This window comes from Paenibacillus rhizovicinus, assembly GCF_010365285.1.
Taxonomy (GTDB): Bacteria; Bacillota; Bacilli; order Paenibacillales; family Paenibacillaceae; genus Paenibacillus_Z; species Paenibacillus_Z rhizovicinus.
Genome location: NZ_CP048286.1, coordinates 3,123,820 through 3,181,490, shown reverse-complemented (window position 1 = coordinate 3,181,490; position 57,671 = coordinate 3,123,820). Strand labels below are relative to the sequence as shown.

Annotated in this window: 40 protein-coding genes and 4 tRNA genes (2 of these 44 only partly in view); 31 read left to right on the top strand and 13 right to left on the bottom strand. The window is 57.2% G+C overall.

All coding sequences use genetic code 11. The features are described from left to right. Both GZH47_RS14155 and GZH47_RS14150 read left to right on the top strand, forming a co-directional pair. Positions 1-620 carry the 3' portion of a PHP-associated domain-containing protein gene (locus tag GZH47_RS14155; RefSeq protein WP_162640670.1) on the top strand. 139 nt of this gene lie to the left of the window's left edge, so 620 of the gene's 759 nt are visible here — the last part of the coding sequence; its start codon lies beyond the left edge, outside the window; it ends in the stop codon at positions 618-620. Positions 621-648: 28 nt separating this feature from the next. After that, complete coding sequence (locus GZH47_RS14150) at positions 649-1,485, top strand: MurR/RpiR family transcriptional regulator (protein ID WP_162640669.1); 837 nt, start codon at positions 649-651, stop codon at positions 1,483-1,485. A 623-nt stretch (positions 1,486-2,108) separates the two neighbouring features. Here the strand turns inward: GZH47_RS14150 and GZH47_RS14145 are convergent. The 4 genes from GZH47_RS14145 to GZH47_RS14130 form a co-directional block, all read right to left on the bottom strand. Then, the gene (locus GZH47_RS14145) at positions 2,109-2,762 is read right to left on the bottom strand and encodes a hydrolase (protein ID WP_162640668.1); all 654 of its coding nucleotides are present in this window, start codon (positions 2,760-2,762) and stop codon (positions 2,109-2,111) included. A 21-nt stretch (positions 2,763-2,783) separates the two neighbouring features. Then, positions 2,784-4,577 carry an ABC transporter ATP-binding protein gene (locus GZH47_RS14140; protein ID WP_162640667.1) on the bottom strand — a complete coding sequence of 598 codons (1,794 nt, stop codon included), beginning with the start codon at positions 4,575-4,577 and terminating at the stop codon, positions 2,784-2,786. Then, positions 4,570-6,489, bottom strand: coding sequence for an ABC transporter ATP-binding protein (locus GZH47_RS14135; protein ID WP_162640666.1), 1,920 nt, complete (start codon positions 6,487-6,489; stop codon positions 4,570-4,572). The genes GZH47_RS14140 and GZH47_RS14135 overlap by 8 nt, the downstream gene beginning before the upstream one ends. Positions 6,490-7,149: 660 nt before the next feature. After that, the gene (locus GZH47_RS14130) at positions 7,150-8,034 is read right to left on the bottom strand and encodes a helix-turn-helix transcriptional regulator (protein WP_162640665.1); all 885 of its coding nucleotides are present in this window, start codon (positions 8,032-8,034) and stop codon (positions 7,150-7,152) included. 194 nt (positions 8,035-8,228) lie between these two features. Here GZH47_RS14130 and GZH47_RS14125 point away from each other — a divergent pair, with 194 nt between their 5' ends. The 5 genes from GZH47_RS14125 to GZH47_RS14105 all read left to right on the top strand — a co-directional run bounded on the left by GZH47_RS14125 (position 8,229) and on the right by GZH47_RS14105 (position 16,908). Next, on the top strand, positions 8,229-9,014 hold the full coding sequence (locus GZH47_RS14125; protein ID WP_162640664.1) for an SDR family NAD(P)-dependent oxidoreductase: 786 nt from the start codon (positions 8,229-8,231) through the stop codon (positions 9,012-9,014). A 52-nt stretch (positions 9,015-9,066) separates the two neighbouring features. Continuing rightward, the gene (locus GZH47_RS14120) at positions 9,067-10,164 is read left to right on the top strand and encodes a mandelate racemase/muconate lactonizing enzyme family protein (RefSeq protein WP_162640663.1); all 1,098 of its coding nucleotides are present in this window, start codon (positions 9,067-9,069) and stop codon (positions 10,162-10,164) included. A gap of 1 nt (position 10,165) precedes the next feature. Next, entirely contained in the window at positions 10,166-12,616 is a 2,451-nt protein-coding gene (locus tag GZH47_RS14115) for a glycoside hydrolase family 95 protein (protein WP_162640662.1), read from the top strand. A 157-nt stretch (positions 12,617-12,773) separates the two neighbouring features. Further along, complete coding sequence (locus GZH47_RS14110; protein WP_162640661.1) at positions 12,774-15,074, top strand: helix-turn-helix domain-containing protein; 2,301 nt, start codon at positions 12,774-12,776, stop codon at positions 15,072-15,074. A gap of 193 nt (positions 15,075-15,267) precedes the next feature. Beyond that, positions 15,268-16,908, top strand: a complete 1,641-nt coding sequence (locus GZH47_RS14105; protein WP_162640660.1) for an extracellular solute-binding protein — start codon at positions 15,268-15,270, stop codon at positions 16,906-16,908. A gap of 298 nt (positions 16,909-17,206) precedes the next feature. Here the strand turns inward: GZH47_RS14105 and GZH47_RS14100 are convergent, their stop codons facing one another. Together GZH47_RS14100 and GZH47_RS14095 are read right to left on the bottom strand one after the other, a co-directional pair. Continuing rightward, on the bottom strand, positions 17,207-17,773 hold the full coding sequence (locus tag GZH47_RS14100; protein ID WP_162640659.1) for a PIN domain-containing protein: 567 nt from the start codon (positions 17,771-17,773) through the stop codon (positions 17,207-17,209). After that, the gene (locus GZH47_RS14095; RefSeq protein ID WP_162640658.1) at positions 17,754-18,401 is read right to left on the bottom strand and encodes a helix-turn-helix domain-containing protein; all 648 of its coding nucleotides are present in this window, start codon (positions 18,399-18,401) and stop codon (positions 17,754-17,756) included. Before GZH47_RS14095 ends, GZH47_RS14100 begins: the two co-directional genes overlap by 20 nt. Before the next feature lie 713 nt (positions 18,402-19,114). Here GZH47_RS14095 and GZH47_RS14090 point away from each other — a divergent pair. The 5 genes from GZH47_RS14090 to GZH47_RS14070 all read left to right on the top strand — a co-directional run bounded on the left by GZH47_RS14090 (position 19,115) and on the right by GZH47_RS14070 (position 29,001). Beyond that, entirely contained in the window at positions 19,115-20,008 is an 894-nt protein-coding gene (locus GZH47_RS14090; RefSeq protein WP_225446540.1) for an ABC transporter permease, read from the top strand. A gap of 16 nt (positions 20,009-20,024) precedes the next feature. Beyond that, a complete protein-coding gene (locus GZH47_RS14085) occupies positions 20,025-20,918 on the top strand; it encodes a carbohydrate ABC transporter permease (RefSeq protein WP_162640656.1) in 894 nt (297 codons plus the stop codon). Between the two features lie 121 nt (positions 20,919-21,039). Continuing rightward, positions 21,040-22,752, top strand: coding sequence for a type 2 periplasmic-binding domain-containing protein (locus GZH47_RS14080; RefSeq protein ID WP_404823790.1), 1,713 nt, complete (start codon positions 21,040-21,042; stop codon positions 22,750-22,752). 236 nt (positions 22,753-22,988) lie between these two features. Then, entirely contained in the window at positions 22,989-27,773 is a 4,785-nt protein-coding gene (locus GZH47_RS14075; protein ID WP_162640655.1) for a X2-like carbohydrate binding domain-containing protein, read from the top strand. 94 nt (positions 27,774-27,867) lie between these two features. Next, positions 27,868-29,001, top strand: coding sequence for an SGNH/GDSL hydrolase family protein (locus GZH47_RS14070; RefSeq protein ID WP_162640654.1), 1,134 nt, complete (start codon positions 27,868-27,870; stop codon positions 28,999-29,001). A gap of 443 nt (positions 29,002-29,444) precedes the next feature. On the opposite strand, the gene GZH47_RS14065 is transcribed toward GZH47_RS14070, so the two are convergent. The 5 genes from GZH47_RS14065 to GZH47_RS14045 form a co-directional block, all read right to left on the bottom strand. Beyond that, entirely contained in the window at positions 29,445-29,897 is a 453-nt protein-coding gene (locus tag GZH47_RS14065) for a hypothetical protein (protein WP_162640653.1), read from the bottom strand. A 31-nt stretch (positions 29,898-29,928) separates the two neighbouring features. Next, entirely contained in the window at positions 29,929-30,144 is a 216-nt protein-coding gene (locus tag GZH47_RS14060) for a hypothetical protein (protein ID WP_162637934.1), read from the bottom strand. A 195-nt stretch (positions 30,145-30,339) separates the two neighbouring features. Next, positions 30,340-32,178 carry a UbiD family decarboxylase gene (locus GZH47_RS14055; protein ID WP_162640652.1) on the bottom strand — a complete coding sequence of 613 codons (1,839 nt, stop codon included), beginning with the start codon at positions 32,176-32,178 and terminating at the stop codon, positions 30,340-30,342. 258 nt (positions 32,179-32,436) lie between these two features. Further along, complete coding sequence (locus GZH47_RS14050) at positions 32,437-33,261, bottom strand: WYL domain-containing protein (protein ID WP_162640651.1); 825 nt, start codon at positions 33,259-33,261, stop codon at positions 32,437-32,439. After that, positions 33,236-34,561, bottom strand: a complete 1,326-nt coding sequence (locus tag GZH47_RS14045) for a helix-turn-helix transcriptional regulator (RefSeq protein ID WP_162640650.1) — start codon at positions 34,559-34,561, stop codon at positions 33,236-33,238. Before GZH47_RS14045 ends, GZH47_RS14050 begins: the two co-directional genes overlap by 26 nt. A gap of 45 nt (positions 34,562-34,606) precedes the next feature. Here GZH47_RS14045 and GZH47_RS14040 point away from each other — a divergent pair, with 45 nt between their 5' ends. The 12 genes from GZH47_RS14040 to GZH47_RS13985 all read left to right on the top strand — a co-directional run bounded on the left by GZH47_RS14040 (position 34,607) and on the right by GZH47_RS13985 (position 48,210). Then, complete coding sequence (locus GZH47_RS14040; protein WP_162640649.1) at positions 34,607-34,933, top strand: hypothetical protein; 327 nt, start codon at positions 34,607-34,609, stop codon at positions 34,931-34,933. 445 nt (positions 34,934-35,378) lie between these two features. Next, positions 35,379-35,450: transfer RNA gene (locus GZH47_RS14035), tRNA-His, on the top strand. 198 nt (positions 35,451-35,648) lie between these two features. Further along, positions 35,649-35,722, top strand: a tRNA-Glu gene (locus GZH47_RS14030). 326 nt (positions 35,723-36,048) lie between these two features. Continuing rightward, positions 36,049-36,122: transfer RNA gene (locus tag GZH47_RS14025), tRNA-Glu, on the top strand. A 326-nt stretch (positions 36,123-36,448) separates the two neighbouring features. Further along, positions 36,449-36,522, top strand: a tRNA-Glu gene (locus GZH47_RS14020). 505 nt (positions 36,523-37,027) lie between these two features. Next, positions 37,028-37,822 carry a nucleotidyltransferase domain-containing protein gene (locus GZH47_RS14015; RefSeq protein WP_192043638.1) on the top strand — a complete coding sequence of 265 codons (795 nt, stop codon included), beginning with the start codon at positions 37,028-37,030 and terminating at the stop codon, positions 37,820-37,822. A 13-nt stretch (positions 37,823-37,835) separates the two neighbouring features. After that, positions 37,836-39,419, top strand: a complete 1,584-nt coding sequence (locus tag GZH47_RS14010) for a limonene hydroxylase (RefSeq protein WP_162640647.1) — start codon at positions 37,836-37,838, stop codon at positions 39,417-39,419. Positions 39,420-39,504: 85 nt separating this feature from the next. Continuing rightward, positions 39,505-40,782, top strand: a complete 1,278-nt coding sequence (locus GZH47_RS14005; RefSeq protein ID WP_162640646.1) for a class I SAM-dependent methyltransferase — start codon at positions 39,505-39,507, stop codon at positions 40,780-40,782. Beyond that, entirely contained in the window at positions 40,783-43,374 is a 2,592-nt protein-coding gene (locus GZH47_RS14000) for an AAA family ATPase (RefSeq protein WP_162640645.1), read from the top strand. A gap of 194 nt (positions 43,375-43,568) precedes the next feature. Next, the gene (locus GZH47_RS13995; protein ID WP_162640644.1) at positions 43,569-45,011 is read left to right on the top strand and encodes an S-layer homology domain-containing protein; all 1,443 of its coding nucleotides are present in this window, start codon (positions 43,569-43,571) and stop codon (positions 45,009-45,011) included. Between the two features lie 423 nt (positions 45,012-45,434). After that, positions 45,435-46,883, top strand: a complete 1,449-nt coding sequence (locus GZH47_RS13990) for an RtcB family protein (protein WP_162640643.1) — start codon at positions 45,435-45,437, stop codon at positions 46,881-46,883. A 10-nt stretch (positions 46,884-46,893) separates the two neighbouring features. Continuing rightward, entirely contained in the window at positions 46,894-48,210 is a 1,317-nt protein-coding gene (locus GZH47_RS13985; protein ID WP_225446486.1) for an AAA family ATPase, read from the top strand. A 216-nt stretch (positions 48,211-48,426) separates the two neighbouring features. Here the strand turns inward: GZH47_RS13985 and GZH47_RS13980 are convergent, their stop codons facing one another. Next, positions 48,427-48,966 carry an SEC-C metal-binding domain-containing protein gene (locus GZH47_RS13980; protein WP_162640642.1) on the bottom strand — a complete coding sequence of 180 codons (540 nt, stop codon included), beginning with the start codon at positions 48,964-48,966 and terminating at the stop codon, positions 48,427-48,429. Between the two features lie 179 nt (positions 48,967-49,145). Between GZH47_RS13980 and GZH47_RS13975 the strand changes: the two genes are divergently transcribed. Both GZH47_RS13975 and GZH47_RS13970 read left to right on the top strand, forming a co-directional pair. Further along, positions 49,146-50,549, top strand: a complete 1,404-nt coding sequence (locus GZH47_RS13975; RefSeq protein ID WP_162640641.1) for an MATE family efflux transporter — start codon at positions 49,146-49,148, stop codon at positions 50,547-50,549. A 185-nt stretch (positions 50,550-50,734) separates the two neighbouring features. Then, positions 50,735-51,076: a DUF1801 domain-containing protein gene (locus tag GZH47_RS13970; protein WP_162640640.1), complete on the top strand. Its 342-nt coding sequence runs from the start codon at positions 50,735-50,737 to the stop codon at positions 51,074-51,076. A gap of 134 nt (positions 51,077-51,210) precedes the next feature. On the opposite strand, the gene GZH47_RS13965 is transcribed toward GZH47_RS13970, so the two are convergent. Beyond that, positions 51,211-52,128, bottom strand: coding sequence for an aldo/keto reductase (locus tag GZH47_RS13965; protein WP_162640639.1), 918 nt, complete (start codon positions 52,126-52,128; stop codon positions 51,211-51,213). 330 nt (positions 52,129-52,458) lie between these two features. On the opposite strand from GZH47_RS13965, the gene GZH47_RS13960 reads away from it, so the two are divergent. From GZH47_RS13960 to GZH47_RS13940, 5 genes are all read left to right on the top strand, one after another. Continuing rightward, complete coding sequence (locus GZH47_RS13960) at positions 52,459-53,850, top strand: MATE family efflux transporter (RefSeq protein ID WP_404823789.1); 1,392 nt, start codon at positions 52,459-52,461, stop codon at positions 53,848-53,850. Between the two features lie 96 nt (positions 53,851-53,946). Then, positions 53,947-55,251 (top strand): helix-turn-helix domain-containing protein, encoded by a 1,305-nt coding sequence (locus tag GZH47_RS13955; protein WP_162640637.1) that lies wholly within the window; start codon positions 53,947-53,949, stop codon positions 55,249-55,251. A gap of 148 nt (positions 55,252-55,399) precedes the next feature. Further along, positions 55,400-56,167: a type 1 glutamine amidotransferase gene (locus tag GZH47_RS13950; RefSeq protein ID WP_162640636.1), complete on the top strand. Its 768-nt coding sequence runs from the start codon at positions 55,400-55,402 to the stop codon at positions 56,165-56,167. Between the two features lie 508 nt (positions 56,168-56,675). Continuing rightward, positions 56,676-57,110, top strand: a complete 435-nt coding sequence (locus GZH47_RS13945) for a helical membrane plugin domain-containing protein (protein ID WP_192043608.1) — start codon at positions 56,676-56,678, stop codon at positions 57,108-57,110. A gap of 59 nt (positions 57,111-57,169) precedes the next feature. Continuing rightward, a protein-coding gene (locus tag GZH47_RS13940; RefSeq protein ID WP_162640635.1) for an NAD(P)/FAD-dependent oxidoreductase crosses the window boundary here: on the top strand, positions 57,170-57,671 show its 5' portion. Its footprint extends 677 nt past the window's final position; the window shows 502 of its 1,179 coding nt (coding positions 1-502); the start codon lies at positions 57,170-57,172; its stop codon lies off the right edge, out of view.

The following is a 57,671-nucleotide window of genomic DNA, read 5'->3' as shown; positions in this document are numbered from 1 at the left end:
GGTTCGAAGAGGTTTACGGCTCGCTCGACCGTCTGTATCCGTGCAATAATCATTACTATAACGCGGACGGCTTCAAAATCTTCACGGGCATGGAGGTCGACGTTGCCGAAGGCGGCCATATACTGGTCAGCGGTCCGAAGGATAAGCTGCTCGAGATTCGCAATGCGCTGGATCGGCATACGACGACCGAAACGTTCATCGGGCTGGAAGCCCTGTTCGAGCTGTGCGAGCCGCGCGGCATGATGGTCATCGGCGGTCACCCTTTCCGCGAGTCGAACCATCTGTACCATATCGACCGCGCATTGCTGCGCCGGTTCGATGCCTTCGATCTGAACGGCAAGGATTTGCACGAGATCGGCATTCAGGAGAATATCGCGAAAGTGCTGCCGCTCGGCGCCGAATTGGGCGTTCCGGTCGTGGCGGGAAGCGATGCCCATCAGATGTTCCAGGTCGGCTGCGTGCACAACGAGTTCGTCGGGAATTTCGAGACGATCGCCGAGCTGAAAACCGCTATCCGGTCGGGCGCCTACAAGCGCGTCATCTCGCCATCGCTGCATTTGCAGGTTCGCGCGGCGAACTTGGTGAAGAAGCTGCTCAAGAAGAAGAAGGAAGTCGTTTAATCGCTGCAGGGACCGCGGAGGGATGCGCATGGAATCGCTGTTTACCGATCGAAATTTCACGAAGGGCCATCAACGGCTCGCCGATTATATAAGCAAGCATATGGACGATATCGCATTCATGGTCGAGGAGGACCTGGCGCATGCGTGCCAAGTGAGCATTTCGACCGTTTCGCGCTTCTGGGCGGAGGTCGGCGCCAAGAATTTGAAGGAATTCAAGCAGCGGGTCAAGGACGAGGTGCTGCTGTCGCCTTCCCGCAAGCTGCAGTCCGCTTTCGACAAAGCGAGCGCCGGAACCGGTGCCGCGGCCAATGTGCTGGCAACGGCCGAGTACCTCAGGCAGTCGGCGGATCGGCTGGAGCAGGCTGAATTCGAGCGGGCCGCCGGGCTGCTGGGGACGGCGGGAACCGTCTATATCTACGGACCGGGTTCGGCGGAAAGCCTGACCGCGCTCATGGATTTTCGGTTGACTCGTTTCGGCGTGCCTGTCCGGCGGCTTGCGCGCGGAGGGCATGAGCTGTTCGATCAAATCATTCACGTCCAGAAACAGGATGCGATCGTGATCTTCGGCTTCGTGTCGGAGTCGCCGGAGATGGCGGTGCTGCTCGATTTTGCCAAGGAGCGCGGCTGCCGGACGCTGCTCATGACGGATTTGGTCGTCAGCGGCATGCTGGGCAAAGCCGATGTGCTGCTGTATACGGCTCGCGGCGAGCAGTGGGAGTTTCACTCCATGGTCGCGCCGGTCGCCATGATCGAGGCGCTGATCGTCGCCGTCGGCAAGCTGCGCGAGGAGCAGGCGCTGCACAACGGCGAGGAGCTGCACCGGCTGCGGCGGCAGTATCAGAAGCTGCTGCCGAAGAAGGTTTGAGCGGGCGGTGCATTGGGTTGGGCCGATGATGCCGAAGTCGATGCTCGAAGTCGAAGACGATTCCGATGATGCCGATGCCGAAGTCGATGCTCAAAGTCGATTCCGATTCTCGGGGCGTACTTGGCTGGAGCACGAGCACCTGGCAACGAATCGTATGAATCTTATGGGGCCCCAATACGCCAATGTTAATATCTAACGAACCATACAAGCTTTATTGCTAGCAAAATCTCACTTTTTCGCCCATTTTCACGTATTTTCCCTATCATAGCGACGCTGGGATTCGTTAAATTGGATTTCCCTTTATTTTCGAACCTATAAGCGCGATACGATTCGTTAGCGACTATAGCTGTTCTTCAAAACTCATTTATTCGTCCTGGCGAGATATTGTACATGCGGTATCCTGCCATATCCTCTTAGGGAGACGGATCGTCAAGAACTGATGTCGAGGTTAATCCAAGGATTACCGAGCATGGATCGATGCGATAAAGCCCGGCTGCATGCAGCCGGGCTTTATCGTTATTCGAGTTCGCCTCGTCTATTCTTGGCCCGTGATTGTAGCGACGGCGCCAACGACTAGTATGCTGGCTTAGTTGATCGCGGCCTGCAACGACCATTAAGGCCCCCTAATTGGCGGCGTTTACCCACTCGCGAGCGAACGGGATCTGGTATAAGAGGGCGGCTCTCCTAAGCGCAAGGAGTCCCAGGTCCACGGAGGTTTCGATATAGCCGACGATCTGGTCGAAAGTGAAAACCTGCAGCGGCTCCTTCAACGTGCCCTGATCGTAGGCCATATCGCCAAGTACCTGAGGAAGGAAGTCCTCAACTTCCTTGGCTTTCACCTCATGGATATCCAGGACCGAGGGGACGTAATAGAGCGCTTCGCGCAATCGATCCCTGGCATCGTAATGCTCCAACAGCTTACCATTTAGCAGTCGAAAGTCGTTATGATAGCGTGGATATAATGCCGGATCGGCGTCCATCCGGTTCTTCAGCCATGCCAGATTGAACCCCTTCAGCCATATATCGTCCGCAACCAGATGCGTGAAATAGCCCAATACATACGGATTCGCAGCTTGCGTATGATATTTATATAGAAACCCTCTATAATCCACGCTTCGCGAATAGTCCCGCACATCCCCTTGGAAGAAATGGGACTCGTTCTTCGTCGTCACCGCGTCCGGTGCAAGGCTGCCAAGCAGAAACGGCGTCCGCTCTTCGATAGACAGAATGTCCGCGATCCGATTCGCGATAATCGCGTGCATGATTCTTGATCCCATGGTTCTCACCTCTATTCGTGATCAGGCGGTTTGAGGATTCTCGACGACGTAATACTTGGCTTGTGCTTTGAACATCTCGCCGTACTTGCCTGGCACCTCGACGAGCTGGCGATGGCTGCCGTACTGGGTAATCATCCCGTTCTCGAACACGGCGATCGTATCGCAGAACTGGCAGGAGGACAGACGATGAGAGATGTAGATCGTCGTCTTGTCGCTGATCACCTCGTTGAAGTTGTGATACACCTTGTACTCGGCCAGCGGATCAAGCGCGGCGGTCGGCTCGTCCAGAATCATGATCGGCGCATCCTTGTAGATCGCCCTTGCGATGGCAATCTTCTGCTGCTCCCCGCCCGAGAATTCTACGCCTTGATCGTTGAACCAGCTGCGAATATGCGTGTCCGGCCCGTGAGGGAGCTCGTTCATCCGTTCTATGAACCCGGCTTTGCGCATCGCTTCGTCGAAGCGCTCCGCGTCATGGGGCCGGTTGAACTCCAAATTTTCTTTTAGCGTGAAATTAAAGAGTTGGAAGTCCTGGAATACCACCGAGAACAGCTTCTGGTATTCCTCGAGCGGATACTCGCGAATGTCCACGCCGTCCAAGAGAATCCGGCCCTCGGTCGGTTCGTAGAGCCGTGCCAGCAGCTTGATGAATGTCGTCTTGCCTGCGCCGTTCTCTCCTACGAGCGACAGCTTCTTTCCTGTCTCCAAGGTGATGGATACATTCGTCAGCGCATCCCTCTCCGCGCCGATATACCGGAAGCTGACGCGATCGAATGCAATCGTATGCTTCGCATTCCTTTCCAGCTTGCGAGTGCCTTTGTCCTTCATAGACGGATACTCCATGAAGATAATATAGTCGTTCATGTAATCGCAGGTGGTGGCCAGCCGAATGCCTTGCGTCAGAATGTTCGTGATACTCTCGGCAAAACTGACCGAGGCCGTGAACAGCATCTGAAACTGTCCGATCGAGATGGCCTTGTCCAAGACCCGAAGTCCCAGATAGCCATAGAGTACGCCTTGTTGAACAGCGGTCACCAACAGACTGCCGGAGGTGATGAATACGAAGGGCTTCAGAAACCGGTTCGTTTCCTTGACCATATGATTCATATAGCCTTCCGCCTTGGCGTTGACCAGCTGTTGACCGTCATACAGCCGGATATCCACCCCGTACTTGTCTCCTTGAAGCACGCGATCGGCCAGATACCAGTACTTGGTGTCCAGTTTGGCGCGATCCTCCTTGAAGCGAAGCTCGGCTCGGCGAGACAGATACGTGAACAGAAACCCGATTGCCACCAGCGCCAGCAAGGCGATCAGCAACAGCGGCTCTACGCTGCCGATAATCGTTAGCGTACTCACGAATGTAATAATACCGGACGTGAATGTCTTCAGAATATCCGTAAGTCCCCGTAAGCCGCTAGACCACCAGCCCATGCCGTTTCTGGCTTTGGACTGCATCTCCAGCATAGCCGGATCCTCCGTGTACTCGTAATCCATCTCCATCGTCTTACGGGTAAGCTGACGATCGCTATAGTCGCTGAACCGTTGATGAAATACCGTCTGCTCGTATCGGCAGAAGTTGCCGATGATCCGTGCGGCGAAGAAGAGCAGCACCATGATCGCTACCGTCTGGATAATGACGCCCGGACGGCGTTCATGGAGCAATTCATCGATAATGATTCGCGGGAAAATAATCGCGATCAGCGGCTGCAGACCAGTGACCACCATATCTACGATTACGGCGAGAAAGTAATATTTGTCCATCTTCCAAGCTTGGCCGTAGAAGTATTTCATAACCGTCCATATGCGCTTAAACATGTTCGCCCTCCATCTTGTAGTACTGGGCCTGCATCCGGAACATCTCCGCGTATTTGCCTCCTTGGGCGACCAGCTCGTCATGGCTGCCGCATTCCACGATCGTTCCCTCTTCGAACAGCGCAATGCGCGAGCAGAAGCGCGTGCTGGACAGGCGATGCGAAATATAGATGGAGGTCTTGCCCTGCACCATGCTGCCGAACTCCTGATACAGTTTCTCTTCCGCCAAAGCATCCAGCGCCGAGGTCGGTTCATCCAATACGACGCATGGCGCATCCTTGTACAGGGCACGGGCCAGTGCCAGCTTCTGCTGCTCCCCGCCGGACATGTTGGTGCCATCCGCTTCCCAGTCGTTGGACAGACATTGATTTGCCTTCTTGGGCAGGCCGTTAACGCGATCCCACAAGCCAGCGGATTGCAGGCATTCATTCACTCGCGTCATGTCCGAAGGCGCTTCCTTCATAGTCACATTCTCGGCAATGGTAAATGCAAAAGGAGCGATCTCCTGGAATACCGGAGCAATCAGCTTGTAATACTCGTTTTTGTCATAGCTTGCGACGTTAACGCCGTTCAGCAGAATCTCGCCGGAGGTCGGCTCGTAGAGACGCGTCAGCAATTTAATAAACGTCGATTTGCCCGCGCCATTATGCCCGACAATCGCAAGCTTCTCCTCCGGCTCGATGGTGAAGGAAATATTCTTGATGACATCTGCATCGGCTCCCGGATAGCGGAAGCTGACATCGTTGAAGGTGAAACGCATCCCCTGCGGAAAAGCGGTCGGGACAGAAATGCCTTCATTATGCCCCTCGGCATAATCCAGAAAGCCGCGGAAGTCATCGATATAGCGCGTCTGCATCAGCACCGAAGCACTGTACTTCAACAGGCTGGATAAATTGCGCGAAAACGTGCTGAGCGCCAGTACCAGCATTGCGAACGTCGCAATGTTCATGTCGCGATACAAGACCGCATAACATAGCCAGCCATAGGTCAACGAATCCTGAACGAGAGCCATCACCGTATCGAAGTGCTCCCGCTGTCTCGTGTTGCGGAAGGTGCGTTTGTCGTTGACCAGAATTTTGCCGTGATTGAACTCGTACTTGTCCATCAGATAATTCGTCATATTATAGAAGCGAATATCCTTGGCGGTTTCGAAGCTGCCGCCCTGATGGAAGATGTACGTACAGATCGGCGCAAATAAGAACCTGATGTCGGCAATCAGTTTATTTACCTTGTCCACGTACAGCTGCAGCAGGAAGCTGCAGACGATGGTGACGGCCAGCAGCAGAATAAACCAAGGACTGACCAATAAGATCGCAGTGCCCATGGCTGCTATCGTCAGCACTTGAGTCGTCAAGCTTCGCGTATCGTTGAATACGATCTCGATGCCTACCGTGTTGTTGTGGTTGCCGAAAATCGCCTCGCTGGCTTTCCAGTTCAGCATATGGAAGCGCCTGTCGTCGAGCTGCACGAAGTCGCAATTCATCAGCCGCTGACCCTTCAGGAAGCCTAACCGCAGCTTGATCAGCATGAAGCGATAGACCGACAGATTATTGCCGTTCTGGAACACCGCCGTAGCGATGAATAGCGATAGCGCTGCTGCGATCGCGTACAGAATCACCCGTTCCCGGTCCTGGCCGACCGTCAGCTCGTTCAGCAGCAGCTTGATAATGACGATCGGAACGATGCTGGCGGCAGCTTCGAAGACCGAGGACAGAATCATCATCATGAACTGAAATTTATCGTACTGCCAGATCGCCTTGTACGAATAAGCCAGATTATTGACGAAGCCGTTCTTCTTCACCTTGATCATGTCGCGATCGCGTTCTGCCTGCCTCTTCACGAGAAAGTCGATATTTTTTCTTTCTTCTTCTTTCTCCTGACGTTTCAGCTTTCGCTTGTCGGCGAGTGTCGCCATCCAACTTCCCCCCTAATTCCTAGTCGAGCCGATGGGACTCACGCCTAATGGCAGCTAAACCGGCTACACCCATTTTTGTTGTCTTCATGCCTACACCTCGCAATCTCAAAGGCCCGCACTAAGGATTCGTCTTGCAGCGAACGTTTCCTTCTTGAAATTGTAATAAAAAACGGTTTTATCCAATTTTTATTGCAGAAAAAACGGAACGCTCCGCTTACGAGCATTCCGTTCCGTTTGTTGCTATCGCACTTGAGCATTGGCTCCATGGTTTAGTGCTTATTGCTGCATAGATTAGTCCGTGCCACTGATCCGGTTATGTGGATATCTAACGAACCGTATGGACCTTATGGGGGCAAAATACGCCGATTTGAATTTCTAACGAATCGCACACGCGCTATTCATAGCAACAGCCTGCGATTCCGTCTATTTTCCCGTAGTTCTCCTGAAATAACGTCGCTGAGGTTCGTTAGATCAAATTTGCTTCTATTTTCGAGCATATAAGCGCTATACGATTCGTTACCGCCAATGTCCAAGGCCTTTTTTCCGGCGTTCATATTCGCGAATCGCTTCTTGAAGCAGCGCTGTATCGAAATCAGGCCAAAGCGTCCGCTTTAGGCGATTCCTGCCGCCCCCGGGTATTCAATGACCCAAGAAATAAACTTAACTGTCCCCTAAAGGCACATTCGCTTTCGTTCGCGGGTTCAACCTGTACTGCTTCGGACTCACCCCGTAATACGCCGTAAAATGACGGGTGAACGGATGAATGGACGGATAGCCGAGCCGGTCGGCAATCGCGGTAATGCTGAGCTCGCTCTCTTGCAGCAGGTTCACGGCGCGTTTCATCCACAGCCGGTGCTGGTAGGCTTTCGGCGTCATGCCCGTTTCGCGCAGGAACAGTTCATGGAAGTACGTCCGCTTCAGCCCGCACAGCGTCCACCACTGTTCGACCGGCTCGCGGCGCTCCGGGTTCATCTCCAACTGCTCGAGCAGCCGGACGATCCGGTAATCGCGCGGCTGGCGCGTGTGAACGGCATTATGCCAGCTCAGCATCCATGCATAGAGCAGGCTGTTGACCGTCTCGCTCCTGTAGTGCTGCAGCTCGTTGTACAGCTTCACGATATGAAGGAACGCATCGTACAGATGCGGGTAGGGCTGGAGCGAGAACGCGCCCGGCAGGGCATCGAGCTCCTCGCATAGCTCGCTCCGCGACTGCTCGTGCAGCCGGAACGGATTCGGCGCATAGATGAACAAGCGATGGAGCGAAACGGGCGAACGGTTATCCCACAGGTCGCAGTACAGGTTATGGGAAGCGAGCGGATGCGCCGGGGAAATATGAAAGGCATGCGGCTGTCCGGGACGAAGGAAGATCAGCGTGCGTTTCTCGATGGGATAGCGGACGCCTTCGATTTCCATCTCGCCCGGACCGTCCGTGAAGAGATGGAACGCGTACACGCTGCCTATGCGCAGCCCCTCATTCGAGCTGCCGTCGTACAAGTATGGCATGGAATCGCCGACGAACGGCGTCAATGCCGCTAAGGTTTTCAATGCGTCTTCCTCCCTCCGTGCGAGTAGTAAGGTTATCGATAAGATTAGCGGATGAATCGTCAACTTTTTGGATCCGCTAACAAATACGAAAGCTTAAGGTCCATGATACGATAAACGAATAGGGAAGAAAAGAAGGATGCCTGCTTGCCGGGGAAACCGGCTGTCGGGTGACATGCGGAAGAAGGTGGAAACTCATGCGGCGCTTCGTGAATAAGGTCGTTCTGGTAACGGGCGGCGGATCGGGCATCGGCGAAACCAGCGCACGGCGCTTTGCTGCCGAAGGCGCAGCGGTCATTATCGCGGATTGGAACGAAGCGGATGGCAGACAGGCGGCAGAGCGGATCAATACGCAACATCCGGCTCCGGAGAGCGGGCGTCCGTGCGCGATCGCCATACGGACGGATGTCTCGAACGAGGAGGACGTAGCGCGTCTGATCCGCTCGGTCATCGACGCCTACGGACGGCTCGATGTGCTGTACAACAATGCGGCGGTTATCCACCCGGGAGCGCTCGAGGATATTGAGATGACCGCATTCGAACGGCTCATGGCCGTCAACGTGAAGGGCGTCTTCCTCATGATCAAGCATGCGATTCCCCATCTTCGCCGATCGAAAGGGTCCATCGTCAACATGTCCTCGCTTGGCGGGCTGACGGGACAAGCGAGCAATCCGATCTATGCCGCTTCCAAAGGAGCCGTCATCGCGATGACCAAATCGCTCGCGCTCGATTACGCGCCGGACGGCGTGCGCGTCAATTGCATCTGCCCGGCAGGCGTATCCACGCCGCTGCTCGCCGAATGGGTGCGGCAGCAGCCGGATCCGCCGAAGACGGAGCAGGCGCTGCGGGACATGCATCCGCTGGGCCGTCCGGCCGAACCGGAAGAAGTCGCGGACGCGGTGCTGTTTCTCGCAAGCAACCAGTCGTCGTTCATCACCGGCACGGCATTGCCCGTCGAAGGCGGCGCATCTCTAGGCTATTAACGATTAAGGGCATGAAATCATACATTTCGCCACATGAAAAGAGGAGCTAACCATGCTAATTACCAAAGTCGAAACATTTGTGCTTCACGTGCCCATCACCCCGCCGATTACCGATGCCATCAACGTTGCGACCCATTGGGGCCTGTCCGGCGTACGGATTTATACGGACGAAGGCATTACGGGCTGCGGCTATACGGGCACCTGCGCCCATGGCGACGACATGATCGCCGACACGATCGAACGCTATTACGCGCCGGAGCTGATCGGCAAGGATCCGTTCATGGTCAAGGAGCTTTGGGATACGATGCGTTTCGGCAAAATGCACTGGGTCGGCCGCGCCGGCATTACCCACATGGCGCTGGCAGCCGTCGATATCGCGCTCTGGGACATCATGGCGAAGGCGTCGAACAAGCCGCTCTGGCAGTACCTCGGCGGACATAAGAGCAAAGGCATCAAAGCGTACAATACGAACGGCGGCTGGCTGAACTGGTCGAAGGACCGGTTGCTGAAGGACGTCGTCGAAATCGTCGAGCAGGGCTTCGCGGGCGTCAAAATCAAAGTCGGTCGGCCGGATCCGCGCGAGGACTACGACCGCGTCAAGGCGGTGCGTCAAGCGATCGGCGAAGAGCCGATCTTCATGATCGACGTGAACCAGCAGTGGAACATCAACACGGCGATGACTTGGGGCAAGCGTCTAGAGGAATTCGACTTGTTCTGGCTGGAAGAGCCGCTGAATCCGGACGATATCATGGGCCACAAGAAGCTGGCCGACGAGCTGAACGTCCCGATCGCGCTCGGAGAGCATGTGTATAACAAATACGCCTTCCGCGATTACATCCATAACGGCGCGCTGGAATACTGCCAAGTCGACGTGACGCGCGTCGCGGGCGTGACGGAATGGCTTCAGGTTGCCGGCCTGGCTGCGGCATACGACGTGCCGGTCTGCCCGCATGTCGGCGACATGGGACAGATTCATCAGCATTTGGTGGCGGCGACGCCGGGCGCGTTCATGCTGGAGTACATCCCGTGGATCCGGCATATTTTCGAAGAGCCGGCGACCGTCAAGAACGGCTTGTACGTGCTGCCGCAAATGCCGGGCGCCTCGACCGACATCATTCCAAAATACTTTAACGAATACAGGGTGCGATAAGATGAGCGACATGAAATTAAGCTACAACAGGCCGGCATTGGAATGGAAGCAAGGGCTGCCGCTCGGCAACGGCAGACTTGGCGCGGTCGTTCAAAGCGGCACGGACAGCGAGACGTGGTTCATTACGGAAGTGACGTACTGGTCGGGCAAGTCCGAGACGTCCGCCACCGCTTCCCGCGGACAAGAAGACTTGGCCGCCATGCGGGAGCTCTTCTACGCCGGCGACTACGAAGGCGGCGAGGAAATGGCCGGCCGTCTGCTGCAGGCGGAGAAAGGCAACTTCGGCACGAACTTGTCGTTGTGCGACGTTCGGCTGACGTTTGGCGACGGCAGTGGCAGCAGCGGGGAGCAAAGCGGAGCGGCGGCCGGCACGGACGGCGCGGCTGTAAGCAGCACGGCAATCAGCGCAGCATCCAGCAACGCATCCAGCGCAGCATCCAGCAACGCATCCGCGGCCAACTACGACAGCTTCGCGCGCGAGCTGGACCTCGAAGAAGCTCTCCACCGCGTCGCGTACACCCAAAGCGGCGTGGCAGTTAGCCGCGAAACGCTGGCTTCGCATCCCGACAATGTCCTCGCTTCCCGCATTCGCAGCGGGCAGCCCGGAGGCGTATCGTTCACGCTGCGCCTGGAAGGGCGCACGGACCGCTTCGCCGTCCGCGCGGCAGGGAATGACGCGCTGGCGTTCGAAGGCCAGGCGACGGAAACGATGCACAGCGACGGCACCTGCGGCGTGAAGAGCGCGGGCGCGGTCAAGGTTGCGGCAAGCGGCGGCACGGTTACGGCCGAGGGGGCCGAGATCGTCGTGAGCGGCGCCGACGAGGCATGGATTTATTTTGCCGTCGATACGGATTACGGCCGCGAAGACGACGCATGGCGCCAAGCGGCCGCGAGCCTGGCGGAGCAGGCAGCCGCCAAAGGCTATGCCGGCATTCGCGAGGCGCATATCGCGGATTACCGGACGCTGTTCGCGCGAGTGGAAGCCGATTTCGGCGTTTCCGGCGCAGCGGGTTTGCCGCTCGACGAACGCATGCGCCTGCTCCGCGAGGGCGGCAGCGATCCAGGGCTGTTCGCGCTGTTCTTCCAGTACGGGCGCTACCTGACGATCGCCGGCTCGCGGGCGGACTCGCGGCTGCCGCTGCATTTGCAGGGCATCTGGAACGACGGCGAAGCGAACCGGATGGCTTGGAGCTGCGATTACCATTTGGACGTCAACACGGAAATGAATTACTATCCGACGGAAACGACGAACCTGGCGGAATGCCATGAGCCGCTGATGCGCTACATCGAGGGCCTGGCGGAAGCGGGACGGGCGACGGCGCGCGATTACTACGGCTGCGAGGGCTGGGCCGCGCATGTGTTCTCGAACGCATGGGGCTTCACGGCGCCGGGCTGGCATTATTCGTGGGGACTCAACGTCACCGGCGGCTTATGGATCGCGCACCAGCTTCGCGAGCATTACGAGTACGGCCGGGACGAGGAGTTCCTGAAGACGACCGCGTACCCGGTGCTGAAGGAAGCGGCGCTGTTCTACTTGGATTACATGACGGTGCACCCGCAGCATGGCTGGCTCGTCACGGGACCTTCGAATTCGCCGGAGAACAGCTTCTACCTTGGCGATAACACGGACCGCGCCTACGCGCTCTCGATGGGCTCGACGATGGACCAGTCGCTTATCCGCGATCTGTTCGTCTTCTGCCTCGAAGCGGGCGAGCGGCTGAATGTCGACGAGCCTTTGCGGGAACGCATTCGCGAGGCGATCGGCCTTCTTCCTCCGCTGCAGGTCGGCGCGGACGGCAAGCTGCAGGAATGGCTGGAGGATTATGCCGAGGCCCAGCCGGATCACCGGCATTTGTCCCATCTGTACGGCCTCTATCCCGGCACCCAGATCACGCCGCAGGATACGCCGGAGCTGAGCGAAGCGGCACGCGTGACGCTGATCTCGCGGATGCGAGGCGAAGGGCTGGAGGACGTGGAGTTCACGCTCGCGTTGTTCGCGGCGAACTTCGCCCGGCTGCACGACGGCGACCGCGCGTACGATCAGCTGTCGTATCTGATCAGCGAGCTGTGTTTCGATAATTTGCTCACGTATTCCAAGGCGGGCATCGCCGGCGCGGAGACGAATATTTTCGTGGCGGACGGCAATTTCGGCGGAACGGCGGCGGTGTCGGAGATGCTCCTGCAAAGCCGCGCAGGGGAGATTCATCTGCTTCCGGCGCTGCCGCAGGCATGGCATACGGGCCGGATCACGGGATTGCGGGCCAAAGGCAACGCGGAAGTCGACCTCGTATGGAATGGCGCCAAGCTCGACCACGCAGTCATTCGGGCATCCGCCCCGCTGCAGACGCGCATTCGGTATGGCGAACGGTTACTGCCGATCATGCTCGAGGCGGGAGAAAGCTGCCGGTTCGAGTACGTCTCGTTCTCGGCTGCCGCGTCACAGCAGCGATAGGCCGCAGGCCGCTTCAAGACCAAGACAACTGCAAGGCGACGAGCCCTGCAGTTGTTTTTCCTGTTTGACCTGCCCTTGACCTGCGAGCTTGAGCCAGGATTGCATAAGGCGGACGAGGCGATATAATGGATGAGACACGGAAAGTGGGGGACGAAGAATGAGCAGGCATTCCAAAATATTTCGCAGCTTCATGATTTCATATATCGTGATCCTTATCATTCCGAGTCTGGCAGGCTACATGTCTTATCGCACCTCGATCGCCGTTACGCAATCCGTCTCCATCGAGAACAGCGTGACCCAGCTTCAGAAGAGCCAGCAAATGCTGGAGCGGCGCATGGCCGAGGTCGAGGGGTTCTCGAGGCAGCTTGCGCTCAATCAGGATCTGTACGTGCTGATGAACGAGAAGAAGGGCACCGACGACGGCAACGTGTACGGGATATGGAAAATCATGAAGGAAGTCATGGTTTTCGGCCAGACGAATGATTTTCTGAAAAACTATTATATTTACCTGCGCAATTATAACGTCGTGCTGACGCCCGGATCCGCGTATTTCAGGCCGGAGCATTACTACGAGAACGACCATTACACGGAGATGGATTTGGGCCAATGGCAGTCGGAAGTGCTGGACAAGACGCACAGCCGCGAAATTTTGCCGTTGAAACCTTTCATGATGAACGGTTCGCAAACCTCCGTTATTTCCTATATGCAATCGCTTCCACTCGATAGTTTTGGCGAACAGCCGCCGGCCGCGGTCGTCGTGCTGATCGACCAGAAGACGATCGCGAGCCTATTGTCCGGCGTGATGGACCGCTATGGCGGCTGGACTTACGTGAGCAATGAAGCGGGCGACGCCATCAGCTTGAACGGCATCGGCGAGAGCGACATTAAGACGATGAACGCGGACAGTGCCTTCGATAAATCGAAGCAGAGCCAGTTCTTCAAAGACGATCTCGTCATTACGATTCGCTCGGATTCCACCGGCTGGATCTACCGGGCGGGCATTCCGCGGAAGACGCTGATGGAGAACGCGAATCGCATCAAATATATTACCTGGTCGGTCACCGGCGGGGCGCTCGCGATCGGGCTTATCGCAGGCTGGTTCTTGTCGGTGCGCAACAGCGCGCCGATCAACCGGCTGCTCGGCATCGTGCGGGAACAGTTCGGCAAGGACGCGCCGATCGGCCGCAACGCGTACGACTTCCTGCAGGGGAATATCGCGACGATCATCACGAGCAACCGCGAGCTCGAGCAGGAGTTGAACCGGCAGGTGCCGCTCATCCGCGATGCCTTCCTGAAACGGCTGATCGCCGGGGAATTCCAGACGCGCGAAGAGATTCAGGCCGCCGCCGCGCAAGCGGACACGGGACTCGCGCTGCAAGAGGGCTTCGTCGGCATCCTGCACGTCCACGGCTATGCGGGCTTGGATACGGTGGAAATCCTGAACGAGCTCAGTGCCGCGAGGCTGCTTCTGAAGCAGAGCCTGCGCGAAGTCGATACCCGGATTCTCATGACGGATTTCGGCTCGGACCGCGTGGTTGCGATATTCCCGACCGGCGAGGGGGAAGAGGCGTCGGGCATCGCCGGCCGTTCCGGCATCCAAGCGCTTCTTGAACCGTTCGCGGCATTCATGTTCGGCGAGTATAAAATCACGGTCACCGGCTCGCTTGGCGATCACTTCGCATCGGACATGGAAGTCAGCCGGTCCTTCGAACAGGCCAAGGAAACGATGGCTTACGCCGACTACATGCAGCGCAAGGGCTTCCTCTGGTTTGCCGACATCCGGCAGGAGAGCACGACGTATTACTACCCGCTGGACATGGAGCTTCGTCTCATCAGCACGGTCCGCGCCGGGGAAGAGGAAGAAGCGAAACGCATCGTCCAGTCCGTCCTGCAGCAGAATACGGAAGAGCGCGAGCTGTCGCCGGAGATGGCCAACCAGCTCGTCGGCGAGCTGAAGGGCACGCTGCTGAAGCTGCTGGATCAGAAGGCGTTCTCGGAATCCGAACGGTTCGAGGAAGCCAAGCAGCATATCATGGACATTCAACTGACCGGCTCGATCGACGCGATCCGAAGCGAGCTGCATGGCATCATCGAGGCCATGTGCCGCATGATCGCGAACAAGAAGAACGACCTGCATATCAAGACGGTCGAGGCCATCAAGCAATTCGTCGCGGAACGCTATTCCGACGCGGAGCTGACGCTGTATCGCATTGCGGAGCAAGCGGAACGGCCGGAGAAATACATTTCACAGCTGTTCAAGGAAGTGACGGGGACGAACCTATCCGATCATCTCGAGAAGGTGCGGATGGACCATGCGGCGGCGATGCTGCAGGACAAGTCGCTGACCGTGGACGAAATCGCCGTACGGGTCGGCTACAACAGCGCCCACTCGTTCCGGCGCGCGTTCAAGCGCGTCATGGGCGTGGCGCCGAGCGCCTACAGACAGTCGCTGGACTGACCGGCGCCGGGCAGCTTCCGGCCGTCGTGTCGCTTTCGGCTTCCGGCCAAACGTCCAACCGCACGCCGTGTCGCTTTCGGTCTCCGGCCGAACGTCAGCCGCACCCGGCAGCCTCGCCTGCCATGAGCACCCGCCGCTTAAGCAGCATTCATCATATTTTTGCCGGGAGAGGCAAGGAAGGAGTGAGCGTATCATGAAGCTTCGTCTACTATTATCGCTGTTCGCCACCGTTGTGCTGCTGAGTGCATGCTCCTCGACGTCTGCCGAATTACCGGAGAAGGCCAAACCGGCGACGGACGCGATTCCGATTCGCGTCTTCGCCCAGCAGGAAAGCGGGCAAAACCTGCAGACGAACGGGTTCTCGCAATATTTGGAGCGTACGTACGGCGTCAAGTTCGAGTGGGAAACCGTCCCCTATGACGGGGCCAAGGAGAAACGGCAGATTTCGCTTGCGAGCGGCAGCTATGCCGACACGTACATGTTGACCGAATACATTGACCAATTCTCCAAGGCGGAGGAGCTGCGTTACGGCAAGCAGGGCATCTTCCTGCCTTTGAACGACTTAATCGACAAGTATGCGCCGCATATCAAGGCCGCCTTCCAAGAGAACGCCTCTCTGCGGGAGCTCAATACCGCCCCGGACGGCAACATTTACGGCTTGGTCGGCTACAGCGACTGCTTTCACTGCTCCTATCCGAGCAAAATGTGGCTGAATTCGGTCTGGCTGAAGAAGCTGAACCTGGCGATGCCGAAGACGACGGAGGACTTCAAGCGGGTGCTGGAAGCGTCCAAGACGCAGGATCCGAACGGCAACGGCAAGGCGGACGAGATTCCGCTCAGCGGCTCGACCGAGGATTTCGGCGTCCATATCGTGCCGTTTCTCATGAACGGATTTATATATGACGATGACCGCCATTATCTGTCTCTCTCCGGAGACCGGGTCGACACGGCAGCGGACAAGCCCGAGTGGCGGGAAGGGCTGAGGTACATCAAGTCGCTCTTCGACGAAGGGCTGATCGATCCCGGCGCCTTCACGCAGAACGCGGAAACGTACAAGAAGCTCGGGGATAACGAGGAAGCGGTCATTCTCGGGGCCGGCGCGGCGATGCATCCGAACATATTCGCCGGCGACGCCACGGGAAGCGACCGTTCGCGGAACTACGCGCCGGTTCCGCCGCTTACGGGTCCTCATGCATCGTACGCCACGCATGACGAGGGCGGCATCTATCCCGGCGCCAAATTCGTCATCACGAACAAGGCGACCCCCGAAGCGCAGGTTGCGCTGATCAAAATGATCGATTACACGTACACGATGGACGGCCAGATTCATGCGGAAGAAGGCGAAGAAGGAATCGGCTGGCGCAAGCCGGAGCCCGGGGAGCAAGCGCTGGGCAAGGGCGTGATGCCGCTGTTCGCCAGCATCGTCTCCAAGGAAGGACAGCCGAACAATTCCGGCTGGGTCGGAGCGGGACATTTCTACATGACGAAGCTGTACCGGGACAGCTGGGTCCAGGACTCGGATATGTATGCGCCGAACGGGTACGAGCGAAGGCTGCAGGCGGCTACGGAGCTTTATGCGGGCAAAGAGCCGAAGCAGCTCTTCCCGGCATGGGATGTTTGGGTGGATGCGGCCGATGCGGAGCAGGCCAGCGTGCTGGAGACGAATTTAAAGAATTACATCGATCAGTACACGCTGCAGTTCATTACCGGCGCCAAGAGCTTGGACACGGATTGGAACGGTTACGTGGAAGGTCTGAAGGATATGGGGATCTCGACCTACCTGTCCATCATGCAGCATGGGTATGACGTGTATCTCAACAATCGCAGCAAATAAGTGTCTGATTGCAATATTGAAATGAGGAATCCCGGTCCGCTTCGGCGGCCGGGATTCTTTTTTAACTGCAAGGGAGCCATCGCTCACACACAGAGAATTGTCAACTTAGACATGGATACATCCCTCTTGTTTGACGAGTAGAACCTATTCTTCAGTCTTAATGTTTTTTTCTTATAACACATGGGTGTTGTTTCTGGCTGCCGCCGAGGTAGGGGGTTCCAGACAAAAGAAAAAACCGCTTTCACAGCGGCTGCTTATGTAGGATCGATAATTAAATTAGTTCGTTCAGAACGCTTTCTTATATGCCTAGATAAGTATAGAAATCTCGGGGATCTACGCGCTGGATGTTGCCGATTTGTGAAGGAAATCGTTTCGTATTAGCCGTGAGGATAGCATCGACATGTTGTTCGACGGCTGAGGCCCACACGTGGAAGTCCTGTGCATCATACTTTTCAAGCGGTAACTCCATGCCGTTTCCAGTGATAATGTGGAGTGCTTGTTCCTCCGAACATCCTGTAATTGTGACCAGCGTTTCACCGAGCGGCCGATTTGCGCGAATAGCCAGTTCAATATCGTGCCGCCCGATGAGACCATTAACCGCCCCGTCACGACCTAATAAAGGATAGACAAAGGCGGTTAAGAATTCTTCTACTTCGTCGTATGTGTAGACATATCCCTTAATGCCTTTGCCGCATGCATTGCGATAGAGCTCCCACAAGCAAACATTGGTTATCACCGGTTCGTAGATCGTACCTAACCGCGCCAAGCGCAATAAGTTGCGACAGTGACCGTCTACGCGAAGCGCCGAAAGTAAATTTGTTGTGTCGATTAGGACCCTAGGGATCCTAGGAGAGATCGTATTCATCCTGCACCACGCCTGCCTTCTCTGCTACGGTTCGGTCCAAACGCTTTAGGACCGTTTCTGTGATCTCATCTTGTTCATCTGTTGTTACGAATAAATGCTTCGGAATCCTCCAGTGTCCGCCTTCTGTTCGTTGACCCTGAATTTTTCCGCTTTCACACATTCTGCGAATGGTTTGATCGGTAAGACCGAGTTTTTTGGCAACCTGTGCTGTTGTAAGAAATTCGCTTGCAGCTGCAACCTCCTTATTCTTTATGAGCTTTCTCGATTTAATGATATGTGCTGGTGTTGATTTCGGCGAAGTCATCTCCGCTAATATGGTCGATAAGATATCCTGCGAATTTACTGGAAGTACATCAGCTAAATAGTTCAAGTACGTAATGAAGTCCGAAAAGGCTTCTTTTTTTCTTTTCTTTTCTAAAGCCATGCTCATCAGATGATCGTACTGTTCTAGCTGTTTGATTACTTCTGCAGAAGGTATTTTCCATGTGTACTGATTAAAAATGTCGACCGGTAATCTCATTCTCAAAAATGTACGTTCTACCATGGCTTTGAATACATCACGTGCTTCTTGCGGGTATCTCTCCTCCAACAATGTAATTACCGACCATTCTTTAGACTCCAAGTACATAATTAACTCTCTCCTAGAAAACTATGATTTATAACTCTAGTATAACCGAAAAAAGCAACAAATCCAACAATTCCAACAAAATGTATTTTGGCGATTTTGGCGAGTGAAATCAAACTTACTTGGATCCCCCAGCTCGTACAGTCGGGAGCAGTGAACGAACAACCGGCTCTATGTCTGGCAAAGGCGTCCAGTACAAGAGCCGGTGGGTTCCATCGCTTCTCCATTCTTCCTTTGCGATCGATGCAGAGCACAGGCCATCATACTTTTTGCTGTCGCTCCATTTCAATCATGGCCAGCCGGGAAGGGGCCGCAGCTTGTCTTCGCTTCGCTGCGACATCCTACAAATTAAAAGCGGTAAGGCATGGAAAGCCGGGGCCCCGGCTTATCTGGCATGCCGCTTGCCTCACCGGATCGTCCCATGCGACGGCCATTCTCGCCTCATGGGGCAGGGTTGGCCGTTTTGTCGTGAAAACGGCTGAAAGTGGCCGTTTCACGGGCAATTGTCCCCCGGAAAACGGGGGAAATGTACGCTGAAAACCCCAAATGTACCTATCCGGTGTACGGCGCCGGGGGCTATGATCGGTCATGTGGAAAGCGCTGTCATGCAACATGGCAAGGACCTGGGAGGGATTGTTTTGAACGCTGAATTGGCATTGGAAAAACCGACTCAAACTTCGGGCAAGCGGAAGAAGCAGCGGCTGTCGAGCGTGGCGATGAAGAGCTTCGTCAAACATTGGCAGCTGTATCTGATCGTGACGCCGCCGCTCTTGTATTTCATTATTTTCAAGTATTACCCGATGCTGAACGCGGTTCTGGCATTCAAGGACTACAACGTCATCAAAGGGATCTGGGGCAGCCCGTGGGTCGGCATGAAGAACTTCAAGCTGTTCTTCGATAATCCGAACTTCTGGACCTTAATCAAGAACACGGTGTACTTGAGCGGCTACCTGCTGCTGGCCGGGTTTCCGATACCGATCCTGCTCTCGCTGATGTTGAACGAAGTCCGGAGCAATAAATTCAAGAAGCTTGTCCAGCTCGTCACGTTCGCGCCGTATTTCATATCGACGGTCGTCATGGTGTCGATGATCATGCTGTTCCTCGCGCCGCGGCTCGGATTCGTGAACATCATGCTTAATCATCTCGGTTTCGGCTCGATCAATTTCCTTGGCGAACCGGGGATGTTCCGTTCGATCTACGTCTGGTCGGACATTTGGCAGACGGCCGGCTATTCCGCGGTCATCTATCTGGCTGCGCTTGCTGGCATCGACCCGACCTTGTACGAAGCGGCGAAAGTGGACGGCGCATCGCGGTTCCAGAAGATTTGGAACGTCGACCTGCCGGGCATTCTGCCGACGATCGTCATCGTGCTCATTCTGAACGTGGGCAATATCATGGCCATCGGCTTCGAGAAAGTGTACCTGCTGCAAAATCCGCTCAACATGGCCAATTCGGACATTATCTCGACGTACGTGTACAGCATCGGCTTGCTTAACGCCAATTACAGCTTCGCGACGGCGGTTGGACTCTTCAACTCGCTGATCAATCTGGTTCTGCTCGTGCTCGTCAACGGGCTCGCCAAACGGTTTTCGAATAACAGTCTGTGGTAGAAGGAGCTTGAAACGCATGGCAACCATGAAAAGAACGATCCGAGAATCGACGGGAGACCGCGCCTTCATGTTCGTCGTGTACACGATACTGACGCTCGTGCTGATCGCGGTTCTCTATCCGCTCATTTATATCATAAGCAGCTCAATCAGCAGCCCGCAGGCCGTCAGTTCCGGCAAAGTGTGGCTGTGGCCGGTGGATATCTCGTTCGCTGGCTTTGAAACGATCTTCAAATCGTCGCAAATCATGTCCGGCTACGGCAACTCGCTGTTCTATACGGCTGCCGGCTCGTTCATCAGCGTGGCGCTGACCGTCATGCTGGCCTACCCGCTGTCGCGGAGATCCTTCTTCGGACGCGGCGCGATTACGATGATCATCACGTTCACCATGATTTTCAGCGGCGGTCTCATCCCGACCTACCTGGTCGTCAAGAGCATGCATCTGATCAATACCCGCTGGGCGCTGCTCATTCCGAACGCGATTTGGGTCTGGCAGGTCCTTATCGCCAGGTCTTTCTTCCAGGCATCCATTCCGGAGGAATTGATCGAAGCGAGCGAGATCGACGGCTGCAGCGACGTGCGCTTCATGCGAAGCGTCGTCATCCCTTTGTCGAAGCCGATCATCGCGGTACTCGTGCTGATGTACGCGGTCGGCCAATGGAATGCGTACTTCGATGCGCTGATTTACCTGAAGTCGGCAGATCTGTTCCCGCTGCAGCTCATCTTGCGCAGCATTATTATCCAGAACAACTCCGGCGCCATGGACGTTTCGAAGATGGTGGAGCACCAGCAGCAAGCGGAACTGCTCAAATATGCGCTCATCGTCGTGGCCACGCTGCCTGTCCTGATGATCTACCCGTTCGTACAGCGCTTCTTCGTGCAAGGGATGCTGGTCGGATCGGTGAAGGGCTGATTATTCATAGGGGCCGACAGCCTCGGGGAACCGTCATTGAGAGGGGAGATAGGTATGTAGTGTGGGGGTTAGGCCAGCCATCATTCAAATGCAACGAACATACAAAAAGGGAGCGATCAAGTTGAAAAAGAGAATCGGAAGCGCAGTAGCCATCCTTGCCGCCTGCAGCATGATCCTGGCAGCTTGCGGAAGCAACGACTCGGGCAATAGCAATAAACCGGCCAATACGGCCAATGCGGGCAGCAACGGCAACGCTACGCAAGCTGCGGGTAACGGCGGAACGGATACGGCGGCGAAGGCCGACCCGACGCCGGTCAAAATTTTCTCCATCCAAGAGTCGGGCATCGACCTGCCGACGAACAAATTCACGACGTTCGTCGAAGACAAATTCAATATGAAAATCAACTGGGAGCTGAACGCGTCGGACGGCGCCAAAGAGAAGCGTCAAATCTCCCTCGCGAGCGGCGACTACCCGGATGCATACATGCTGCCTGCTTACATCGACCAGTTCTCGCAAGCCGACGTGCTGAAATACGGCAAGCAAGGCGTACTGGTGCCGCTGAACGATCTGATCGACCAATATGCGCCGAACATCAAGAAAGCGATGGAAACCGATCCGGAGCTGAAAAGCTTCAGCACGGCGCCGGACGGCAACATCTACGGCTTGGTCGCTTACGCGCAGTGCTTCCACTGCTCGTACCCGAACAAAATGTGGCTGAACACAACGTGGCTCGACAAGCTCGGCCTGCAAATGCCGACGACGACCGAAGAATTCAAGAAGGTGCTTGAAGCGTTCAAGACGAAAGACCCGAACGGCAACGGCAAAGCCGACGAAGTGCCGCTCAGCGGTTCCGTCGAGGACTTCGGCGTACGCGTCGTTCCGTTCCTGATGAACGGCTTCGTCTATGACGACGACCGCAACTACTTGAACCTGTCGGGCGGCAAAGTCATCTCGGCTGCGACTACGCCGGAATGGAAAGAAGGCCTGCAGTACATCAAATCGCTGTACGACGAGAAGCTTATCGATCCGGGCGCCTTCACGCAAAACGCGGAAGCGTTCAAGAAAATCGGCGAGAACGCGGATACGCAAATTCTCGGCGCGGGCGCGGGCATGCACCCTGCCATCTTCGTCAACATCGACGCAGGGAATAAGTATTCCAAAGACTACAATCCGGTTGCGCCTCTTCAAGGACCGCATGCGCAATACGCGACGCATGACGCGGGCGGCGTAGCGCCTGGCGCGAAATTCGTTATCACGAACAAAGCCAGCAAAGAAGCGCAAATCGCGCTCATCAAATTGGTCGACTACATGTTCACGCCGGAAGGCCAAACGAACGGCGCGTCGGGCATGGAAGGCATCGACTGGGAGAAACCGGGTCCGGACGACGTTGCCCTCGGCGAAGGCGTAACGGCGCAATTCAAACCGATTCCTGCCAAAGAAGGCGATGCGCCGCATAATGCAAGCTGGAGCGGCGTAGCCCACTTCTATATGCCGAAAGCATACCGCGACAGCTTCGTGCAATCGACGGATATCTACAACTCGGCCGGCTATGAGCGCCGTCTGTACAACGCAACGCTGCTTTACCAAGGCCATGAACCGAAAGAACTGTTCCCGGCATGGTCGGTCTGGATCGACCCGACCGAAATGGACGAAGCGAGCATGCTGCAAACGAACATCAAGAACTATATCGAGCAGAACGAGCTGCAATTCATTACGGGCAACAAGGATCTGAACAAAGATTGGGACGCTTATGTGAAAGGATTGCAGGGGCTGAAGCTGGATCGTTACCTGGAAATTCTGCAAAAGGCATACGACGCATCCAACCAAAAGTAAGTTGACGGGAGCGCGGGGCGTTCTGGCTTGCCAGAACGCCTTTCTTTTGCCCAAGGCTGGCGAACAGGCATTTCAATTTCAAGTATGGCAGGGGGAATCCGTAGTGAACGCAAGAAAACGAGCACAGGCGTGTTGAGGTATTCGCGACGCGATCGGGCTGCAGTCGGCACCAAGAGAACTTATTCGACTTCAGGAAGCACGCTAATGATTATTAACGCTGCAAAGGAGATGTTGGAATGAAACGTAACATGAGGAGAATCGGATTCGGGCTGCTGCTGGCTTCGCTTGCCGCCGGCCAGTTTGGCTTCGTGCCGCCGAAGCAGGTTGCCGAGGCAGCCGACAACGGATTGGCGCAGAAGCCGTATATGGGATGGAGCAGCTACAGCCTGCAAGTGTACGACGGCCCGTCGGGCAACTGGACGTCCGCCGCCAAGATCAAAGCGCAATCCGACGCGATGCACGAGAAGCTGCAGTCGCACGGTTACGACTATATCAACATCGACGCCGGCTGGAACGGCGGCATGGACGAATACGGCCGGCCGATTCCAAGCACGCAGCTGTACCCGGACGGTTTCCAGAACGTGATCGACTACGTCCATCATAACGGGCAGAAAATCGGGATATATATGATTCCGGGCCTCTCGCCGGCCGCTTATGACGCGGATCTGCCGATCTACGGCGCACCCGGCTGCAGCATGAAAGACATCGCCGCGCAGCCGCTGCGGCAGGCGGACTACTGGGAAATCGGTTATAAAATCGATTTTGAATCCGAGAGCTCGAAGGGCTGCGCGCAGGCGTACATCGATTCCATCGCCGATCTGATCGCCTCCTGGGGCATCGATTTCGTGAAATTCGACAGCGTCACGCCGGGCTCCGGCCACAACGACACGACGATCGACGCGCGCGGCGACGTCGAGGCATGGTCGAAGGCGCTGGCGAAGCAGGACCATAAGATCTGGTTCGAGCTATCCTGGGCGCTCGACCATAAGTATGCGGACTACTGGAAGCAGCTTGCCAACGGCTGGCGGGTCGACTGGGACGTCGAATCGTACGACAACAAAATCGGCATGACGCAGTGGTCGAATATCGCCCGTTTGTTCCCGGACGCCGCGCTTTGGTGGCGCGATGCCGGACCTGGCGGCTGGAACGACTTCGACTCGCTCAATGTCGGCAACGGCTCGATGGACGGGCTGACCAAGGACGAGCGGCAGAGCGCCATGACGCTGTGGGCGATGTCCTCGGCGCAATTGTACACGGGCGACGACCTGACCAGGCTGGACGATTACGGCTTGTCGCTGCTGACCAACGACGAGGTTATCGCGGTCAATCAGGCCGGTCATCCGGCGCATCCGGTGTCCACGACGACGAATAATCAAGTGTGGTATGCCAACAATGGCGACGGCACTTACACGGTAGCGTTGTTCAATCTCGGATCCAAAAGCGCCGACGTCGCCGTCGACTGGAGCGATATCGGCTTGCAAGGCGGCGCAACCGTCCGCGACCTGTGGGGTCATAAGGATTTGGGCGCGTTCGGTACGGGCTACACCGCAGCCAATTTGGAGCCGCATGCCTCCCGGCTGTTCAAAGTGACGGCGAACGGCGGAAGCATCTCCAGCGTTAACGACGACGATACGGGCATGCGCTATACCGGAGCCTGGAAGCGTAACGACGGCAACGAGGTCGTGCCAAGCTCGCAGAATCTTGAAATTGCGGTCAGCGATTCTTCCGCGGACGCGAACGAAGCGGCTATCGTAAGCGGGGACGAACCGTCAGGCGAGCCGGACGTCAATGCGCTGGTTCAGAACGTCGAAGAGCAGACGGCTGCACCGGCCGGGCATTACGTGACGATTAACGACGACGATCCTGGCATCGTCTACTCGGGCGGCTGGCAGCACAGCACGGACCGTCCGTACGGCGATGTCGGCAACGACGCGCATTACGCCCAAAGCAACGATGAGCAATTGACGTATTCGTTTACGGGCACCGGCATTGACTATATTACGGAGACGGATTCCTCTCAGGGCAGCGTCGATATCTACATCGACGATGTGCTGGATAAAACGGTGGATACGTCCGGCACTGGCACGAGGGCCGCGAAACAAACCGTCTACGGCATTTCCGGCCTGGCTGAAGGTTCGCATACCTTTAAGGCAGTTAAGCGTTCCGGCGATTACATGTTGGTCGATGCGTTGAAGGTAACGAGCGGTACGCTGCTGGGCACGGCCTCGGCCGCGTTCGATAACGCCAATCCGAGCGATGTCTCGACGACGCTGCCGTTCGGCTTGAACGCGTTGACAGGCATCAGCAGCGGCGGGACCGCACTAGTGAAAAATACGGATTATACGGTATCGGGCAGCACCTTGACGATCAAATCTTCGTATTTGTCCCAGCGGCCGCAGGGATTAACGAATATCGACTTTTCTTTTGCGGGCGGCGACAGCCAGACGCTGGCGGTCACGGTAACCGGCGAGGCGGTCCGTAATAGCGTCATTACTCCGTCGACTGCCGGCTTTGATCGGAAGGTTACGGTGCAGGCGGACGTCACCGTGACTATGTCGCTGAACGGCAATACGCTGAGCGGCATCGATCATAACGGAGCGGCACTGACTGCGGGCACGGATTATACGGTATCCGGCAGCGCGTTGAAGATCAAGCGCTCCTATCTGGCCCGGCAATCGCTCGGCGATACGCAGCTGACGCTGACGTTCAGCGCCGGTTTGCCGCAAACGCTGACGATTACGGTTGCCGACACCACTTCGGCGGGCCGTTACACGAGCGTCAACAATGATGATCCTGCCATTCAATACGACGGTTCCTGGTCTCGGAGCACGGGCAGAGGCATGGGCGATTACATGGACGACGTACAGTATGCCGAGAAGAACGGCGAGTCGTTCTCGTATACGTTCCAAGGAACGGGCGTTCAAGTGATTACGGAGAAAGACGTGTCCCAGGGCAAAATGGATATCTACGTGGATGGGGATCTCAAGGAGACCGTCGATACGTACAGCAGCGGACGTCTTGCGCAGCAGACCGTGTACGAAATCGAAGGGCTGTCCAACGGCCAGCATACGATCAAGGCCGTGAAGAAATCCGGGAGCTTCATGCTGCTCGACATGCTGAAGGTCCGACTGCCGGATTTCATCGGTCCGACCGTGGCGGCATTCGATAAGAATCCGGCCGAGCAAGCCGATCTTCAGGTAAACCTGCTGGAGAACGCAGGCAGCTTCGGCGGTATCGCGAACGGAACGCAAGCGCTCGTTCCGGGCACCGACTACTCGGTCGCCGGCGGTACGGTTACGATCAAGAAATCTTATCTTGCTTCGCTGGCAGAGGGAGTCGCTGCGTTGACGTTCGTTTTTGACGGCGACTTCCAACAGGATATCCATGCGACGGCAAATGACGGCGACTATTTCACGTATACGTTCAACGGTACGGGAATTGAGCTGTTATCGCCGAAAGGTCCGGAGCAGGGGACGATGGACGTCTACGTGGACGGCAGCCTGAAAGAAACCGTCAGCACCGCCGGCGATGTGCGGTCCGCTCAGCAGCTTGTATACCATGTCGACGGGCTCGCAAACGGCCGGCATACGATTAAGGTTGTTAAGAAATCCGGCGCGCTCATGCTGATCGACCGGTTGAATTACATCGTATCCGGTACCGGCGGCAACACGGACAATACAGGCTCGAACCCGGGAACGGTAACGGCGCCGCCTGCAGCCGGCGGTACGGAAATCATCCAAGGTCAGGTGAAAGGCGCCGCGGGCAGCGTGCTGCAGCTGGACATCGCGCGGACGACGCTGGCGGACGGTACGAAGAAGGACAGCGTCACGCTGGGCGCGGATCAGGCGAAGAGCGCAATCGAGAAGCTGAAGGCGGCCGGAGCAGCTGCGGCAACGATCGTCGTGCCGGATGAGAAAGGCGAGACATCGGAAACGAAGGTGACGATTCCGAAGGAGTCGAATCAAATGCTTGCCGCCGGCGGTCTTGATTTAGGGATGGATACGTCCCGTGCGGGCATTGTGATCCCTAATGCTTCGCTGCAGGGTTATGATGAGGAAGCGTCGTTTACGTTCACGCCGATTGCAGATGCAGCCGCCAAGGGGCAGCTGGAGGACCGCGCCAACAAGGCGTCGGTCGTAACGCTCGCGACCCATGGCAAGGGGGTTTCGATTGTCGGCCAGCCGGTCGCGATCGAGACGAACTTCCAAGGCCGGGCGGTCGATGTTATCTTGCCCTTGGATCCGGCGCTCGTGGAGGGAGCAGGACAGGAGCAGCTTGGCGTTTATATCGAGCACGGCGACGGTACGACGGAATTCAAGCCAGGCGCAATCGTGGAATGGCAGGGCGGCAAAGGCCTGCGGTTCACGGTCGATCGCTTCAGCAGCTTCGCGGTCGTGAAGTACGAAGGCACCGCAATCGGCAAACATGCCGCGTATATGAAAGGGTTCGACGGCGGTCTATTCAAGCCGGGGAATAGCTTGACCCGCGCCGAAATGGCGACGATCCTGTCGCGGATTGCCGCGCGTGAAGGTACGGCGGACGCGATCGTTTACCGCGACGTGAAGCCGGAGCACTGGGCGGCGGACGCGATTGCCAAGGTAACGAAGCTCGGCTTGATGCGCGGCTTCGGGGACGGTTCGTTCAAGCCGGATCAGCCGATTACCCGCGCTGAAATGGCGAGCCTGGCAGCGACGCTGATGACGAGCGAGAGCAAGGAAGGCGCCGGCTTCTCCGACAGCAAGGGCAATTGGGCCGAGCAGGCGATCTTGAAGGTGCAGGGCGCAGGCATTATCCGCGGGTATGCGGACGGCACGTTCCGCCCAAGTCTTGCGCTGACGCGCGCCGAGGCGGTTACGATCATTAATCGGACGCTGGGCCGCGGTCCGCTGTACGGAGCCAAGCTGTCCTGGAGCGACGTGCCGGACGCGTACTGGGCGTACGGGGATATCGCCGAAGCTTCGGCGGACCATGCGTTTACGGCAAGGGCCGAAGGCGGGGAACAACAGGTTATCATTCCTTAAACACGATGTGAGTGACAAGAGTGACAATTCATTAACGAGCGAGCCCTTTCGAAATCCTTCGCAAGGGCTCGCTGCTACGAAAGGGCGTAAAGACATGTTGCAATTGGATGCCAGACATATCGCCATGCGCGGCGGGCTGCCGCGTTTCGCCTCGAAGCTGAGCGGCGGGGAAGACGTCGCGATCGCGTATCTCGGCGGTTCTATTACGGAAGGCGCAGGGGCGTCCGTTCAGCACGAGACGAGCTGGCGGGCATTGAACGGGAAAGAATTGTCGGCGCGTTACGCGGCTTCGCGGTTTGCCTTCCTGAACGCGGGCGTCGGCGGCACGACTTCGACGTTCGGGGCGCACCGGCTGCAAGCCCATGTGCTGAGTCAGGGGGCGTTCGATCTGCTCTTCGTCGAATTCGCCGTCAATGACGGCGAGGACCGGGAGGAATCGATCCGGGGGATGGAAGGCATCGTGCGGCAGTGCCGCCGCCTATCCCCGCAGACGGAGCTGGTCTTCCTGTATACGGCCGCGGATAAGAACCTGTCGTCGGAAGCGGACCGTCTGCCTTTCAATATCGCGGTGCACGAGGAAGTTGCCGCACGCTATGGCATCGCTTCGGTCAATATCGCAGGCGGCGTTCAAGATCGGATCGGCGCCGGGGAGACGACGTGGGAGGCGCTTGCGCCTGACCGCGTTCATCCGAATGACGAGGGCCATGCGTTATATGCGCGCTATGTGAGTGAGTTCTTGGAGCGGGCCTATCGGGAGGCGGGCCCGGTCCTGCCGCTATCGGAGCCTCCGACGCCGCTGGACGAGCGGAATTACGAGCATGCCGAGATGGGCGACTGCGATGACGCGGCCTCCGTTGACGGCTTCCTGCCGCAAGAGCTCGGAGCGGAGGAACCGCTCATGAACTGGCGCTTCTCGACGCGGCATCTGGCCGCCGAAGGCAGTAAAGGCGAACAGCTCGCCTTCGCCGTCAAGGGCCGCAGAGCGGGCATCGTGCTGCTGCACGGCCCGGACAGCGGAGACTGCGAATATTCGCTGGACGGGGGACGGAGCTTCACGCCGGTGAAGGCATTCGACGAGTGGTGCCTCCTCGCGTATCGGCCGATTCTGGTTGCGTTCCCGTTCCGGCCGGAAGACGCGGAGCAGCGCGTGATTGTCCGCTGTACGGGCACGAAGGACGAACGAAGCAAAGGCACGGGCATTCGGGTCATGAAGCTGTTAAGCTCCTAAATGGTTAAGCGGATGAAACGTTGAAGCGAGTAAGATTTAACGCGGAAATCCATGCGGCATGCAAACGCAGAAGCCAGAGTTCCTGTATCCGCGCTGTACGGCGCTGGCATGGGAGCTCTGGCTTTTTCGCGAATGCGAGAGCGAGTCGCACGACGATGCGATGCGGCGAGAAGAGTTGCCGCTGACGGTGGCGTGGGCGTTCGGAAGATAAACATCCGCCGAGACTGGTCCGAGTGGGTTTGGCGGGTTTGACTGACTCGCATCGGCCCCGAATCATTATTCCGTTAAACAGGGAACGCTTCAATAATGCAGCGCAGTCTAGGAAGTTGTTTTCTCGTCCATGGCTGTTGTTTGGGCCCGCAGAGGACGCACAGTCGCGCCGAACCAAGCCGCCGATGGCAGAATCACGCACGAAAGCCTCCCCGGTATCGGGGAGGCTTTCGTCATGTTGCGGCAAGCTGCAGCGACTCACGCGGCTTATGGTTCTTGTCGTCTTCCGTGATTTGCTGCTCCAGTATCTGCTTCGCGACCCTGTAGCAATCCTCGACGTGCTTGTTGCCGACGTACTTCATCGCGCCGTAGTTGAGGGCACCGGCCACGGCGGTGCCAACGACAGGCACGAATTTCGTCGCCCCCGTCGCCGCGAAACGGGCCGCAGCCTTCTTCACCAGCGCGAAAATCAGCCGGCGCGTGACGGCGTGGCCGATTAGATGGCTGCCTGCCGCGGTAATAATGCCGTATATGGCGGCTTTGCGTTGAGCGTCCAGTTCGGCTAGCTGCGTCTCCGCCAGGCCGAAGCGTTTGTTGATTTCCGGAATGAGGCGCATCAGCATGCCGACGTCGGCCAGCATGTCCGTGCCCGGTATCGGCACCATCGCCACCGTGCCCGATAGCATAGCCTTCCTTGTCACTATCTTTTTGCAGGCTCTACGTATGCGTTCCAGCTCCTCGATCGATTGCGGCAGCATGGCAGATACACCCTTTCGTGCGAATGGTCTGGTCCCCGACCGGGATCGGATCAACCGTGCGCTCGCTGACGAATCCGTCGAACAGGCTTTCCTTTTCCGGCGGAGCGCCCTCAGGATTATCGCGCTTGTCCTGCTGCTCGCGCCGGCGGACGGCGCTTCGTTCGAATGCGTTCATCACCGTCAACCCGCTGGTCGTTTGTACATCTACTTACCCGGTTTCCCGCTGTCCTCAAACCTATAGCCTCGGGAGTCGATGATCAGTCGGTTTGGCTGTTCGCTGGACGGCTTGTTGCCGCGCGATCCAACTCGGTCATTGGTTCTGTGCAATCCTGGACGCGGACGTCCGACTACCCGCTTGGCGGCGTGCCTCCTATCTCAGCCGCACGCCGTTCAGACTGCCTTCGGGGGCGAACAGCCGTCCGATGCGCTGCTCGACTTCGGGGTCCGGAAGCAGCGGCGGCGCCTGATGGGGCTTGACGCGGGCGTCGATGATGACGTTGTCGCAGCCCCAGTGCTTGAAGTCGAAGCGGCTGTTAACGCCGTATATGTCGTGCGACGGATTGCTCCGCGTGAAGGTCGCCCAGAGGAAGTTGTTCTGCTTCTCGCTCAAGAAGCGGCTGTCGTCGCAGAGCACGATCAGCGGGCAGCCGTCCAGCTGTCCCTTCGCGCTAATCGCTTCGCAAAGCGCATCAAGCTCTTGCCGCGCTGAATCGTAGCTCTCGAACGCGCCGCCTTGCAGAGCGACGACGCCTGGCATGACCAGGCCGGCATGCGCGATGCCTGGCAGATTACGCAGACCTTCCGGGACCTCGCGGCACAGCTCGCGGACGGGCTCGCCGACCGCGGCGAAGACCACTTTGCTTCCGGTATTGAGGCCGGTGCCCGAATAATCGAGCGTATCGATCGTCGTATTCGTCTGGAAATGCAGATCCCGCCCCAAATCGATCCGGGCCAAAATATGCGTCAGGAAGCCTTCGACATCATGCGTGTCGAGCTTCTCCTTGTCCTCCGCCGCGATGAACAGGTACTTGGCCAGGCTCAACTGCCCCGTGCCTAGTATCCGGTTGGCGAGGGTAAGCAGCTCGGCCGGCTGCTTCACTTGTTGATATGGCGCATAGCGCTCGCTGCCGATCGCGAAGAGCAGGGGGTGGACGCCTGCGGCATCGACCGCATGGACTTCCTTGACGCCGGGAATCTCCTGTTTGATGGCATCGCCCGTCAGCTCGTGGATGAGCGCGCCGAACGCGGTGTCCTCCTGCGGCGGCCGTCCGACGACGGTGAACGGAAAGATGGCGCCTGGACGTGCATACACCTTATGCACCCGCATGACCGGGAATTCATGCGTCAGGCTGTAGTAGCCCAAGTGATCGCCGAACGGTCCTTCGGGCTTCGTCTCTCCGGGATGGAGCTCGCCCGTGATGACGAAATCGGCGTCGTTGCTGACGCAGAAGCCGTCGATGTAGCTGTAGCGGAAACGCCGCCCCGCCAATAGGCCCGCGAACGTCAGCTCGCTCATGCCCTCCGGCAGCGGCATGACGGCCGACAGCGTATGTGCCGGGGGTCCGCCGATGAAGCAGCTGACCTTGAGCGGCTCGCCGCGGCGGTTCGCTTTATCCTGATGAATGCCGATACCGCGGTGGATTTGGAAATGCACGCCGACTTCCTTGTCGGTCTCGTACGCATTGCCGTTCAGCTGAATGCGATACATGCCGAGGTTCGAATTCATGATGCCCGGCTTGTCCGGATCCTCCGAGTATACCTGGGGCAGCGTGACGAAGGCGCCGCCGTCTCCTTGCCAATGCTTGATCAGCGGCAGGTCGGAGATGCTGATTTCGTGAAGCGCCACGGGAGCGCCGCCGGATTTCTTCACAGGCAGCGCGTTCTTGGCGGCCATGCCCGCACCGACATGCTTGAACGGGTTCTTGAGCGCTTGCATGGGATCATTGCGAAGCGCGATGACGTTCTGGACGGCTTCCCACGTGTCGCGGAAGATGAACTTGCTGCGCTCGACCGTGCCGAACAGGTTGGAAACCGCACGAAATTTCGATCCTTTGACATGCTCGAACAGCAGGGCAGGGCCGCCTGCCTCGAATACTTTCATATGTATGGCCGCCATTTCCAAATGGGGATCCACTTCTTCGCGGATGCGGACCAGGTGGCCGTGTCTCTCTAGATCGTCTACGCATTCTTCTAAGCTACGATAAACCATATACGACTCCTATCTGATAGCCGGCTGGGCAGGCTGTTGTTTTGGGATGAATGACATACTCCATCCATTATAACCGCATCCGGAAGAATAAACAGAATTCGCCCGGCCGATCCGGAATAGCAGAAAAGGCCTTACGGACACCGACCGCAGGGCCTTTTCGAAGTTTTGCGCGATACCAAGTCCGTTCACGGGGATTCATCCAAGAAAATCCGTTTACAGACGGCATCCGGAATGGAAGGGGATCCGATTCTCTGAGGATCAGGCTTCCGCATCCCGCAGCTGCGGCTCGATCCCGTAACGGCCGAGCGCTTTGGCAGCCGTTTCGCTCATGCGGCGCTTCAGCACCTCGCCTTGGACGACTTTGACGCGCAGGCCGAGGAACCGGATCTTCGAGAGGAGAAACTCGCTTTCGTCGGCGAGGTAGGAAACCCGGATCCGGTACAGAGCGGCCTCTTCGTCGTAATCGACGGACTTGTCGAAGCAGGAGAACGCGTAGAGGATCCGCGAAAGCTCGGCGTTGTAGGTCGGCATCACCTGAATCACGGCATGTTCCGTGCGCTGATCCAGCAGCAGGGCGACCCGCGCCTTCATGGAATCGGCTTTCCCGTCAGGCAGCTCCATGGCCTCGATGGTTACGATATTCTTAAGCTTGGTCGACATGAGCGAGCGGGAGCGGGTGCTGCACCAGAGCAGATACCATTCGCGTTTGAACATGTTGTATTCCAATTTGACGGGGAACCCCGTTTGGTTCGCTTTGACGCCGCCGTGCTTGACCTTGAAGGAAAGCCGAATGCCGCCGTTCTGCATGATGATGCGGCGGATTACCCGCAGCAGGGGATGATACACTTGCCGCTCCTGGCTTTTGGCCTTCTCCATGATGATGTCGAGAATGTCGGTGGAAGCTTCGTCCTGCAGCAGCCCGCGCAGCTTATGGAGCGTTTCTTCCGTGAAGGCATCGGCCGACGCTTCGTGCGCGAGCATCGTTTTGAGCCATGTCCGCTCCTGGGAGGTCAATGCGAAAGAGCCCGATTCGTCGAGACGGGAGATGATCTGGTAGTTAAAAATTTTCTCGAACAGGTTCATAGTAGCCCTGCAGCTCCTTCCACTCCGCGATGAATTCCTTGCGCAGCCATGCAGGCTCGAGCACCTCGCAGCTGGACCCGAAGCTTCGCAGCCACGGTTTGATTTCATAGATCCCGTTGACCGTGATCTCGTAGAGGAACGTTGCATCCGTTTCTTCGGCGATCGTCCCCCACTGCCCTTGAAGCTCCACCCGTTCGCGAACGAAATTCGCGTTGGACCCTTCGGGATTGTAGAAACGCGCCACGACCTTCACGGTACGCAGGGTATCCGTCACCCAGCTGTATTTCATCTGCTCCTGCACGGCCGCAAGCCGCCGTGCAAACTCTTCTTCCGCGACGGCTTCGCCTTCCTCGATCTGCGTCAGCCCTTCCATCCGAAACTTCATGATGCCCTGCCGGCCATGGTATGCGATCAGATACCAGCGTCCGTATTGGTGGTCGTACACGACCCGCAGCGGCAGCGCCGTTTCCGACAGTCCGTTCGTTTCCCGCTCGAAGAGCGGATTCGTGTTCTGCGACGCGTAGTTCTTCCCTTTCTTCGGAGAAAGGTAGAGGAAGCTCAGCTTCTTCCGCTGCTGGATCGCCCTGAAAATCGGATATAAATGCGCTTCGTCCAGAATGCGCGAATGGTAATGGTATTTGTAACGCCGGGTTTCCGAGGCATCCGGGTCAAAGCCGCGCCTGCGCAGCGCCTTCTTGAGCGTATCGCGCAGCAGATAGCCTTGAACGGAAGGTACCTGCGTATTGGCGATGACGTCGACGTAATCGAAGAGGTCCATCAGCTCTTCGTCGTTCAGCTGATCAACGAGGTCGTTCGCCGCCCGATACCGGTACGGCCTGCCGCCGCCGACGCGCAGAATGACGCCGACTTCCTCTAAATACTTCAGGTCGCCCCGAACGGTCTTCTCGTCGGGCAGCGGCCCGTCGGCCGGCATCTGCTCGCTGCAGATGTCCTGCAGTTCCTTGGCCGTCAGCTCTCGCGCCTGCAGCGCGGTCAGCAGCAGCGTTAGCCGGATGCTCTCCGTTTCTTTGAGCGATTTGGCCCGGAACAGGAAGAGGAGCAGCGGATCGGCGGATTCGTAATAATTGTAGCGGAGGCCGTCGGCCAGCTCGCTGCCCTGGTCGAGCGGGAGGCCTTGCTGGAGCACGCCGAGCATGTCTTTCAGATTGCGCAGCGTTTTATCGTAGGTATGTACGGAAATGCCCAGCCGGTCTGCGAACTGCTGCCTGCTGTACGCGCCGCCGGCCAATGCCAGCATGCGAAGGAACTGAATTTCTTTGTCGAAGCTTTCCCGTGCCACCTGCGTTCCCCCTCGAATCTCAACCGAACTTGCGTATGGATTCCATTGTATCAAGCAAAGACGGGTGAAGAAAATGGAAATATTTTTGCGGGTCGCCATACTTCCGCCCTGTTCGCCGGAGGCGCAATCGGTGAAAATCAGGTTACGAAGACCAAGCGCGATGTTGAAATTCCAAAATCCAGTGAAACGAGGTGCGGGAGCATGTTCCATTTAGAACCCATCGGCATGAATGAGAAGATTGAGATAAGCGAACGTCCGATTCATCGTCCGTGGCAGGAAGAACAGCGCTCCCGCCGCCTGGATCATACTCGCATTCTTTACGAACGCAGACGCCGTATCCACGCGGACGCCGGGCCGTATTCAACGGCTTGAACGCCGCGCATGGGGACTTCAAGAAGCGTGAACGTAAAGACTGCTTGCTGCCGAGCGGTCTTTTTCTATGGGTGAATTGCCGTAGGGAAAGCCCATGACGCACAGGGGGTCTTTTTTATTTCCCGAAAATACCCCCGCCGAAGTACATAACCGCAAGACTAGAAGAAGCGCAAGACCGGAAGCACATAACAGCAAGACCAGAAGAAGCGCAAGATCAGTGTGGCTGACGCGTTCAGCCGGACGAAAGCGAGGTGAGCAGCATGGCGAGAAGCTCGATGAGCAGCATGATGGAAAACAAGCTGGAAAGTGAAATGGACAGCATGGTGATCCGGCCGCGAAGCCGTCCGAATTAGAGGGTCACGGGGCGGCATCCGCATCCCGAGATGCCCGAAAGGCATCGCATACGGGCTGCCTTCGCCATTGGAGCGAGGGCATTCCCATCATGGAGATCATGGCGAAAAGGCAAACGCGGCGGTCTGTGAATCCGCAAGTACCAGTTCGAGTCTGGTTGGTCTCCCTTCAAATTTCGGTTTCAAATGCCGATCGAGCGCCTGTTGCGCCACCGCTTCAGCCCGTCAGATTCGATGAGCGTTCCCGTGGTGTTCCACCAAAGTCGCTCTCATTCGAACAGCCGGCGCTTTCGCTCGTAGCAAGGACTGCGCGAGAGCGTGCCAAGGGCCGTCGCAGCAAAACCTTCGCTTGCATGATAACCCGCGGCGTGGTGGTGAAATGGTTGAACACACAGGCCTTTCAAGCCTGGATATGCGGGTTCGAATCCCGTCCACGTCATAGTGCACTGTCATGCAAGCCGGTTCTGGCCCTCATGTCGGAATCGGCTTGTTTGTGTGCTGTGGAGACACCGATGAACGGACCCGCCCACAGCTAACGAACCGTATAGCGCTTATTGGCTCGAAAATCGGGGCTCGTAGGATCTAACGAACTCCAGTGTCCTTATGGCGGGGGAAATCCGCGAAAATGGGCCGAAAATCGGTTTTTGCTTGAATTAGCGCTTGTAGGATTCGTTAGAAATTCAAAACGGCATTTTTTGCCCAAATAGGGTTCATACGATTCGTTAGGTGCACGGCACACCAGCATCAGTAACCTGATTTTATTGCGGCGTGGTGGTGAAATGGTTGAACGCACAGGCCTTTCAAGCCTGGATATGCGGGTTCGAATCCCGTCCACGTCATAGTGCACTGTCATGCAAGCCGGTTCTGGCCCTCATGTCGGAATCGGCTTGTTTGTGTGCTGTGGAGACACCGATGAACGGACCCGCCCACAGCTAACGAACCGTATAGCGCTTATTGGCTCGAAAATCGGGGCTCGAAGGATCTAACGAACTCCAGCGTCGTTATGGCGGGGGAAATCCGCGAAAATGGGCCGGAAATCGGTTTTTGCTTGAATTAGCGCTTGTAGGATTCGTTAGAAATTCAAAACGGCATTTTTTGCCCAAATAAGGTTCATACGATTCGTTAGGTGCACGGCACACCAGCATCAGTAACCCGATTTTATTGCGGCGTGGTGGTGAAATGGTTGAACACACAGGCCTTTCAAGCCTGGATATGCGGGTTCGAATCCCGTCCGCGTCATATCGCACTGTCTTGCAAGCCGGTTCTGACCCTCGTGTCGCAATTGCCGCCGGCAAATTGTGTTTGAAACGGACTCCTCCTCATGTTTCTCTCGATTATTTCATCGTCGTTATACTTTCGCCATGTTCGGGGAGCCGCGTCTAAGCGAAGATAAGGTTATCAAGCGGACGTCGTGCCGATCGTGATGAACGATGAGGCGTAGGAAGGGTTCATTCGACTATGGACGCCGAAGCGTAAGCATGAGGAACGTCCATGGGCGGGTTCCGCCGCCCATGGCTCCGTTCACGGCATTTTATATGAGGAAAAACATCGTCGTTATACTTCCGCCATGTTCAATTTGCCTGCCGCAAGCGATGATGAAAGCACGAAGCGCGTCCCGAGGGCGGCAAAAGGCAAAGGGCAAAGGGATTTTGCAGCTGAATTGGTTTGCGGCGATCAGAGCCGATCAGTGCCGAACGGATTCGCACCGACAGGTTTACATAGAAGAAAAGCGAGCGTGAGAGCCATGAGAGAAGCCATCATCGACGAATTGAGCCGGTTGGAACGAGATGAGAACATCCGCATCCTGTATGCCTGCGAGTCGGGCAGCCGGGCGTGGGGATTCCCGTCCCGGGACAGCGATTACGATGTGCGATTCATCTATATTCGGCAGCCGGAATGGTACCTGTCGATTTTCGATAAACGGGACGTCATCGAGCGTCCGATCAGCGACCAGCTGGACATCAGCGGCTGGGATCTGCGCAAAACGCTGAACCTGTACCGCAAGTCGAACCCGCCGCTGCTGGAGTGGCTGCAATCGCCGATTCAATACGCGGAGAGCCTCTCCGCCGCGGAGCAGCTGCGAGCCATGTCGCCGCTCATGTTCTCTCCGAAATCATGCATGTACCACTACCTGAACATGGCTCGCGGCAACTACCGGATGTATCTGCAGGGCGAGCGGGTGCGGATTAAGAAGTATTTTTACGTGCTGCGTCCCGTTCTGGCCTGCCTATGGATCGAGCGTTACGGCGCGATGCCGCCGATGGCGTTCGATACGCTCCTCGAGCAGTTAATTCCGCAGGACACCGAGCTGTGGCGGGTGATCCAAGAACTGCTGGTCAGGAAGAAATCGGGCGAAGAGCTCGACTACGAGCCGCAGCTGAAGCCGATCAACGACTATCTGGAAGAGCGGCTGCACGAGCTGGAAATGCGCGCGGCCTTACAGCCTGCGGCAGATGCGAAGCTGGACGACAGGCTGGACGCGATGTTCCGGGAGACGCTGCGGGAAGCTTGGAAGCAAACCAACGACGAATACGAATAAAGGGTGATCCTAGATGATTTCATTGTTCAAGAAAGAAGAGCTGTATCCGTGGGCGGGAAAGCCGTCCATCTACGCCTCGATCCAAGAACAGCTTGACCGGCATGGCCGAATCGTGGACGACAAGCTGCCGGATGATGAAGCGTACTGGGCGGACCAGCCGTTCCGCTGGGTCGCCGGCGGCTTGGACGGCGCGTTCGGCCGTCATGCAGGCGGCGAACGGCAGGAGGCAAGCGTACACGAACTCGCGAAGCTGCTTGCCAAGCTCAGCAGGAAGCCGGGCATGAGAACGAGGCGCGCCGTCTATGTAAAGCTCATGGAAGAAGATATCCTCGGCATGATCGATCCGCTGCTGGATGCGCTGCGGGGGTTTCCCGGCATCCGGCTGGAGCAGCTTTACCAAGAGGCGACGTGGCTCGCGGAGCACGGTGCCCACCGGAATGTCGTGAAGTTCGGCATCGCGCTGCTCGGCCGATTCGAAACCGAGCTTCATCGCGACCTGATCCTGACGCTGGGCAAGCATGAGGAGTTTACGCTGTACGCGTCGGTGGCCGTTCAGAACAGCTTGGCGAACGTCAATCAGGAGCTGTTCGAGCTTGCGCAGTTCGTCCATGGCTGGGGCAAAATCCAGCTGGTGGAACGCCTGGAGCCGGCAACGCCGGAAATCAAAGCCTGGCTGCTGCGGCACGGATGCCGCAACAGCATCATGAACGAATACCTCGCTTACGCCTGCGCGGTGAACGGCGAGCTCCATCTCGCGCTGGCAGGCGATGCCGTGGATGAGGCGCTATACGAGGGAGCGGGAGAGATTCTGTCCGCGCTCCTTAGAGGAGGTCCGGCGGAGGACATTGACGATTATGCCCATGCGCCCGAGGTGCTCGGCCACTTCCTGCGGCTTTCGCGGGACAGAGGAGCGAGCGTGGCGCATCTCGCGGACATGATGGAGATTTACGAGTTTCTGAACGCGGGGGACGACGAGCGCTGGGCGGCTCGTTATGCAGGAGCATGGACGGAGGCCGAGCGCATTCGGTTGCTCGAGCTCAGCAAGCCTCTTGTCTTCCGGGCAGATTGGCCGGATAAAGTCTGGGCTGCGCTCGTTTCCGGCAGCCGGGCGGAGCAGTATACGGCTATCCGCGCCGCCCGCGCGCTCGGCCTGGACGTTTGGCCGGAACTGTATCGCCAACTGCAGGCGGCCCCGGCGGATCAATCGCTGTACTACGAGCTGATGCGCACGGATGACCGTTCCCGCGTGGAAGAATTGGTTCGTTTCGCGGAGCGGGCGCTGCCTCTTGCGGATATTGCCGTCGGCCCGGCCGATCAAATGGGCCTGGGCCCGGAGTTCGCCGTGCACGGCGCGCTCGACAGCATCGTCCAAGACTTGGATGCGCATCCCGGCGTCGGCAAGACGCTGATCGCGTCCGCGCTGCAAAGCCCGGTCATCCGCAATCGCAGCATGGCGCTGAAGGCGCTCGAAGCTTGGCCGCTTGATGCATGGGACGACAGTGTCATCGCGGGAATGAAGTCGCTTGCCAAGGTGGAGCCCGATGATCGGCTGAGAGATCGGATCCGGGAGATTTTGCAGGAGCGCGGGCTGCTGTAGAGACAGGTTGCAGAAGCGTCCTGCAGCGCAGACTCGTTTGACCTAAGCGCAGCCGGACAGTTTGATTCACGAAAGGAAGATTCCAATGGCTATCGTGCAAGTAAGATCCGCCAATCCGCATTTTACGTTTCTCATCAAGAAGAATCCGGGCACCGGCATGCAGCTGCGCCCGATTCGCAAAGGGATGGCATACGGCTGGTACTCCGACGAGACGGCCACGGCCTTCAACGTGTATTTCAAGGATGCAGCCAACGACATTTCCTACAAGCGGCATGAGGATGAGAGCTTCGAATATTTGAACGTCTCCCGCTATAATACGCCGCTTTTTCCGCTTAATGCCATTAACGATTTCTTCTCCGCGCCGTTCAAGGCCCGGGATGACAGAGATACAGGGGGCTTCGAACACAGCTTCTTCATCAATCTTATCCATGTGGACCGAGTGCGCTACATTGCGTTCTTCGAGAAGCATATGAGAGAATGCGCGTTTACGCTGGAGCATCGTGCGCATAAGAGCTACTCGCTGACGATTACCACGCAGAAGAGCCTCTACCATCTGCTGCATGTCGTCAGCGTGCTCTGCCTGTTCCTGTCGCTGTTCGGCGACGAGTACATCGACATTTCGGACGCCATTCTGGACAAATATATCCGCAGCCTGAACGTCATCGACGCGCCTTTCTATATTCGCAGCCTGTTCGCCCGCAACTTCCTGTCGACGCGGGAGCGGTTCAAGAAGTACAAAGCCGACATCGAGCGGACGGACCGTTATGCCATCGCGCTTCAATACGGAGGAACCGCGCTGCAGCGACGGAATCATATCGCGGGCGTGCTGCCGTTCGACAAGTCTATCCTGGACATCGGCTGCGGCGAGGGATTCTATGCGCTTCCTTTTGCGGGCAAGATCGACAGCAGCAGCTATTACGCGGTCGACTTGAACGAGGAAGTGCTCGAAACCGTGAGACGCAAGGCGGAAGCGCGGGACATCGGCAACATCGCGACGTTCTTGTCCGCGGAGCAGTTCCTGGAGTCGTACAACGGCGAGCGGGTGGACGTGATCTTGACGGAGGTTATCGAGCATATGCCGGAGCAGGAGGCCGCGGCGCTCATTCGGCGGATTTGCGATACGGTCGACTTCGACCGCATGATCGTCACGACGCCGAACGCGGATTTCAACCGGTACTACGAGCTGGATGATTTCCGGCACGACGATCACAAGTGGGAAATGGGAGAAGAAGCGTTCCGCAGCTGGTTCGCAGAGACGGTTCGCGAGGTGCCCGCAAGCGTGGAATTTATCGCAATCGGCGACAGCGTGAACGGCACCTACACGACGCAGGGCGTTATCGTCCGGGGGAAGGAGGCGACATAGATGACGGTTCACATGCAAACCCGGCTGCATACGATCTTCCTGCTCGTCGGCGCTACGGAATGCGGCAAAACGACGTTTGCCAAGGAAGTGCTTCTGCCGCAGCTGAAGCTGGAGGATGCCTCCAGAGGCTTGCGTACGAACGTGCAGCTGTTGTCTTCGGACGACATGCGCCAGGAGCTGCTGGGCTATGGGTACGACAAGTACGACCAAGTCATGATGGAGGCGAGCTCGCACGCGTTCCAGTTATTGTTCGAGCGGTTGAAGCTTGTCACCTCGTTCCCGGTCAATGCCGAGTTCGTCGTGGTGGATACGACGGGACTGGCGGAGGATTTTCGCGGCAAAGTACGCGATATCGCGCAGGAGAACAACTACAACCTGGAGGTCATCCTGTTCGATTACCGGAAGCGGGACGACTACTACGTATCGGAACGCTCGAAGAAAATCATCTCGAATCACTTGAACCGGCTTCGCCAGGACGTGCTGCCCGTGCTTTCCCGGGAAGGCTACGGCCGCATCCACAAGATTCGCGCAAAGGATTTCTACGATCCTGCCGAGGGGCGGGCGAATGCGGATTACCGCGTCACGATCGAGGACTGGGAGGATTACCGCGCAGCGGTGCTTCCGCAGGAAGGCGGCTATATCGTCGTCGGCGACACGCATGAGTGCGTGGAGGAACTGCAAGGATTGCTGCGCGATCACGGGTATGGACTGGAAGACGGCAAGTTGATCGCGACCGATAACGTGCGTGGCGCGCGCGTCATTCTGGCCGGCGACTGGATCGATAAAGGCAAGCGAACCCGGGAAATGATTACGTTCCTTCACGATAACCGCGAGCATTTCCTGTTCGTGATGGGCAACCATGAGAATTTCGTCTACAAGTACATGCAGGGCGAGATTCAGGGTGCCGACCCTGAACTGCTGCGGACGTACTTCGACTCCGTGCAGATGCTGGCGGAAGACGAAGCCTTGTTTGCCAAATTCACCGTGCTGGCGGAGTCGGCGCAGCCGTTCTACCGGTTCGCGGGCATTCACGGCCCGTCATTCTACGTCACGCATGCACCGTGCCGGAACAAATACATCGGCAAGCTGGACGCGAACGCCGTCCGTCACCAGCGGAATTTCCGCCTTGACCGCGAGGCTTCCGTCCAGCCGCAGCTGGAATTTCTCCGTCAGGAAGCGGTAGGCAATCATCCGTACCATCTGTTCGGGCATATCGCGGCCAAGCAAGCCTTTCGCATCAAGAACAAGATCCACCTCGACACGGGCTGCGTCCACGGCAATGCGCTGACCGCCGTCCGCATGGGCGCGAAACCGTTCTTCCGCAGCCGCAAGTCGCAGAATACGACCGTGCAGGAGGAGCTGCCCGTACTGTTCCGGGAAGAGAAGAACGTATCGCTGCTGGAGCTCGATGACGACGCATCCCGCAGATTGCGCTACTGCTCGCGCAACCGGGTGAACTTCATCTCCGGGACCATGTCTCCGGCTGATAAAGACGAGGTTGCAGGCGAGTTGGAGTCGCTGCGGAAAGGCCTTCGTTATTTCGCCGAACGCGGCATCGAAAGGGTCGTGCTGCAGCCGAAGTACATGGGATCCCGGTGCAATCTGTACCTGTATCGCGATGTGGAGCAGTGCTACGCCGTCAGCCGGAACGGGTACAAAATCCAATCCGTCGACATGACCCCCGTCTACGAGCGGCTGCTGCTGCGGTTCGGCCCGTACATGGCGGAGCAGGGCGTTGACGTGCTGCTGCTGGACGGCGAGCTGCTGCCTTGGAAAGCGCTGGGCGAAGGACTTATCGAACGGCAATTCCGGCCTATCGATCAGGCGCTTGCGACCGAGCTCGATTTCCTGCGGCAGAACGGCTTCGAGGATGCGCTCGGCTCGCTCATGGGGCAATTCGAGGCCAGCGGCTTCGAGAAGGACCAGCACACGATGAAGAAAGAGGCGCTCAGCGAGCATTACGGGCCGCATGCGTACCAGAACTTTAAATACCTGCGCGACATTCGAGACGCATACGTGCCGCTGGAGCAGCACGAAGAGGCCTATCGCGTGTACAGCCGGCAGCTCGATCTCTATGGCGGGGATGCGGAGCTCGACTACAAACCGTTCGCGATTTTGAAAGAAGTGCTGGAGAGCGGCGAGGAGCGATTCCCGGAAGGCAAGACGTCGGAGACGTACCGGTTTCTGTCGGATGACGAGTTTATCTCGCTCGATCCGGAGGCGGCAGACGCTTATGAGCAAGCGGAGCGTTTCTTCGCCAAGCTGACCGTGGAGAATGGGATGGAAGGCATCGTCATCAAGCCGGAACAGGAGCAGCCGGGCACCGTGCCTTATCTGAAAGTCCGCAACCCGGGCTACCTGTCGATCGTATATGGATACGACTATAGGTTCCCGAACAAATACGGCAAGCTGCTGAAGCAGAAGAGCATCGCGGCCAAGCTGCGGACTTCCGCGAACGAGCACCGGCTGGGCAAAGCGATGCTCGCGGTCAAGCTCGGCGACATTGCGCCTGATCACGCAGGCTACAAGCAAGCCGCAGCGAACCTGCTGTTCGAGACGGCCAAGGAGAGAGAAATCGATCCGCGGCTGTAACCGAAGCTGAAGCCAAAGCCAAAGCTGTAACCGAAGCTGAGGCTGAAGCTTTAGCCAAAGCCAGGGCCAAGGCCCTTGCTTGATACTGTTTGGACGACGGCCGTTTCTCTATCCGGTCAAACGACAGCCGCTTCCTGCCGATATAACGGGAAGATGACCATTCCTGTTAGGGACGAGAAGGAGAGACCCGCCTAATGAACGCTGCAATGCCAACCAAGAAGAAACGCTCAGCCAAGGCGCTGCTCATGACTGCTTCGCTGAGCCTTCTGCTCACGAACGCGCTGTTCCTGGCGCCTTTATCCGCAACGGCCGCTGCGCATTCCTATGAACCGAGCGCGTGGGCGAAAGAGGATGTCAACCGCGCCTATGCATTCGATCTGATCCCGGATGAGCTGTTCTCCGATTATCAGACCGCGATAACGCGAGCCGAGCTGAGCGCCGTCATCGTTCGTTTGTACGAGCGAATGACGGGCAAAGCCGTGCCGGCGCCGACGGCGAAGCCTTTCCGGGACACCGACGACGTCGACGTGCGCAAGGCGTATGCGCTGGGGCTCGTCGGGGGGACGGGGGAGGGCGTATTCACGCCGAATGCGCCGGTTACGCGCGAGCAGCTGGCAGTGATGCTCTACAACGCGATCGCGAAGGCAGGGTTTGCGGACAAACTGCAGGGCCACGCTGCTGTTTCGTTCATGGATGCAAGCTCGATCGCCAGCTGGGCGAAGGAAGCAGCCGGGCAGCTGTCCGCGGCAGGCATCCTGCAAGGCGCGAAGATGAAGGAGGGGCTGCTCTTTCAGCCGAAAGCGAATGCGTCGCGGGAGCAGATTTTCTCGCTAGCCTACCGCATAGCGTCGGGATACGGCCCCTTGTACATCGGCAGCGAAACGGACCTGCTGGAAGCTGCCCTGCATAATGGCCAGGAGCTGATTTTCAAGGATGACCGATCCAAAAGGATCTATGAGGAGGCAGCGCGCGTGAATGCTTCGATTCTCAAGCCGGGCATGACCGACTTCGAGAAAGAGCTGGCCATTCACGATTATCTCGTTCTGCATATTGCCTACGATTACGACAATTATCTGAAAGATACGGTTCCGGCGGATTCTTACAGCGCGTATGGTTCGTTGTTTCTCGGCACCGCAGTCTGCCAGGGGTACGCGTACGCGGCGCATATTATGCTGGAGCTGGCCGGAATCGACTCGCAAATCGTGACCGGTACGGCCAATGGCGTCGGCCATGCTTGGAACAAGGTCAAGATCGACGGCGACTATTACAATTTGGACGTGACGTGGGACGATCCGGTGCCGGACGAGAAAGGCCGCCTCATGTACAGCTATTTCAACGTGACGGATGCCGCTCTGGGCAAGGATCATAAGTGGATCGTTACGGATTGGCCGGCAGCGACTGCCGTGAAGTACGACTACTTCGAATACAAAGGCTGGGCGATGCACAGCGCCGACGAATTGAAGGCGTTTATCGGGAATGCGATCGCTTCGCGGACGAAGGAAGTCAGCTTCAAGGCGGTTTATGCCGGGGATGAGATTGCGGATCTGAAAGCGGCCATTGCGGCAAGCAATGGATTGGCCGGCTATTCGTATTACTACTCGGGACGGGCGTACAAGATTACGTTTCGTTATCGCTAGACGTGATGCGGGAAGCGCGGACTATCGTTTACGATAAAAATAATTAATTGCCTCAATCACTTTTTTCTATTTTTCGATTGACAATCATTCCCTTGGCTCGTATGATTAACACCATCATAACCAGAAAGGAGGTCGACCGACATGACCGGAATGCTTCAACGTCGCTACGCCGCACTGCCGCAACCGAATATTCCGTTCATTGTCCATCGGCCTCTACGGGCCCAAGCAATCGATTAATAAGGATCTCGTCCGTTCCGGCGCGGCTGCGTCGTTCGGGAAGGGAACCCTTCATTTCTTGTTGCGCGAAGACCGTAAGCGATGACGCTTGCGGTCTTTTTGCGTTTTCATTCATTCGCTGCCGTCCGGGAAGGAGGCAGCCTGAATCATATTAATCTTTTAACACGAGAGGAATTAAAGGACTTTATGCAATCAAACAACCCTTACTTTACGCAACCAACAAACCCTTATTATCGGCGAATCGATCTGCCTGCCGGCGATTTGCACGTCTTCGCCCACGACGAATTATTTCATGCCATGGGGAACAAAGTTCTCGAGATGGCGAACAACAATTTGCAAATTCCCCATATCCGCTATATGAGCTATACGCCGGACGCGCATGTCGGGGTCGGCACCTGCATCGGCACGACGGCCGTCTGGGGAGCGGAGGACGGATTCGTCTCGCCTTCCATCGTCGGCAGCGATATCGGCTGCGGCATGCGGGTCCATCTGACGAACCTGCAGGCAAGCGAATTGCAGGACGTGAAGCTGCGCCGCAAGCTGGTGAAGGCGATCGAGAAACGCATTCCGGTGGAAAATCACGCGCGTGGCTACTTCTCCGATATCCGGCTGGAGGATGTGCTGCGCAAAGGGCTGCACGGTCTCCCCGGCAAATACGTGCCGGATGCCTATACGCCGAGAAAAGCGACATCGCTCACGCATGTCGAGAGCAGCCGCTTCCACTTTGACGAAGAAGCGCTGAACCGCATTCCGGAGCCGGTGTGGCATCGGTCGCACCGCCAGCTCGGAACGCTGGGCGGCGGCAATCACTTCATCGAAATCCAGGCGATCAGCCTCAACGAAGAGAACCGGCCTATCGCGGAGAGCTGGGGGCTGCGGGACGGCCAAGTGGCGATCATGATCCACTCCGGCTCCCGTGCATGGGGCGGAGCGGTCAATCAATACAGCGGCTCCGAGGTCGTCAAGACGATGCATCGGCTCGGGCTTGGCACGAGCGATCCGAAGCTCGTGTTCGCGCCGCTCGGCAGCGAAGCCGGGCAGACGTACGCCAATCTGATGTACTCCGCGCTGAACTTCGCCGTGGCGAATCGCCATCTGATGGCCTTCGCTGTCCGCGATGCGTTCAAAGAGACGTTCGGCGCCCAGGCGGAGACGCGCACGCTGTACGATCTGATGCACAATTACGCGTGCGAGGAAGAACACGATGGCGAGGCGCTCTTCGTGCATCGCAAAGGCACGACGCGCGCTCTGCCGGCCGGCCATGCCGACAATCCCGAGCCGTACCGGGAAACGGGCCATCCCGCGCTTATCCCGGGCTCCATGGGCACATCCTCGTACTTGATGGTCGGCGCGCAGGACGGCGGCCGGAACTATCACTCCATCTGCCACGGAGCAGGCCGGGTTCGTTCGCGGAACGCGACGAAGCAGCTGGTCACGGTGGATGAGTTCGCCGCTTCCATGCGCATCGGCCGGGAAGACGAGATCGTCGTCAATCACCGCGGGCTGGAAGCCATCCTCGACGAATCGCCGCAAGCGTACAAAGACGTCGACCGCATCATCGACAGCGTCGTGAACGCAAGACTGGCCGACGTTGTCGCCAAGTGCCGCCCTCTAGCGGTTGTGAAAGGAGTGTGAGCCCAAGCCTATGGGTATGAAACGAATGAATGTACAGCTGCAGCCGGCGGCTGAACCGCCGTTTATCGTCCGTGCCGATCGTTTCGCCGGCGCGTCGCCGGACGCGGGAAGCTATTTCAACTACATCGCGATCGTGCAGGCGATCGCGGATTTTCTGAGCCGACGCTTCGGAACGGCCTTCCGCCTTTATTATCAGGATGACGGCAACGAAGTGTGGAACGGCCTCGAAGCGGATCTGTCGGCCGGTTACGAGGGGATCGAGCATGCGGCGAGCCTGTTCGACCTCGTCGAGACGAGCGTGTTCGAGTTTACGGGCGATCCCGGGCAGAACCAAAGCGGTTATACGATTCGGCCTGCCGTGCGCAACAACCTGTTCATCTATACGCAGCACCGCGTCGCGATGGCCCGCGTGCCCCGCTTGACGGCGCACGGCCTCGGCTACGAGGATCTCATCTTCGGCGAGAACGACGAAGGGATGCTCCGGTTTCTGGAGGAGCTGAGGACGCGCCAGCTTGCGAATCCTAAAATCGTCGTATTCACCGATACCAAGGAAGGATTGGAGCAGAACCGGGAGTCGGCGTCCGCGCCCGTTACCCGGGACGAGGTGTTCATGGATGAAGAGCTGAAGACGCAGATTTACCGCTCGATCGACGAGTTCTTCTCGGAGGACCGGTCGTTCTTCCAGACGTACGGCATTCCGTATAAGAGAGGTATCCTGCTGTACGGCAAGCCCGGCAACGGCAAGACCACGCTGGTCAAATCCATATCGACGACCGCATCCGCTCCCGTCGCGTATTGGCAGATCACGGAATATACGAGCAGCGGATCGATTCAGGAAGTATTCGCGGCCGCGACGCAAATGGCGCCGATGGTGCTCGTCATCGAGGATATCGACTCGATGCCGAACGCCTGCCGTTCGTACTTCCTGAACACGCTGGACGGGGCCACGTCGAAGGAAGGCATCTACCTGATCGGCACGACGAACTATCCGGAGAAAATCGACCCCGCCCTCATGAACCGGGCCGGCCGCTTCGACCGCGCTTACGAAGTGAAGACGCCGAACGAATCATTGCGCCTGTCTTACCTGATGCACAAAGGCTTGGGGCGCTTCGCGGACGAGGAGACGGTCGCCCGCGCGGCGCGAGCGGCGGAAGGCTTCTCGCTGGCCCAGCTAAGCGAGTTGTACGCCTCCGCTGCTTTACAAATGCATTACGAGCATGTCGTGAATTTGGAGCAGCTGATCGCCGAGATGCAGTCGGATTATGCCAAAGGGCGCAGCCGCGAATGGCTGACGGACAATGCGTCCAGGAAGCTTGGGTTCATGTAGGTTCAATCATGCAGGTCCAGGTCCAATACGGGACGCGGACTACGGAGCCGCTGTCTATGCGGCCGGAAAAGCAGAAAAAGGAGCTGCCCGGCAGCCATGCATCGTCGCATGGCCCGGGCAGCTCCTGTAATAGGGCTGTTTCTCGTTATAAAAGTAGGATTATCGGCTTATTGCCCTTCAGCGATGGCTCTTCGTGCAGGCCATTCGTACGAGCCCTTAGTGCTCGCCGTTCAAGGCTTCAATCGCGCGATCCACGAATGGAGCGAGCTCGCCGATCCGTTTGGACACGCTGCCCGCGGACACTTCGTACCGCTTCGCGACCTCGGCTTTGGTCACGTCTTGGCGTCCGGTCAGCAAGGACAGGCTGTATTCCAGCGCGGCGAACACGACGCCCGGCTTCGGCACGATCGGCGCGTTTTCTCTGGAATAAGCGAACCAAATCAGTACCGTCGCATTGATTTCGTCCCATGTGAAACGATCGGCAAGATGCGGGACGAGCTCTTTGGCCAGGCTGCCGTATGGAGGCTGAGACCAAGCGATGCGGTCGATCGACGCGTACATCTCTTCGATCGTCTCGGGTACGGCGATGTATAATTGCTCGTTTTCGAACGAGATCGAAGCAGGCGCTGCCGAGACCTGCGCTTGGGCTTGCAAGGCACGGGACGCCTCGTCCTTGGACAAGCAGCATTTCTTGTATTTCAGCCCGCTGCCGCAGGGACATGGGTCGTTCCGGCCCACTTTGGTATTCTTGATCATAAGGTGAATCGCTCCTTTACGTTAAACATGGTAACAGAAAGGCTCCCATTTCATCAAATATAAACCCAAAAGACATAAATATTGGACAAGCGGAGGCGAAGCGCCCTATGGCATAATGATGAAGGCAAGCACAGCTGGACATCAGTGTTCATCACGAGAATAGGGAGATAGACCGTTTTATGAAACTTGGGGAACAAACGGGGGAAGCGATTCCGACCTGGAAAAAATTAAGTTTATTCGCGCTAACGTGGCCGATCCTCATCGATTCCGTCCTGCGGATGATGCTGGGTACCGCCGATGTATTCATGCTAAGCCGGATTTCGGATAATGTAGCCGGGGCAGTCGGCTTGGCCAATGAGATTATCGTGTTCTGTATTCTAATGTTCGGTTTCGTCGGCATCGGCACGAGCGTGGCAGTCACGCAGTATTTAGGGGCAGGGAAGAAGGAAACGGCGAGCCGCATCTCGGCGCTGGCCATCTCGCTTAACGTCATCTTCGGCCTGATCGTCAGCTTGGTGTTGTTCGTATTCAGCAAGCAGTTCATGGAAATGCTCAACCTGGATCCGGCGCAAATCGCGATTGCGAATAAATATATGAGGTTCATCGGCGGGTTCATCTGGGTCGAAGCGGTGTCGTACGCGGTATCGTCGATTCTTCGCGCGAACGGCAGAACGCGGGACGTCATGTATGTCACGTTCGGCGTTAACGTGCTCCACGTCGCGGGTAATTACCTGCTGATCTTCGGCCACATGGGCTTCCCGGAATGGGGCGTTACGGGCGCGGCCGTCTCGACCATCTGCAGCCGGATTATCGGCATCATCGTCCTGATCATCCTGTTGTACCGCCGTATTCCGAGCCCGATCCGGCTCAAGGATTACGTCTCGTTCGATAAGCAGCATATGAAAACCATTCTGGGCGTCGGCTTGCCGGCGGCTGGCGAGCAGATCGCTTGGCAGTCCCAATATATGATGATCATGAGCTTCGTCAACATTATCGGGCAGCAGGCGCTCAGCGCGCATATCTACGTGTTCAATATCAGTATGTATTTCATGGCGTTATCCACGTCGATCGGCATCGCGACCGAGATCATCATCGGCCACATGGTCGGAGCGGGGGAGAAGAAAGCCGCTTATTACAGGCTGTTGAAGAGCCTGCGATTAAGCATCGTGATGACGGCCGTCGTCGTCGCCATCACGGCCTTGTTCCGCTTCAAGCTCGTCGGCTTGTTCACGGACGATCCGAAGATTATCGCGATGGGAGCGGGCATCTTCCTCATCTCGCTCGTGCTGGAGCCGGGACGCGTGTTCAACATCGTCGTCATCAACTCGCTCCGCGCGGCCGGGGATGCGAAATTCCCGGTGCTGATGGGCGTATTCTCGATGTGGGGCGTTTGCGTGCCGCTGGCCTACTATCTGGGCGTGCATCTGGAGTGGGGCTTGGCCGGCATCTGGATCGCGTTCACCGTGGACGAATGGCTGAGGGGACTGCTTATGCTGGCGCGCTGGAAGAGCGGCGTGTGGGCGAAGAAGTCGTTCGTGCATCCTCCCGTGCAAGAGCAGCCGGAGGCCACGGTCAGCGTGTGAGCCTGCGAATAGCCAAGCGAAGTGAATAAGTGAACCGAATAACGGCAACCGGGGCGGTGGATCGCCTTGGCTGTCGTTTTTTTGTTGCGTTCCGCGGGCTTTTCTATATTATAATTGGTATACCTTTACAGAATTATTGCCGGCAAGCTTTCTAAACTAGCCTCGTGGGACAAGGAGAGAAGCGAATGAATCAGGAAGTGACGGATTTTATTGCGGCGGTGAAAGAACCTTGGCAAAGCGAGCTCTGCGCGGGACTGCGCGAGGTCGTTCACGGCGCGGTACCGGAGGTGCAGGAGCGCATTCAGTATAAGAAGCCGCATTTTCTCAAGAACGGCAAATATGCCGCCGTCATCAGCACCTCGAAGGACGCTGTCAGCTTCACGATCTTCAACGCGACGGAGCTGGCGCTCCCGGAAGGGCAGTTCGACGGACCGCCCGAGAGAAAGACGTTGAAGCTGAAGAAGGGCCAGTCGTTCGACGCGGAGCAGCTGACCGGATTGGTGAGACAGGCTTCGTCGACGCTGTAGGCGTGGGAGCGCAAGCAATATAATAACAGTCTCCATAGCTCAAGAAGGCCATCCAGGTGATCACCTGGATGGCCTTCTTGTTTGAGCGCACTTATGAGCCACTCATGAAACGCGTAACAAACGCGAATCGACGCTTAAGGAAGAATGTTGCCCGCAGCGCGGTAGATGGCGTACCACTCTTCGCGCGTCAAGCGGATTTCGCTTGCGCGGATGCAATCCTTGATGCGCTCGATGTTCATCGTGCCCGTCACCGGCTGCATGTTCGCAGGGTGGCGAAGCAGCCAAGCGATCGCGATCGTCGTGTTGCTGACGTCGTACTTCTTGGCGACCTCGTCGATTTGCGCGTTCAGTTCCGGGAATTTCGGGTTGTCCAGGAATACGCCTTCGAAGAAGCCGAATTGGAACGGCGACCACGGCTGGATCGTGATGTCGTGCAGGCGGCAGTAATCCAGGATGCTGCCGTCGCGGCTGATGGCGGAATCGTTCACCATGTTCACGTTCACGCCGTTCGAGATCATGTTGGCGTTCGTGATGCTAAGCTGCAGCTGGTTCGCGACGATCGGCTGCTTCACGAATTTTTTGAGCAGCGCGATTTGGTTCGGGTTCTGGTTGGAAACGCCGAAATGGCGCACTTTGCCCGAGCTTTCCAGCTGATCGAACGCTTCCGCCACTTCTTCCGGCTCGACGAGCGCATCCGGACGGTGAAGCAGCAGGACGTCGAGGTAGTCGGTTCTCAGACGCTGCAGGATCTTGTCGACGGACGACAGGATATGCTCTTTGGAGAAGTCGAACTGTCCTTGGCGAATGCCGCATTTGGATTGCAAAATAATTTTTTCGCGCACGTCGTCGCTCATATGGATAGCATCCGCGAAGATTTCCTCGCAGTTTCCGCCACCGTAAATATCGGCATGGTCAAAGAAGTTCGCGCCTTCCTCGAGCGCGGTCTGTACGAAACGCTCCGCGCCGGCTTTGTCCAGCGAGTTGATGCGCATGCAGCCGATAGCCACGACAGGCACTTCCAGATTGCTAGTGCCGAGTTTGATCGTTTTCATGATAACAATGCCTCCTGTTCATTTAAGAAAGATGGGTTAGAACCGATCGCCGAAGCCTTACATGAAACCTGAATACGCTATGTATTCCCTTAAAGATTGTGACATACAACAAGGCCTGTTTCAAGGGCGGCGGATGGGTTAAATCCACTGTAGCTGTACTTTGCCCAAGCGGGACGCGGGAGTCCCGAATAACTTAGCCTGCAAGTCGGAGCCCCCTCCGCGCCGATCTTTGCTATAATGGACGAAACAAGAGACGTTACAAGAAATGTTACAATGCCGTTGTCATGCAGAAGCAACACCCAAATCCGAGAAAAAGAATGTGATGATGTCGTGGCTCAGTCGGCGTATCGAATACGAAAACAAGCCCTGCTGGCAAAACTGCAAGCGCGCGTCGCGATCGGCGATTACCGGACGCTGACCGCGCTGTTCCTGCCGCTTCTGATCGACCAAGCGTTCATCGTCTGCCTGAACGTGGTGAACGTTGCCATGATCAGCTCCTCGGGCGTATCGGCGATCAGCGCGGTGAACATGGTCGATTCGCTGAATTTCTTCCTCGTCAGCGTCTTCGTCGCCGTATCCACGGGCGGAACGGTTATCGTGGCGCAGTATAAAGGGAGCGGTAACGCGCCGATGGTGTCCAAGGCGGCGGCCAGTTCGATCGCGGCCGTCACGCTGTTCGCGCTTGGAATCAGCTTGGCGATGATCGCGCTCCATGGACCGACCCTCCATCTGCTGTTCGGGTCTGCGTCGCCGGACGTGTTCGACAAAGCGAAAACGTATTTCATCGGGAGCTGCGCATCGTACGCGGGGATCGCATTGGTCGAAGCGGTCTGCGGCGCATTGCGGGGCATCGGGCAGTCGCGGGCTTCGCTCGTGCTCTCGCTCGTTATGAATCTCTCGTACGTGCTGCTGAACGTGCTGTTCATCAACGGACTGCACATGGGCGTGCTTGGCCTCAGCATCTCCGTCAATGTGGCGCGTTACGGGGCTGCGCTGTACGCGCTCTATTATTTGGTCAAGAAGAACACGAACCTGCATTTGCGCATCAAGGACATGCTTCAGGTCAAGTTGGACATGATTCGTAAAATCCTATACGTTGGACTGCCGTTCGCGGCCGAGCAAATGTTCTTCAACGGCGGCAAGATCGTCACCCAAATCTTCATCGTCCATCTGGGCACGAATGCGATCGCGGTTAACGCGATCGGCGGCTCGTTCGCGCAGCTGACGCAAATTCCTTCCAACGCGCTGGCGCTGACGGCGATTACGGTCATCGGCCAGAGCATGGGACGGCAGGACACCGAGGCCGCGCGCAAGTATGCCCGCGCATTCATGTGGATATCGAGCATGTTCCTGCTTGCCACGGCGTTAATCGTCGTGCCGCTGTTTCATCCGCTCGTCAGCCTGTTCCATCCGCCGAAGGAAATCGTGCACGACATCTTCATTATCGTCCTTATCAATGCGGTTACCCAGGTGCTGCTCTGGTCGCAAAGCTTCATCATGCCGTCTGCGCTGCGGGCGGCGGGCGATTCGAAATTCACGTCGCTGGTGTCGCTGCTGTCCATGTGGCTGTTCAGAATCACGCTCGGTTATTTGCTCGCCATCGTGCTCCACGGCGGCATCGTCGCTGTCTGGCTGGCGATGAACCTGGAGTGGGGCGTGCGGGGGGCTGTCTTCCTCTGGCGCTTCCGCGGGAAGAAGTGGTATCAGCATAAGTTGATTTAAGATAACGTTTATTCGCATCGCATTGCATTGCATTGCGTCGCGCCGACGGGGATTCATCCCGGCGAAAAGGAAGCGCAGAGAGGAGGCAGGGGCCGGATGACCATTAAGCTCGGATACGTGGGCGTGGAGGACACGATGGCGTTCATTACTTCGATTATCCGGCAGAACGGCGAGTTCGAATGCCTGCCTTTCGCGCATGAGCGGTTCGAAGACATCGGCCCGATCGTGACGGCGAACGCCGAGAAGGTCGACATGTGGCTGTTCTCCGGCCCGCTGCCCTATCGGGCGGCCCGAGAACAGGCGCCGGGGATCACGAAGCCGATGTTCTATATCTCCTACAGCGGCGCCGGGTTATATCGGACGTTATGCCAGCTGTTCTACCGGGAGCGCGTCGACATGAGCCGGCTGAGCTTCGACATGTACGGTCCTAAGGAGTTGGCGAAGGTCGCGGAGGAGCTGGGGCTGACCGGCGCCGCGTTGAACGGCAAACCGTTCGACGGCTCGTATCAGGCATTGATCGATTACCATGCGGACTTGTGGCGCCGCGGCGCAATCGATTATGCCGTCACCTGCGTCTGGTACGTGCAGGACAAGCTGAAGGCGCTCGGCGTTCCCGTGCTTCGCGTCATTCCGACGGAAGCTTCCGTGCAGGCGGCATTGGCGGAAGCGTCGCGCACTTGGGAGACGCTCCGGTACATGGATGCGCAGATCGCCGTGCAGCTGGTGGAGACGGATCCTTACGCGGGCTTGACGAGGGATACGTTCGGCTCCGACGAGCTGTTCCGCTTGGAGCTGACTGTCAGCGAATCGCTGCTGGATTACTCCCGGCGGCTGCAAGGATCGCTGAAGACGATCTCGCCGGGCCGGTATGCGATCTTCACCACGCGAGGCATCTTGAAGGACGTGACGCGCGGGTTCGAGCAAATCCCGGAAGGCCCGGAGCTGTCCGGCCTCGGGGCGGAGCTGACCTGCGGCATCGGCATCGGCCGCACCGCTTACGAAGCAGAGCTGCTGGCAGGCAAAGCGCTGATGCAAACCCGGCAATGCGGCAAAGGCGCCTGGATGGTCGCTTTCGACGACAAAACGATCACGGGGCCGCTCGGACGGACGGAGCAGTTGTCCTACTCCTATTCTGCCGAAGGCTTGCAGACCGTCAGCGAACGGACGGGGCTGAGCACGGCAACGCTCGGCAAGATCGAAGCGGTGCTGAGGAAGACGCGGACGGATGTCCTCACGTCGACACAGCTGGCGCAGCAGATGATGATCATGCCGCGAAGCGCCAGGCGCATTCTGATTCAGCTCGAAACGAGCGGGTTTGCGGAAGTTACAGGCGAAGAAACGGCCGGCGCAAGAGGAAGGCCGCTGAAACTATACCGGATTACATTAAGACGAGCCGACTGACGCTCGTCTTTTTTTGCTGTCCCTCATCATGTGTTTCGTATATCTTTTTCATGGATTTTTTTCGTTGACAGGCCGGGCGGCATTGATTAATATACGGTCATAGCCTTTAATAGACCGTAATTAGCGATGCGCGATGGAGGGACGACGGATGAACATCCTAGTGTGCAAGCATTTTGCATTTGACGATGAAAGTGCCCTTGCAGCATGGGCCGAGCGGCAAGGCCACGCGCTGCGCGTGCTCTTACCTGCCGAGCTGGCTGCGTATCCGGTGCAGGAGTCGTTCGACATGCTCGTCATCTTGGGCGGTCCCATGAGCGTATATGAAGAAGCGCGCTATCCGTGGCTGATCGGCGAGAAGCGGTTCGTCCGGGACTGCATCGATGCGGGCAAGCCCGTGCTCGGCATTTGCCTCGGCGCGCAAATGCTGTCCGAGGTGCTGGGAGGCGTCGTCTATCGCAACGACCGGAAGGAAATCGGATGGCACGCCGTGCAGCGAACGGAGGAGCGGCATCCTTGCTTCGAAGGCGTCCCGCAGTCGTTCACGAGCTTCCAATGGCATGGCGACACGTTCACGCTGCCGGAAGGCGCGGTTCGTCTTGCGAGTTCCGAAGCATGCGGCAATCAGGCATTCGCGTACGGAGAAACGGTGCTGGCGCTTCAGTTTCATCTGGAGACGACGCCGGTCTGCATCGGCACGATGCTCAGCGTTTGGGCAAGCGAGCTGACGGAGGCGCCGTTTATTCAACCGGCTGCCGAGATTGCGGCGCAGACGGAGCGAAGCGAGGCATCCCATGCGCTGCTCGCGGGAATCTTGGATCGGCTGGCGGCCGCCGCCGCAGCCACGGCCAAGGCCATAGACTGCAAGCAGGGGCAAGGACAGGAGACGTCAGCGCCGCAGAAGCCGCGAACGGCCTAATAACGATTATAGAAGTACGATTCACGAGGCCGCGGGCCGGTGGCTCTCTTTCGGCAGCCAGCGTTCTGCGGTTTTTTTTTATTGCCGGATATGTATTTAACGTTGTTGATGATTCGCAGGGCGTAGAAATAAACTTCCCGTCGAGGGAGCAGAATAAGTCATGATTAGTGGTATTTTCCTAGGTCCGGCGCCTGAATTTCGCATGTTTTGCGGCGTTGGGCGTTCTTTCTTGGGATGATTAATTATTTTTATAGTCATAATAAAAATAATTTTACAATTACCTATAGTCGAGCCGGGAAAAAAGCGATACAGTAGAGACAGAAGAAAGGCTGCTGTCATACTCGAAGCGTCTTGTGATTATTTTCACATTTCTCCCTTTTCGACGACGGAATGCTTCACCGCGTTACTCGCTTAATGGGATTAAACTTGCCATGCCGCTTAGGCGGCACGCCGGTTCATCTGACGGGATGATTGCAGCTGAGTGACTACATCTGAAGGAGGCAATACAATGAGTGAAACAATGGTATCGAACCTGGAACAGCAAGATGCATCGGCGGCGCTCGTCAAATCGGACGTACTCGATCAACTGCTAAAGCCGGAAGTGCAAGAAGCGCTGACACAACTGGTGGACCAGCTTCCTAAACTGTCCGAAATGATGAGCTTGATGACGAAAACGTACGAACTGGCGCAAAAGGTTGCATCCGACCGCATCCTGATCCAAGACACGGTGGGCGGCATTCAAGAAGTCGTTAAACCGCTGACCGAGAAAGTAAAAGGCTACGCATCCGCGGCGATCGAAGCGAACGACCGTGCAGAGCAAAGCGAGAACGTCATCGGCTTGTTCGGCATGATCAAACTGATGAAAGATCCGGAATTGCAAAAGATGCTTCGCTTTGGCCAAGCATACCTCGACATTCTGGGCGAAAGAAAGAAACAGGGCTAAACCGACCGAACCGATATCGACGATTCATAACTTATGCGAAGTACGGAGGATGAGATCCCATGAGAAAAGAAATACTGATTCTAGGCGGCGGCTACGGCGGCTTGCTTAGCGCGCTGTCCGCTCGCCAGCATCTGACTACCGATGAAGCGAACATCACGATTATTAACCGCGTTCCCTCGCACCAAATCATTACGGAGCTTCACCGTCTCGCTGCAGGCAACGTAGCCGAGAAAGCCGTTGCATTGCCGCTTGAGAAATTGCTTAAAGGCAAATCCGTTAACGTCGTTGTAGGCGAAGTGCAAGCAATCGACGTTGCCGGCAAACAAGTCGCTCTGAACAACGGTTCGTCGTACCGCTACGATAACCTGGTGCTCGCACTGGGCAGCGAAACGAACTACTTCGGCATCCCGGGCTTGCAAGAGAACAGCCTGACGCTGAAATCCGTTCATGATGCGAACCGCGTATTCAACCACGTTAAAGACCGCATCAAAGCATATGCAACAAGCAAAAACAAAGCAGACGCTACGTTCATTATCGGCGGCGGCGGTCTGACTGGCGTCG

What these genes read in the sequence shown, in the direction of transcription:
- GZH47_RS14150 (WP_162640669.1), top strand. Translation starts at nt 649, where the DNA reads ATGGAATCGCTGTTTACCGATCGAAATTTCACGAAGGGCCATCAACGG.
- GZH47_RS14145 (WP_162640668.1), bottom strand. Translation starts at nt 2,762, where the DNA reads ATGGGATCAAGAATCATGCACGCGATTATCGCGAATCGGATCGCGGAC.
- GZH47_RS14140 (WP_162640667.1), bottom strand. Translation starts at nt 4,577, where the DNA reads ATGTTTAAGCGCATATGGACGGTTATGAAATACTTCTACGGCCAAGCT.
- GZH47_RS14135 (WP_162640666.1), bottom strand. Translation starts at nt 6,489, where the DNA reads ATGGCGACACTCGCCGACAAGCGAAAGCTGAAACGTCAGGAGAAAGAA.
- GZH47_RS14125 (WP_162640664.1), top strand. Translation starts at nt 8,229, where the DNA reads ATGCGGCGCTTCGTGAATAAGGTCGTTCTGGTAACGGGCGGCGGATCG.
- GZH47_RS14120 (WP_162640663.1), top strand. Translation starts at nt 9,067, where the DNA reads ATGCTAATTACCAAAGTCGAAACATTTGTGCTTCACGTGCCCATCACC.
- GZH47_RS14115 (WP_162640662.1), top strand. Translation starts at nt 10,166, where the DNA reads ATGAGCGACATGAAATTAAGCTACAACAGGCCGGCATTGGAATGGAAG.
- GZH47_RS14110 (WP_162640661.1), top strand. Translation starts at nt 12,774, where the DNA reads ATGAGCAGGCATTCCAAAATATTTCGCAGCTTCATGATTTCATATATC.
- GZH47_RS14105 (WP_162640660.1), top strand. Translation starts at nt 15,268, where the DNA reads ATGAAGCTTCGTCTACTATTATCGCTGTTCGCCACCGTTGTGCTGCTG.
- GZH47_RS14100 (WP_162640659.1), bottom strand. Translation starts at nt 17,773, where the DNA reads ATGAATACGATCTCTCCTAGGATCCCTAGGGTCCTAATCGACACAACA.
- GZH47_RS14095 (WP_162640658.1), bottom strand. Translation starts at nt 18,401, where the DNA reads ATGTACTTGGAGTCTAAAGAATGGTCGGTAATTACATTGTTGGAGGAG.
- GZH47_RS14090 (WP_225446540.1), top strand. Translation starts at nt 19,115, where the DNA reads ATGAAGAGCTTCGTCAAACATTGGCAGCTGTATCTGATCGTGACGCCG.
- GZH47_RS14085 (WP_162640656.1), top strand. Translation starts at nt 20,025, where the DNA reads ATGGCAACCATGAAAAGAACGATCCGAGAATCGACGGGAGACCGCGCC.
- GZH47_RS14075 (WP_162640655.1), top strand. Translation starts at nt 22,989, where the DNA reads ATGAAACGTAACATGAGGAGAATCGGATTCGGGCTGCTGCTGGCTTCG.
- GZH47_RS14070 (WP_162640654.1), top strand. Translation starts at nt 27,868, where the DNA reads ATGTTGCAATTGGATGCCAGACATATCGCCATGCGCGGCGGGCTGCCG.
- GZH47_RS14065 (WP_162640653.1), bottom strand. Translation starts at nt 29,897, where the DNA reads ATGCTATCGGGCACGGTGGCGATGGTGCCGATACCGGGCACGGACATG.
- GZH47_RS14060 (WP_162637934.1), bottom strand. Translation starts at nt 30,144, where the DNA reads ATGAACGCATTCGAACGAAGCGCCGTCCGCCGGCGCGAGCAGCAGGAC.
- GZH47_RS14055 (WP_162640652.1), bottom strand. Translation starts at nt 32,178, where the DNA reads ATGGTTTATCGTAGCTTAGAAGAATGCGTAGACGATCTAGAGAGACAC.
- GZH47_RS14050 (WP_162640651.1), bottom strand. Translation starts at nt 33,261, where the DNA reads ATGAACCTGTTCGAGAAAATTTTTAACTACCAGATCATCTCCCGTCTC.
- GZH47_RS14015 (WP_192043638.1), top strand. Translation starts at nt 37,028, where the DNA reads ATGAGAGAAGCCATCATCGACGAATTGAGCCGGTTGGAACGAGATGAG.
- GZH47_RS14010 (WP_162640647.1), top strand. Translation starts at nt 37,836, where the DNA reads ATGATTTCATTGTTCAAGAAAGAAGAGCTGTATCCGTGGGCGGGAAAG.
- GZH47_RS14005 (WP_162640646.1), top strand. Translation starts at nt 39,505, where the DNA reads ATGGCTATCGTGCAAGTAAGATCCGCCAATCCGCATTTTACGTTTCTC.
- GZH47_RS14000 (WP_162640645.1), top strand. Translation starts at nt 40,783, where the DNA reads ATGACGGTTCACATGCAAACCCGGCTGCATACGATCTTCCTGCTCGTC.
- GZH47_RS13995 (WP_162640644.1), top strand. Translation starts at nt 43,569, where the DNA reads ATGAACGCTGCAATGCCAACCAAGAAGAAACGCTCAGCCAAGGCGCTG.
- GZH47_RS13990 (WP_162640643.1), top strand. Translation starts at nt 45,435, where the DNA reads ATGCAATCAAACAACCCTTACTTTACGCAACCAACAAACCCTTATTAT.
- GZH47_RS13985 (WP_225446486.1), top strand. Translation starts at nt 46,894, where the DNA reads ATGGGTATGAAACGAATGAATGTACAGCTGCAGCCGGCGGCTGAACCG.
- GZH47_RS13980 (WP_162640642.1), bottom strand. Translation starts at nt 48,966, where the DNA reads ATGATCAAGAATACCAAAGTGGGCCGGAACGACCCATGTCCCTGCGGC.
- GZH47_RS13975 (WP_162640641.1), top strand. Translation starts at nt 49,146, where the DNA reads ATGAAACTTGGGGAACAAACGGGGGAAGCGATTCCGACCTGGAAAAAA.
- GZH47_RS13970 (WP_162640640.1), top strand. Translation starts at nt 50,735, where the DNA reads ATGAATCAGGAAGTGACGGATTTTATTGCGGCGGTGAAAGAACCTTGG.
- GZH47_RS13965 (WP_162640639.1), bottom strand. Translation starts at nt 52,128, where the DNA reads ATGAAAACGATCAAACTCGGCACTAGCAATCTGGAAGTGCCTGTCGTG.
- GZH47_RS13955 (WP_162640637.1), top strand. Translation starts at nt 53,947, where the DNA reads ATGACCATTAAGCTCGGATACGTGGGCGTGGAGGACACGATGGCGTTC.
- GZH47_RS13950 (WP_162640636.1), top strand. Translation starts at nt 55,400, where the DNA reads ATGAACATCCTAGTGTGCAAGCATTTTGCATTTGACGATGAAAGTGCC.
- GZH47_RS13945 (WP_192043608.1), top strand. Translation starts at nt 56,676, where the DNA reads ATGAGTGAAACAATGGTATCGAACCTGGAACAGCAAGATGCATCGGCG.